The organism is Kribbella sp. VKM Ac-2569, assembly GCF_004216905.1.
Lineage (GTDB): Bacteria > Actinomycetota > Actinomycetes > Propionibacteriales > Kribbellaceae > Kribbella.
Genome location: NZ_SGXJ01000006.1, coordinates 396694 through 453652 on the forward strand (window position 1 = coordinate 396694; position 56959 = coordinate 453652).

At 67.3% G+C, this 56959-nt stretch carries 60 protein-coding genes (2 of these 60 running past the window's edge); 25 read left to right on the plus strand and 35 right to left on the minus strand.

Going from position 1 to position 56959, the window contains the following annotated elements; all coding sequences use genetic code 11:
• The 5 genes from EV649_RS35970 to EV649_RS35995 all read right to left on the minus strand — a co-directional run.
• Positions 1–1451, minus strand: partial view of an AAA family ATPase gene (locus EV649_RS35970; RefSeq protein WP_198682869.1) — the 5' portion only. It extends 313 nt beyond the left edge of the window; the window shows 1451 of its 1764 coding nt (coding positions 1–1451); it begins with the start codon at positions 1449–1451; its stop codon lies off the left edge, out of view.
• Positions 1452–2199: 748 nt separating this feature from the next.
• Positions 2200–3081, minus strand: coding sequence for a helix-turn-helix transcriptional regulator (locus EV649_RS35980; RefSeq protein ID WP_198682870.1), 882 nt, complete (start codon positions 3079–3081; stop codon positions 2200–2202).
• Positions 3059–3568 (minus strand): DUF6879 family protein, encoded by a 510-nt coding sequence (locus tag EV649_RS35985; protein ID WP_130388157.1) that lies wholly within the window; start codon positions 3566–3568, stop codon positions 3059–3061. Before EV649_RS35985 ends, EV649_RS35980 begins: the two co-directional genes overlap by 23 nt.
• Positions 3569–3579: 11 nt before the next feature.
• A complete protein-coding gene (locus EV649_RS35990; RefSeq protein ID WP_130388158.1) occupies positions 3580–3828 on the minus strand; it encodes a hypothetical protein in 249 nt (82 codons plus the stop codon).
• 184 nt (positions 3829–4012) lie between these two features.
• Positions 4013–4999 (minus strand): hypothetical protein, encoded by a 987-nt coding sequence (locus EV649_RS35995; protein ID WP_130388159.1) that lies wholly within the window; start codon positions 4997–4999, stop codon positions 4013–4015.
• A 926-nt stretch (positions 5000–5925) separates the two neighbouring features.
• Between EV649_RS35995 and EV649_RS36005 the strand changes: the two genes are divergently transcribed.
• On the plus strand, positions 5926–6762 hold the full coding sequence (locus EV649_RS36005; protein ID WP_130388161.1) for a carbon-nitrogen hydrolase family protein: 837 nt from the start codon (positions 5926–5928) through the stop codon (positions 6760–6762).
• A gap of 19 nt (positions 6763–6781) precedes the next feature.
• Here EV649_RS36005 and EV649_RS36010 read toward each other — a convergent pair whose 3' ends face one another.
• The 5 genes from EV649_RS36010 to pdhA all read right to left on the minus strand — a co-directional run bounded on the left by EV649_RS36010 (position 6782) and on the right by pdhA (position 11701).
• Positions 6782–7612 (minus strand): EamA family transporter, encoded by an 831-nt coding sequence (locus EV649_RS36010; RefSeq protein WP_198682871.1) that lies wholly within the window; start codon positions 7610–7612, stop codon positions 6782–6784.
• A gap of 124 nt (positions 7613–7736) precedes the next feature.
• Positions 7737–8246, minus strand: a complete 510-nt coding sequence (locus tag EV649_RS36015; RefSeq protein ID WP_130388162.1) for a hypothetical protein — start codon at positions 8244–8246, stop codon at positions 7737–7739.
• Between the two features lie 69 nt (positions 8247–8315).
• On the minus strand, positions 8316–9659 hold the full coding sequence (locus EV649_RS36020) for a dihydrolipoamide acetyltransferase family protein (protein WP_130388163.1): 1344 nt from the start codon (positions 9657–9659) through the stop codon (positions 8316–8318).
• Positions 9659–10636: an alpha-ketoacid dehydrogenase subunit beta gene (locus tag EV649_RS36025; protein WP_130388164.1), complete on the minus strand. Its 978-nt coding sequence runs from the start codon at positions 10634–10636 to the stop codon at positions 9659–9661. The genes EV649_RS36020 and EV649_RS36025 overlap by 1 nt, the downstream gene beginning before the upstream one ends.
• Before the next feature lie 3 nt (positions 10637–10639).
• The gene (gene pdhA / locus EV649_RS36030) at positions 10640–11701 is read right to left on the minus strand and encodes a pyruvate dehydrogenase (acetyl-transferring) E1 component subunit alpha (RefSeq protein WP_347233166.1); all 1062 of its coding nucleotides are present in this window, start codon (positions 11699–11701) and stop codon (positions 10640–10642) included.
• Positions 11702–12259: 558 nt separating this feature from the next.
• On the opposite strand from pdhA, the gene EV649_RS36035 reads away from it, so the two are divergent.
• Positions 12260–13198 carry an EamA family transporter gene (locus EV649_RS36035; RefSeq protein WP_130388166.1) on the plus strand — a complete coding sequence of 313 codons (939 nt, stop codon included), beginning with the start codon at positions 12260–12262 and terminating at the stop codon, positions 13196–13198.
• Between the two features lie 489 nt (positions 13199–13687).
• Positions 13688–14281 (plus strand): hypothetical protein, encoded by a 594-nt coding sequence (locus EV649_RS36040; protein ID WP_130388167.1) that lies wholly within the window; start codon positions 13688–13690, stop codon positions 14279–14281.
• A 139-nt stretch (positions 14282–14420) separates the two neighbouring features.
• Here the strand turns inward: EV649_RS36040 and EV649_RS36045 are convergent, their stop codons facing one another.
• Both EV649_RS36045 and hisC read right to left on the minus strand, forming a co-directional pair.
• Positions 14421–15131: an SDR family NAD(P)-dependent oxidoreductase gene (locus EV649_RS36045; protein ID WP_157996378.1), complete on the minus strand. Its 711-nt coding sequence runs from the start codon at positions 15129–15131 to the stop codon at positions 14421–14423.
• Positions 15128–16207: a histidinol-phosphate transaminase gene (hisC, locus tag EV649_RS36050; RefSeq protein WP_130388169.1), complete on the minus strand. Its 1080-nt coding sequence runs from the start codon at positions 16205–16207 to the stop codon at positions 15128–15130. The genes EV649_RS36045 and hisC overlap by 4 nt, the downstream gene beginning before the upstream one ends.
• 155 nt (positions 16208–16362) lie before the next feature.
• Between hisC and EV649_RS36055 the strand changes: the two genes are divergently transcribed.
• The gene (locus EV649_RS36055) at positions 16363–17235 is read left to right on the plus strand and encodes an arginine deiminase family protein (protein WP_130388170.1); all 873 of its coding nucleotides are present in this window, start codon (positions 16363–16365) and stop codon (positions 17233–17235) included.
• 13 nt (positions 17236–17248) lie between these two features.
• On the opposite strand, the gene EV649_RS36060 is transcribed toward EV649_RS36055, so the two are convergent.
• Together EV649_RS36060 and EV649_RS36065 are read right to left on the minus strand one after the other, a co-directional pair.
• Positions 17249–17866, minus strand: coding sequence for an S-layer protein (locus EV649_RS36060; RefSeq protein ID WP_130388171.1), 618 nt, complete (start codon positions 17864–17866; stop codon positions 17249–17251).
• A gap of 19 nt (positions 17867–17885) precedes the next feature.
• Entirely contained in the window at positions 17886–19499 is a 1614-nt protein-coding gene (locus tag EV649_RS36065; protein ID WP_241999103.1) for a phage tail tip lysozyme, read from the minus strand.
• 171 nt (positions 19500–19670) lie between these two features.
• On the opposite strand from EV649_RS36065, the gene EV649_RS36070 reads away from it, so the two are divergent.
• Positions 19671–20339, plus strand: coding sequence for a GntR family transcriptional regulator (locus EV649_RS36070; RefSeq protein ID WP_130388172.1), 669 nt, complete (start codon positions 19671–19673; stop codon positions 20337–20339).
• A gap of 16 nt (positions 20340–20355) precedes the next feature.
• Here EV649_RS36070 and EV649_RS36075 read toward each other — a convergent pair whose 3' ends face one another.
• The 8 genes from EV649_RS36075 to EV649_RS36110 are packed head-to-tail and all read right to left on the minus strand — an operon-like array spanning position 20356 to position 29158.
• A complete protein-coding gene (locus EV649_RS36075) occupies positions 20356–22389 on the minus strand; it encodes a hypothetical protein (protein WP_130388173.1) in 2034 nt (677 codons plus the stop codon).
• Complete coding sequence (locus EV649_RS36080) at positions 22386–23600, minus strand: enolase C-terminal domain-like protein (RefSeq protein ID WP_130388174.1); 1215 nt, start codon at positions 23598–23600, stop codon at positions 22386–22388. Before EV649_RS36080 ends, EV649_RS36075 begins: the two co-directional genes overlap by 4 nt.
• Entirely contained in the window at positions 23597–24352 is a 756-nt protein-coding gene (locus tag EV649_RS36085; RefSeq protein ID WP_130388175.1) for an SDR family oxidoreductase, read from the minus strand. Before EV649_RS36085 ends, EV649_RS36080 begins: the two co-directional genes overlap by 4 nt.
• 10 nt (positions 24353–24362) lie before the next feature.
• Positions 24363–25172, minus strand: coding sequence for a carbohydrate ABC transporter permease (locus EV649_RS36090; RefSeq protein WP_130388176.1), 810 nt, complete (start codon positions 25170–25172; stop codon positions 24363–24365).
• A complete protein-coding gene (locus EV649_RS36095) occupies positions 25159–26046 on the minus strand; it encodes a sugar ABC transporter permease (protein WP_130388177.1) in 888 nt (295 codons plus the stop codon). Before EV649_RS36095 ends, EV649_RS36090 begins: the two co-directional genes overlap by 14 nt.
• The gene (locus EV649_RS36100; protein ID WP_130388178.1) at positions 26043–27329 is read right to left on the minus strand and encodes an extracellular solute-binding protein; all 1287 of its coding nucleotides are present in this window, start codon (positions 27327–27329) and stop codon (positions 26043–26045) included. Before EV649_RS36100 ends, EV649_RS36095 begins: the two co-directional genes overlap by 4 nt.
• 18 nt (positions 27330–27347) lie before the next feature.
• Positions 27348–28055, minus strand: a complete 708-nt coding sequence (locus tag EV649_RS36105; protein WP_198682872.1) for an FCD domain-containing protein — start codon at positions 28053–28055, stop codon at positions 27348–27350.
• Positions 28052–29158 (minus strand): DUF4185 domain-containing protein, encoded by a 1107-nt coding sequence (locus EV649_RS36110; protein WP_130388179.1) that lies wholly within the window; start codon positions 29156–29158, stop codon positions 28052–28054. Before EV649_RS36110 ends, EV649_RS36105 begins: the two co-directional genes overlap by 4 nt.
• A gap of 103 nt (positions 29159–29261) precedes the next feature.
• Here EV649_RS36110 and EV649_RS36115 point away from each other — a divergent pair, with 103 nt between their 5' ends.
• Both EV649_RS36115 and EV649_RS36120 read left to right on the plus strand, forming a co-directional pair.
• Complete coding sequence (locus EV649_RS36115; RefSeq protein ID WP_130388180.1) at positions 29262–29648, plus strand: phage holin family protein; 387 nt, start codon at positions 29262–29264, stop codon at positions 29646–29648.
• Positions 29648–30064, plus strand: a complete 417-nt coding sequence (locus EV649_RS36120; protein ID WP_130388181.1) for a low molecular weight protein-tyrosine-phosphatase — start codon at positions 29648–29650, stop codon at positions 30062–30064. The genes EV649_RS36115 and EV649_RS36120 overlap by 1 nt, the downstream gene beginning before the upstream one ends.
• Here the strand turns inward: EV649_RS36120 and EV649_RS36125 are convergent.
• Together EV649_RS36125 and EV649_RS36130 are read right to left on the minus strand one after the other, a co-directional pair.
• Positions 30061–31272, minus strand: a complete 1212-nt coding sequence (locus EV649_RS36125; RefSeq protein ID WP_130388182.1) for a pyrophosphate--fructose-6-phosphate 1-phosphotransferase — start codon at positions 31270–31272, stop codon at positions 30061–30063. The two genes, EV649_RS36120 and EV649_RS36125, sit on opposite strands and share 4 nt — an antisense overlap.
• 72 nt (positions 31273–31344) lie before the next feature.
• Positions 31345–31812, minus strand: a complete 468-nt coding sequence (locus EV649_RS36130; protein ID WP_198682873.1) for an Lrp/AsnC family transcriptional regulator — start codon at positions 31810–31812, stop codon at positions 31345–31347.
• A gap of 63 nt (positions 31813–31875) precedes the next feature.
• Here EV649_RS36130 and EV649_RS36135 point away from each other — a divergent pair, with 63 nt between their 5' ends.
• Together EV649_RS36135 and EV649_RS36140 are read left to right on the plus strand one after the other, a co-directional pair.
• On the plus strand, positions 31876–32775 hold the full coding sequence (locus tag EV649_RS36135) for an EamA family transporter (RefSeq protein ID WP_130388183.1): 900 nt from the start codon (positions 31876–31878) through the stop codon (positions 32773–32775).
• Entirely contained in the window at positions 32772–33746 is a 975-nt protein-coding gene (locus tag EV649_RS36140; RefSeq protein ID WP_130388184.1) for a TIGR03560 family F420-dependent LLM class oxidoreductase, read from the plus strand. Before EV649_RS36135 ends, EV649_RS36140 begins: the two co-directional genes overlap by 4 nt.
• Here EV649_RS36140 and EV649_RS36145 read toward each other — a convergent pair.
• The gene (locus EV649_RS36145; RefSeq protein ID WP_130388185.1) at positions 33705–34718 is read right to left on the minus strand and encodes an acetamidase/formamidase family protein; all 1014 of its coding nucleotides are present in this window, start codon (positions 34716–34718) and stop codon (positions 33705–33707) included. The two genes, EV649_RS36140 and EV649_RS36145, sit on opposite strands and share 42 nt — an antisense overlap.
• A 117-nt stretch (positions 34719–34835) precedes the next feature.
• Here EV649_RS36145 and EV649_RS36150 point away from each other — a divergent pair, with 117 nt between their 5' ends.
• From EV649_RS36150 to EV649_RS36170, 5 genes are all read left to right on the plus strand, one after another.
• On the plus strand, positions 34836–35528 hold the full coding sequence (locus tag EV649_RS36150) for a response regulator transcription factor (protein WP_130388186.1): 693 nt from the start codon (positions 34836–34838) through the stop codon (positions 35526–35528).
• Positions 35525–37129 carry a HAMP domain-containing sensor histidine kinase gene (locus EV649_RS36155; protein WP_241999104.1) on the plus strand — a complete coding sequence of 535 codons (1605 nt, stop codon included), beginning with the start codon at positions 35525–35527 and terminating at the stop codon, positions 37127–37129. Before EV649_RS36150 ends, EV649_RS36155 begins: the two co-directional genes overlap by 4 nt.
• A 101-nt stretch (positions 37130–37230) precedes the next feature.
• A complete protein-coding gene (locus tag EV649_RS36160) occupies positions 37231–38631 on the plus strand; it encodes a trypsin-like peptidase domain-containing protein (RefSeq protein ID WP_130388187.1) in 1401 nt (466 codons plus the stop codon).
• A gap of 83 nt (positions 38632–38714) precedes the next feature.
• Positions 38715–39023 (plus strand): DUF664 domain-containing protein, encoded by a 309-nt coding sequence (locus EV649_RS36165; RefSeq protein ID WP_347233167.1) that lies wholly within the window; start codon positions 38715–38717, stop codon positions 39021–39023.
• 5 nt (positions 39024–39028) lie between these two features.
• Positions 39029–39724 (plus strand): pirin-like bicupin family protein, encoded by a 696-nt coding sequence (locus EV649_RS36170; RefSeq protein ID WP_241999106.1) that lies wholly within the window; start codon positions 39029–39031, stop codon positions 39722–39724.
• Here EV649_RS36170 and EV649_RS36175 read toward each other — a convergent pair.
• On the minus strand, positions 39721–40050 hold the full coding sequence (locus EV649_RS36175) for an L-rhamnose mutarotase (RefSeq protein WP_130388190.1): 330 nt from the start codon (positions 40048–40050) through the stop codon (positions 39721–39723). The two genes, EV649_RS36170 and EV649_RS36175, sit on opposite strands and share 4 nt — an antisense overlap.
• A gap of 231 nt (positions 40051–40281) precedes the next feature.
• On the opposite strand from EV649_RS36175, the gene EV649_RS36180 reads away from it, so the two are divergent.
• Together EV649_RS36180 and EV649_RS36185 are read left to right on the plus strand one after the other, a co-directional pair.
• Positions 40282–42186 carry a penicillin-binding transpeptidase domain-containing protein gene (locus tag EV649_RS36180; RefSeq protein ID WP_130388191.1) on the plus strand — a complete coding sequence of 635 codons (1905 nt, stop codon included), beginning with the start codon at positions 40282–40284 and terminating at the stop codon, positions 42184–42186.
• Between the two features lie 63 nt (positions 42187–42249).
• Positions 42250–42579, plus strand: a complete 330-nt coding sequence (locus EV649_RS36185; protein ID WP_130388192.1) for a zf-TFIIB domain-containing protein — start codon at positions 42250–42252, stop codon at positions 42577–42579.
• Here EV649_RS36185 and EV649_RS36190 read toward each other — a convergent pair.
• Complete coding sequence (locus EV649_RS36190; protein WP_241999108.1) at positions 42576–42986, minus strand: PaaI family thioesterase; 411 nt, start codon at positions 42984–42986, stop codon at positions 42576–42578. The genes EV649_RS36185 and EV649_RS36190 overlap by 4 nt on opposite strands.
• Positions 42987–43042: 56 nt before the next feature.
• Here EV649_RS36190 and EV649_RS36195 point away from each other — a divergent pair, with 56 nt between their 5' ends.
• The 5 genes from EV649_RS36195 to EV649_RS36215 all read left to right on the plus strand — a co-directional run bounded on the left by EV649_RS36195 (position 43043) and on the right by EV649_RS36215 (position 47546).
• Positions 43043–43513 (plus strand): GNAT family N-acetyltransferase, encoded by a 471-nt coding sequence (locus EV649_RS36195; RefSeq protein ID WP_130388193.1) that lies wholly within the window; start codon positions 43043–43045, stop codon positions 43511–43513.
• Positions 43514–43786: 273 nt separating this feature from the next.
• Positions 43787–44809: an ATP-binding cassette domain-containing protein gene (locus EV649_RS36200; RefSeq protein WP_130388194.1), complete on the plus strand. Its 1023-nt coding sequence runs from the start codon at positions 43787–43789 to the stop codon at positions 44807–44809.
• Positions 44806–45618, plus strand: a complete 813-nt coding sequence (locus EV649_RS36205) for an ABC-2 family transporter protein (protein ID WP_130388195.1) — start codon at positions 44806–44808, stop codon at positions 45616–45618. Before EV649_RS36200 ends, EV649_RS36205 begins: the two co-directional genes overlap by 4 nt.
• Positions 45615–46436, plus strand: a complete 822-nt coding sequence (locus tag EV649_RS36210) for an ABC-2 family transporter protein (protein ID WP_130388196.1) — start codon at positions 45615–45617, stop codon at positions 46434–46436. The genes EV649_RS36205 and EV649_RS36210 overlap by 4 nt, the downstream gene beginning before the upstream one ends.
• Before the next feature lie 18 nt (positions 46437–46454).
• The gene (locus tag EV649_RS36215; protein ID WP_130388197.1) at positions 46455–47546 is read left to right on the plus strand and encodes a DNA polymerase IV; all 1092 of its coding nucleotides are present in this window, start codon (positions 46455–46457) and stop codon (positions 47544–47546) included.
• Between the two features lie 372 nt (positions 47547–47918).
• Here the strand turns inward: EV649_RS36215 and EV649_RS36220 are convergent, their stop codons facing one another.
• From EV649_RS36220 to EV649_RS36230, 3 genes are read right to left on the minus strand one after another with little or no spacing between them, the layout of a single operon-like run.
• Positions 47919–48905 carry a phosphotransferase gene (locus EV649_RS36220; protein WP_130388198.1) on the minus strand — a complete coding sequence of 329 codons (987 nt, stop codon included), beginning with the start codon at positions 48903–48905 and terminating at the stop codon, positions 47919–47921.
• A gap of 10 nt (positions 48906–48915) precedes the next feature.
• Entirely contained in the window at positions 48916–49758 is an 843-nt protein-coding gene (locus EV649_RS36225) for an amidohydrolase family protein (protein WP_130388199.1), read from the minus strand.
• 19 nt (positions 49759–49777) lie between these two features.
• Positions 49778–50869 carry a mandelate racemase/muconate lactonizing enzyme family protein gene (locus EV649_RS36230; RefSeq protein ID WP_241999109.1) on the minus strand — a complete coding sequence of 364 codons (1092 nt, stop codon included), beginning with the start codon at positions 50867–50869 and terminating at the stop codon, positions 49778–49780.
• Positions 50870–51020: 151 nt separating this feature from the next.
• Between EV649_RS36230 and EV649_RS36235 the strand changes: the two genes are divergently transcribed.
• The 4 genes from EV649_RS36235 to EV649_RS36250 are packed head-to-tail and all read left to right on the plus strand — an operon-like array spanning position 51021 to position 53604.
• On the plus strand, positions 51021–51725 hold the full coding sequence (locus tag EV649_RS36235; RefSeq protein ID WP_130388200.1) for a GntR family transcriptional regulator: 705 nt from the start codon (positions 51021–51023) through the stop codon (positions 51723–51725).
• Positions 51726–51735: 10 nt separating this feature from the next.
• Positions 51736–52587: a fumarylacetoacetate hydrolase family protein gene (locus EV649_RS36240; RefSeq protein WP_130388201.1), complete on the plus strand. Its 852-nt coding sequence runs from the start codon at positions 51736–51738 to the stop codon at positions 52585–52587.
• A gap of 33 nt (positions 52588–52620) precedes the next feature.
• Complete coding sequence (locus tag EV649_RS36245; protein WP_157996379.1) at positions 52621–53223, plus strand: class I SAM-dependent methyltransferase; 603 nt, start codon at positions 52621–52623, stop codon at positions 53221–53223.
• 9 nt (positions 53224–53232) lie between these two features.
• On the plus strand, positions 53233–53604 hold the full coding sequence (locus EV649_RS36250) for a VOC family protein (protein ID WP_130388203.1): 372 nt from the start codon (positions 53233–53235) through the stop codon (positions 53602–53604).
• A 3-nt stretch (positions 53605–53607) separates the two neighbouring features.
• Here the strand turns inward: EV649_RS36250 and EV649_RS36255 are convergent, their stop codons facing one another.
• From EV649_RS36255 to EV649_RS36275, 5 genes are all read right to left on the minus strand, one after another.
• Positions 53608–53988 (minus strand): hypothetical protein, encoded by a 381-nt coding sequence (locus EV649_RS36255; protein WP_241999110.1) that lies wholly within the window; start codon positions 53986–53988, stop codon positions 53608–53610.
• Entirely contained in the window at positions 53985–55223 is a 1239-nt protein-coding gene (locus EV649_RS36260; RefSeq protein ID WP_130388204.1) for an alpha/beta hydrolase, read from the minus strand. The genes EV649_RS36255 and EV649_RS36260 overlap by 4 nt, the downstream gene beginning before the upstream one ends.
• Before the next feature lie 66 nt (positions 55224–55289).
• The gene (locus tag EV649_RS36265; protein WP_241999120.1) at positions 55290–55676 is read right to left on the minus strand and encodes a hypothetical protein; all 387 of its coding nucleotides are present in this window, start codon (positions 55674–55676) and stop codon (positions 55290–55292) included.
• A 55-nt stretch (positions 55677–55731) separates the two neighbouring features.
• The gene (locus EV649_RS36270) at positions 55732–56103 is read right to left on the minus strand and encodes a hypothetical protein (RefSeq protein WP_130388205.1); all 372 of its coding nucleotides are present in this window, start codon (positions 56101–56103) and stop codon (positions 55732–55734) included.
• Positions 56100–56959: the 3' portion of an alpha/beta hydrolase gene (locus tag EV649_RS36275; protein ID WP_130388206.1), read on the minus strand. 247 nt of this gene lie beyond the right edge of the window; 860 of the gene's 1107 nt are visible here — the last part of the coding sequence; the start codon falls outside the window, past its right edge; its stop codon occupies positions 56100–56102. The genes EV649_RS36270 and EV649_RS36275 overlap by 4 nt, the downstream gene beginning before the upstream one ends.

Consider the following 56959-nt stretch of genomic DNA (forward strand, 5'->3'; position numbering starts at 1 on the left):
GTTATATTGTCGATTTCACTATCGATAAAAGATTCCGGCGCTCCAGAAAGGCGAGAGAGTACGGAGGTTTGAATCACATAGCTCTCAAGCTCCTTACGCTCCCAGATATGTGCCGAGATGCAGGCTTGCTGAAACTTGTCCATCACCTCGACACATTGATTGTCAGGTCGATAGTCGCGATCCAAGATTACAAATACCTTGATTGCATCTGGCAGCAACTCGCTGCAGAGCCATTTGAATGGCTCAACCTGACCCCATTTTGAGTATCCACCAAGCGGAACGACGGTCACGCTCGGGTGGCTCTGAAGCGATTCGAGATTCAATATTCGGGCAAACCGCCGAAGGACATTCATGTCTTGGCCCTCGACGAAGACGGCCACGCGTGACCGGAGAGCGCGAGCCAGTCGCAGATTGAACGCGGTCCCGAGGGTTGCGGACAGCATCTCGAGGTCCGCCTCGTTCTTCGGTCGGCGTGAGGTGGTTCGGGTCTTGTCAACCAACGTTGTCAGTCGCGGATCGGCCTCGGCTACCACCTCCGCCGAGTGAGTCGCCACCACTACCTGACGATCCAGCGACTCCAACACGTGAACAAGCCTTCTTTGAAGATCCGGGTGCAGGTACACCTCTGGCTCATCCAGGATGACAGTTGAGCGATCCCGGACTCGGTATATGTGAAAGAGCAACTGGAGCCAGATTTGAATACCATCGCCGGCCCAGGCGATCTCCTTAGGTACCCGACTGCCGTCTTCATAATAGAAGGTGTCAAGAGCCATTCCCTTGGATTCCATATGATGACTTAATTGATCAATCTGAATATCTCCGAGCCAAGGCCTCGCCCACGCAATGAAGTCGTTTAGACTTCCATCATCCTGCAACATCCGCAGTTGGTTTCGGAAGTGTCGACTACTTAATCTTCCGGAAATATTTCGAGTAACCGTGGTGGTCTCAATCAGATATTCCGTGTGTTCAAGGGGGCTGAGGATCGGAATGACACCTAGGGGTGGGAACTCTGAACGCGCCTGACCTATCGATGTTACAGGGAATCCATTGGCACGGGTTAGATAAAAGAATGGGTTGACGGCATCGTCGTCATCCGGCTCTTCGGGCCATACAGCAGTCAACTTGACGCCACTCTTCCAGGTGAGTTCAAGCGCCGCCTCTGCATCTCCAAACTCATATCTAATACTGTCTCGTAATGCCGGGAACTCGCGCAACGTAACAGGGTAGCCAAGAAGCCGCGACCCGTTGTGCTGGATCGCCACATCCGGTTTGCGGGCGTACGCGTAACGGAGCAATACCTCGACGGTTCTGATCGCGGTCAGAATTGTCGACTTTCCAGCGTTATTGGGCCCCACCAAATAGGCGCTCTCACCAAAAGTCAGGGTGAATTTCTTGAAAGCGCGGAAGTTTGTCAACTTCAATTGCTTAAGCATGTCGCCCCCCGTCGTCATTCGCAGGGACAGTAGCACCTGATGTCCAACGGGGGAACAGTTCCGGGGTTTCCGCATCACTAACGGAGTCGAATCGCGACGACACCACCAATGCCAGCTTGGATTCCGTCCTTAGGACGGATCAGATGTCCCTCCGGAGCGGCGCTACGCTGGAACACCACTCCGGACGAATAGTCCAGCAGGTCGAGGGGTCTGGACGTGCTTGAAGCCGTTGTCCACCTAGTACCTGTGCAGGCCGTTGTTATTCGTCCAGATGTCGATGTGGAGCCAGTGGAGGTCCACGCGGTGGACTCGGAGGCACGCCGAGTCCTTGATTTCGGTGCCTAGGCGGCCTGCTTGCGGCAAACGATGAGGCGGCGCGTGTACATCGCCCGGTCGGTCTGGCGGAAGGGTTGGCAAAGGCGCAAAGGCCTAGTCATCGAGCCACTGGGCTCCGCTGGCGTCGCGGTGGTGGCCCTTGTGATCGCCGTTGATGCAGGCTCTGCCGGTCATTGGGTTCTCGCCGTCGCAGCGGGCGGCGGAGGGTAGGTCGGGGCAGCGTGTCTTGTGGTCGCCGTCGCCGGTAGGAGGCGTGGACCATTCGATGTCGGGAGGTGCGGTTTCCGCTGCTGTCGCTTGCGATTCGGTCATCTCGCCCCCGTGGTTGGGTTGCCTGGGTATCGACCACGCTAGGTCGTGCGGGTGGGGGCGTGGGTGGGGATTTCTTCGGATTTCTCGGTGGATTGAAAGTGACTGGGTTGCGGCGAAATCAGCTGCTCGGGGTGTCTGCTTCGGACGCGAGGTCGGACATGACTTGGCCGATTACTTGTCGTGCTGCGTGGTCGTAGCTGGCGACGCCGGCGAGCTGTTCGAATGCATCGCCGTACAGCTCGATCTCCTGGGGCTGGCGAAGGTCGAGTTCGGCGCTGAAGGTTTCGATCACCACGCGACGGTCGTCGTACATCCAGAAGCCGTGCCACGGCGAGACCGTGTACTCGGTCGCCGTTGCGATGATGCCGAGACGGACGTTTGGCAGGTGCGAGGCGGAGGCCAGTCGGTCGAGCTGGCCGAGGAGAGTGTCGACCGGGCACAGCCTCAGCCTGAGCGCGGCTTCGGGCATGACGACATGGAACTGTTTCCCTCGCCGATAGAGGATCTCTTGTCGCCGGAGACGGACAGCTACGGCCTCGTCAGCGTCGTTAGGTCCCTTGAGTCGGCGTACTGACTCATGGAACCTCGCGCGGGCGTACTCCGCTGTTTGCAGCAGTCCAGGGATGACCGTTGATTCAAAGATGCGGAACAGGCGGGTTCGTTGCTCCCACTCGAGGAGCTGCTCCTGCGCAGGCCGGTGCCCTGCGCGCAGCACGTGGCGCCATTCGGCGTACTGCAACTCCAAAGTGTGCAGCGATGCGAGCAGAGCATCGAGCTCGGATTCGTGAGCGCTCGCTCGCGCCCACGAACGAAGATCGTCGTCGGTGGGGGTTTGCCGGCCATTCTCGATCTTGGACACCTTCGACGGCGCCCATGCGAGAGACGCCGCGAACTGCCGACCGGTCATTCCTGATGACTGTCGGAGCTGGCGCAGTCTCTTGCCGAGGGCTGTGCGCGCCTCGTGGACGCTAACTGCGTCAGAGGTGTTGTTGGCTGGCAAAGTCGTCCCGTCGTACTGCTCGATGCCAGGCGGCGTCTCGCCAGTAATTGTGCTGCACGATCTCTGCTGGGTCGCTGATCAACTCGGTACCAAGGAACGCGTCGTTGTCGTCGAACTCCATGCGCACCAGAATTCTCGAATCGAACAACCAGTAGTCGTGCCTAGGTACGTCGGCGTCTGCCTGGTCGCGCGGTAGGTAGCGGATGTCCTCTCCGGCTTCGGTGGTGAACTCCGAGCACCACAGACCGAAGCGGCTGTAGTCGGTCAGCGGAATGGTCACGACACGGACCCTGGCAAAGCGGCGTCCGGCAGCTGTCGCGTCATGGACCAGGTCGAGCCACTCCCCCATCCAGGCCGGCGCATCGCGATCACCGGCTAGGTACCTCGCGAGGGGCTCGGCCTCGTCGGGCTCGTCGTACCGGTCACGCACTTCAAGCCGGAATGCAGTGTGCTCGAAGCTGTTGAGCAGCTCCCAGAGCGATGGCATGGGCTCGCTGGTCAGTGGCCTTGCTCCTGGTCCTCGAGGTAGCGGAGGGCGTACATCTTCAGCACGTCCTCGGGGATCTCGATCAGGGTCTCGTGGTCCGGTACCGGCGCGACGGCGTTGACGTCCGCGAGCACGTCCGGGTCGGTGACCTTCCAGCCCTGGGCAATGTAGGTCACCCGGTCGGTCCGGTCGGTTGCGAACAGCGTCGGTGAGTTGCTGGTCTGAGAGTTGGGGTCCTTGCCGAGGAAACGAGCACGCATGAGTTGTGCCTCCTTGCTCGAAATCGCTAGAAATCTACCTCTCTTGAGGATCCCGCCGCGTAGTCAATCGCGCAACATCGGACGCGAGTCGCCCGACAGGACCGCATCGCGTCACTCGCCTCGTCGCGGAGCGCGATGCTCTCAGTCTGGATCTCCGGGCTCGCGGCTGGGCAGACCCGGTGTGCTACTGGATGTGAGGGTAGAGGGTAAGCCTGCCGCCTGTGGCGGCGCTGATGACGGCTCGGACTCCGAGAGGCTCGGTAAGGGTGACGGTCGCCGGTGTGCTGGCGCCGACGCCCTCACAGAAGCCCCGCAACGGACTGTGGCTCCCGCCGATGACCACCATGTCGTTCAACTCGAGGACATGGGCCCGAAGGTCGCGGTCACACGTCCCGTGATCGAGGATGAAGGTGAGCGTGCGGTCATCGACCCCGGTGAGCCACCCGGCCTGCACGAGACTCGGTTCCAGCTTTTGGTCGAGCCCGGGCGGCGGAGTGGGCTCCACCAGAGGTTGCAGTATCTCTGTGGAGACAGCCAACACGACGATCGGTCGCGACAACCCCTTCGCAGTAAAGGACCACGCAGGCACTGTCGCGCCACCGTTGCTGGTTTCGACGTCAGCTGTCGTCAACGAAGCGCCAGTGATAGTGAGCTTGCACTTCGACGCCGGAATCGCCAGGTGGCCACAGTTGTCGTACGGCGTTGCGATCGCCTGAGTCAATGCGGGCCGCGGATCGAGGACGCGCACCTCGAGGCTCGATCCGTCGCCGAAATCGATGCGGGTGGTGCCACTGGATCCACCGTGCACTCCCGCCGCGATGGTGACATATCCGGCACCCCACGCAGCCTTCTGCTCGATGGTGTCGACGGCCAGCCCCGGTGCCAGGGACGAGTACAGGAAGATCCCTTCCCGAGGCTTCGGGATCCCCGCAGCCCGGACGGCCTGCTCGACGGCACGCGCCCGATCGAGAAACGCCGCAGTCGCAGGACCTACCGGAATCTGCGTCTCATCCGCCTCCCGAGGCGCCGTCGAACGAATGCTGGGCGTCGCACTGCTCGGCGCGGAGGTTGGCACTACCTCGTTCCCACAAGCCGCCACAGCAAGGACGACAAGAACAACGGCAGGAACCAAGCACCCACGACACCTCACACCACGACCAATGGTCCTCATGCTCAGTGGACGCGCATCGCGTGGCGAATCGCTGCAGTGGCTGTCATAGCCCGAGTATCCGCCCACCCCACCAAGCCATCAACCAGCCGCAACGGCCAGGAGCCGGAGTGCCTAGAGCCAGGGTGGGTTGTATCGGCTCACGTAGGCGCGTGCGCGTTCTGTCGGGTCTGCCCAGTATTGGTGCGGTTGTCGATGCACGTGTTCTTCACAGAACTCGCGAAGGTCGCTTGTGATCGTCTCCACCTGACGGACGGGGAGACCCTCGAAGTCGCTGTTGACCTGTAGGAGTTCGGACTCAAGGTTCCAACCCGACGCATCGAACACCCACGTGCCCCACCTCGCGTACACATGAAGGGGATGCTCGAAATCCCCCATGTACAAGGCCGCCAAGGCGATCCCCTGATCGGGATAGAAATCCCTGCAGATCCAGGCCAGCACGTGGCATGCCCCACTCGAGAAGAAGGCCTGATCCGTTCGTTCCCAGGAGACACGTTGATCTGCCCGCTCGATCGCGGTTCGTCGAAACACCCCAGACGCTGTCACTGCCACGAGCCGATGCTAGCGAAGCGGTCCCCCCGTCTACGCCGCTCTGGGTAGGCAGGGATCCGCAAACGGGCGATCGCGCAACTGTGGATAACCGCCGGGGACTGGGAACAGGCCATTGCGTGTTCCCAGTCTCCGGGGGTTATCGCAAGTCAGCCGAGGAGCTTGGCTAGGTGGTCGATCGCAGCAAGAGTTGGTTGACGGGGAGCTGGGAGAGGCGGCACGATGTGTCGCGGCGTGGCCTGCGCCTAACCTTCGTTGATCGTCCCCAGCGCGGTCCGGTGTGAAGGCAAAGGGACCTTGGTCTCAGGTCGCTGTCGCTGGTCCGACTGTCTCGGGACGTGGTTGCTGGGGAAGCCGTGTGCCGGGGCACGGAGGACGAAGTGACGAACAGCAAGCGATCCCTTCGCATCGCGGTCGCTCAGACGACCGCCACCGCTGACACCCGCCACAACGGCAGCACGGTACGGCGTCTGATGCGCGAGGCCGCTACCGAGCGAGCCCGGCTGGTGCAGTTCCCCGAAGGTTTCCTGTCCGGATACGCCAAAGAGCAGATCCAGGACTGGGACGACGTCGACTGGCCGGCGGTCCGCGACGAGCTCGAGCAGATCGCCGTACTGGCCGCGGAGCTGGGCATCTGGGTCGTGCTGGGGTCCGCGCACCCGCTGACCCCACCCCATCGGCCGCACAACAGCCTGTACGTGATCTCGGACGAAGGAAAGGTCGTCGATCGCTACGACAAGCGGTTCTGCTCGCACACCGAGATCACGCGCTTCTACAGCCCCGGGTTCGACCCGGTCGTCTTCGAGGTCGACGGGTTCCGGTTCGGGTGCGCGATCTGTATCGAGATCAATTTCCCCGACCTGTTCTCGCAGTACCGCGAACTCGGTGTCGACTGCCTGTTGCTGTCCGCCTATCCCGTCGACGAGGTCTTCGAGGCCAAGGCCCGCACCCACGCCTCGATCAACACGTACTGGGTCGCGATGGCGTTGCCCTCGCAGACCGCGCACCTGATGAACTCCGGCGTGATCGGCCCGGACGGTCGCTACCTCGCGCAACTCGACGGCGGTGAGGGCGTGGTGTACGCCGACCTGAACCGTCCCGACTTCGCGATGTGGTTCGAGAAGGCTCGACCGTGGCGCGAAGAGGCCGTGGCCGGCGAGATCTACCGCAGCCGCGCAGTCGACGATCCGCGGAGCGCCGACCGTACCTGCATCTGAGCAACGCAGCCGTCGTGGTCTAGCCGGTGGTGATCAGGACTACGCCGGCTACTACGACGGCTGCGGCGGCGGCTCGTTTGGGGCCGAAGCGTTCGTGGAAGAAGATCGCGCCGATGATGGCGCCGAAGATGATGCTGGTTTCGCGGAGGGCGGCGATCGCGGCCAGGGTGCCGCGGGTCTGGGCCCAGAGGACGAGTCCGTACGCGGCCATCGAGACGACGCCGCCGGCCAGCCCGGAGAGGATCGCGGGGCGGGGCAGGTTGAACGCCTGCCGACCGCGCCAGAACAAGACCGCCAACGGGACCGCGAACCCTTGCAGCATGAACACCCAGCCCATGTACGTGGCCACCGGCATCTTGTGTACAGCGACCCCGTCGACGACCGTGTACGACGCGATCATCAGCCCCGTCCCGATCGCGGCGAACAGCGCCGGGACCTGACCGCGCCCCGGGCGGCCGATGAATACGAGCGCGATCAGTCCCGCGGACACGAGCAGTACGCCGGCCAACTCGAGTACGGCCAGGGTCTGGTGCAGTACGACGATGGACACCACGGCCACGACCCACGGCGACGTACCGCGGGCCAACGGGTACATCTGGCTGAACTGACCCAGCTGGTACGACGCCAGCAGCCCACCGAGGTACGCGAGATGCAGCAACGCGGACGCGATGATGTACCACCACGTCCCGGCCGGCGGCAGCCCCATCACCAGCACCGCGACGAGCCCGATCACGCCCGCCGCAAGCTCGAACAACGCCAACCCAGCAACCCGATCCGGCGCCCCATGAGCCATCGCATTCCACGTCGCGTGCAGCACCGCCGCCCCAAGCACCACCAAGATCACGACCACCCCCACACCCTCTCACCGCACAGTGAGCCGGTCAGGCGGAGGGGCGGCCGTCCATGGCGGGATGGCGCTGGCGTTCGGAGGATCCCTGGGGATAGCTGGATGGTGAAGCGCTTGAGGTCGAGCCTCAGGCAGGCGGGCTTAGGTCCCGGTCGTCCGGCAGGACCAGTCGGTGCAGGGGGTGGCCCGATGACGAGAGGCCGGGCCCGATGAAGCCGAAGTAGTCGATGGCAAGCCCGATTGCCGTCAGTCCGAGGAACACGGCACCCACACCACTGCCGATCCAGGCCCCGGCGTTGTCGACAGGGGCGAATATCCCCAAGAGGATCGCGCCCAGGCCGAGCAGCGCGATCACGCCGGCGGCGGTGTTCCAGACCTTGAGGACACGGTTGGTCGCGGCGACGCTGTAGACGCGGTACGTGGGCGGGTTGCTGCACACGGCACAGTCGCCGACCCAGCGGTACACCGAGTCGCCGTCCTGGGGCCGCCGTACGTGCTGCACGTAGCCGACGTAGTCCCAGGCGATCTTGTTCCAGCCGGCGTACCGGCCGAGGAAGTTCTTGCGGTGCATGAGCTGGACCGTCTGAACGGGAGCGATCTTCGAGCTCGGCATCACACCGACGGTACGGATGCTCACCGGGCGTGTTCCACGCGTGGCCGGTACCTGCCAGCGGGCCCGGGTGGATTCACCCGGGCCCGCTGGCGATCAGAACATCAGTGCGCGGGCCGGGTCTTCGAGGATGCCGGCGACGTCGGCGAGGAAGGTGGAGCCCTTTTCGCCGTCGATCAGGCGGTGGTCGAAGGACAGCGCGAGCGTGGTGATCCAGCGCGGGACGATCTCGTCGTCCACCACCCACGGCTGCTTGCGGACCGCGCCGAACGCGAGGATCGCGGCCTCGCCCGGATTGATGATCGGCGTACCGGCGTCGACACCGAACACGCCGACGTTGGTGATCGTGAACGAACCACCGGCCTGGTCCGCCGGCTGGGTCTTGCCCTCGCGGGCGGTGGCGACCAGGTCGTTCAGCGCCTTGCACAGGTCCGGCAGGGTGCGCGAGTCGGCGCCCTTGATGTTCGGGACGATCAGCCCGCGCGGGGTGGCCGCGGCGATGCCGAGGTTGACCGCGCCCTTGTAGACGATCTCCTGTGCCTGCTCGTCCCAGGCCGCGTTGACGATCGGCGTACGGCGGGCCGCCAGCGTGACCGCCTTCGCGACGATCAGCAACGGGGAGACGCGCAGATCCTTGAACGCCTTGTCGGACTTCAGGCGCTCGACCAGCTCCATCGTGGCGCTGACGTCGACGGTGATCCACTCGGTCACATGCGGCGCGGTGAACGCACTGGCAACCATCGCCTGCGCCATCACCTTCTGCACACCCTTGACCGGCACGCGGGTGTCTTCGCGCCCGCTGACAACCGGAGCAGGCTCGTACGCCGGAACGTCCGCAACTGCAGGCTCCGCCGCGTAACCCTCGACGTCGGCCCGCGTGATCACCCCACCCGGCCCGGTCGCCGTCACCGCAGCCAGATCGATCCCCAGATCCTTGGCGAGCTTCCGCACCGGCGGCTTAGCCAGCACGTGAACGGATCCGTTGCCCCCAGCAACCGGCGCAGCAACCGGCGCAGGAACAGGTGCGGGCGCCGGAGCTTGCGGGGGGAGAACGTCAGCCGCCGGAGTGGACGGCTTCCGTTGGCGGCGTTTGGCTTCGGTGGTCTTCGGCCCGTAGCCGACCAGGACCGCGGTGCGGCCGCCGGTCTCCTCGGGCTCGGGGATCGTCGGAACGAGGTCTTCCGGAGAGGCTTCCGACGACTCTGTCTGCACCGAGATGATCGGCGTACCGACCGGGACCGTCTCGCCCTCCGGCACGAGCAACTCGGTGACCACGCCGGCGAACGGGACCGGAAGCTCGACCAGCGACTTCGCGGTCTCGATCTCGACGACGGTGTCGTTGAGCTTGACCGTGTCGCCGGGCTTGACCTTCCAGCTGACGATCTCGGCCTCGACGAGTCCTTCACCGACGTCGGGGAGGCGGAACTGCTGGATGCCCATCAGTACCCCATCACCCGGTCGACGCCGTCCAGCACCCGGTCGAGGTCCGGAAGGTAGTCGTCCTCCATCCGCGACGGCGGATAGGGAGTGTCGTACCCGGTGACACGCAGCACCGGCGCCTCGAGGTGGTAGAAGCACTCCTCGGTCAGCCGCGCCGCGATCTCCGACCCCGGACCGAACGAGTACGGCGCCTCGTGCACCACGACCGCACGCCGTGTCTTGCGAACGGAGGCGAAAATCGTCGCCAGGTCGAACGGCGCGATCGTCCGCAGGTCCACGACCTCCAGGTTGCGGCCGTCCTCGACCGCGGCCTCGGCCGCCTGCAGACAGGTCTTCACCATCGGGCCGTAGCAGAGCAGCGTCGCGTCGGTGCCCTCGCGGAGCACCTTCGCCTTGTGCAGCGGCAGCGAGGGCGGCGTGGACTCGTCCAGCTCGGCCTTCTCGTGGTACCGGCGCTTCGGCTCGAAGAACACGATCGGGTCGTCGGACTCGATCGCCTGCTGGATCATCCAGTACGCGTCGACCGGGTCGCCGCAGGAGATCACCTTGAGGCCCGGCACGTGTGCGAACAGCGTCTCCGGCGACTCCGAGTGGTGCTCGACCGCGCCGATACCGCCGCCGTACGGGATCCGGATGACGATCGGCATCCTGATCTTGCCCATCGACCGGTAGTGCATCTTCGCGACCTGGTTGATGATCTGGTCGTACGCCGGGAACACGAAGCCGTCGAACTGGATCTCGCAGACCGGCCGGTACCCGCGCAGCGCGAGGCCGACCGCGGTGCCGATGATCCCGGACTCGGCGAGCGGGGTGTCGATCACCCGGTCCTCGCCGAAGTCCTTCTGCAGGCCTTCGGTGACCCGGAACACGCCGCCCAGCTTGCCGATGTCCTCGCCCATCACGAGGACCTTCGGGTCCTTCTCCATCGCGGCCCGGAGGCCGGCGTTGATGGCCTTGCCGAGAGTGATCTTGGTCATCGCTCAGCCCTCGCCTTCGAACGAAGCGGCGTACGCGACGAACTGGTCCCGCTGCTCGGCCAGTTGCGGAGTCTCCTCGACGTACACGTTCTGGAAGAAGTCGGTGAGCACCGGATCCGGCAGGGCGAGGCAGCCGGCCCGCAGCTCGGCGGCGATCTTGTCCCCCTCGGCCTCGATCTCGTCGAAGAAGTCGTGGTCGACGGCGGCGTGCCGGCTCAGGTACGCGTGCACGCGCTCGATCGGGTCCTTGAGCTTCCAGTGCTCGAGGTCCTCGTTCAGCCGGTACTTCGTCGGGTCGTCGGACGTGGTGTGCGCGCCCATCCGGTACGTGTACGCCTCGATCAGCGTCGGGCCGCTGCCCTCGCGGGCCCGCTTCAGAGCCTGCTGCGTGACGGCGTACGTCGCGAGTACGTCGTTGCCGTCGACGCGGACGCCGGGGAAGCCGAAGCCGGCGGCGCGCTGGTACAGCGGGATCCGGGTCTGCCGGTCGATCGGCTCCGAGATCGCCCACTGGTTGTTCTGGCAGAAGAACACGACCGGGGCGTTGAACACCGAGGCCCAGATGAACGCCTCATTGACGTCACCCTGGCTGCTGGCGCCGTCACCGAAGTAGGCGATCGTGGCCTCGCCGTTGTCGGCGTCGCCGACCGCGTGGTCGCGCTGCTGACCCATCGCGTACCCGGTCGCGTGCAGCGTCTGGGCGCCGATGACGATCGTGTAGAGATGGAAGTTGTTCTCCTTCGGGTCCCACGCACCCTGGTCGACGCCGCGGAACAGTCCGAGCAGGTTCAGCGGGTTGACCCCCTGACAGAACGCGACGCCGTGCTCGCGGTACGTCGGGAAGACCATGTCTTTGTCGTTCAGAGCCCGGCCGGAGCCGATCTGCGCGGCCTCCTGGCCGAGCAGCGACGCCCACAGCCCGAGCTCACCCTGACGTTGCAGGGCGGTCGCCTCGGTGTCGATCCGGCGAACCAGGACCATGTCCCGGTAGAAGCCCTTGATCGTCTCGTCGTCCAGGTCGAACTTGTAGTCCGGATGCTCGACGCGCTCGCCTTCGGGCGTCAGGAGCTGGACGAACTCGACCTCCTCGGAGGCCTGGGGCGGACTGACCGGCGCCTCGTGGGGCGCGAACACTTCCGGGGCAGGGCCCGGCACAGACTCACTCACATGCACTCCTCGGGTTCGAGCGCGGGATCGCCGCGACCGCAACGTTGCACGGGGCCGGCCCGGTGCGCCGGATGAGGCTTTCGCAGGCTGGTCCGCGTGATTCCAGGGGTTGATGCACTGCTGGCAGTGGACCTCCTCACTGGTCTCACTCCCATCTTGCCGGACACCGTACCGACGAGGTGCCTGATTCGCTAACTGTCTGGACTCCGGCGGGTACGGCGGTACCGAAATCGGTCCTGCGGTGAGACACCAGTCCAACCACTGGTCCTATCGGCACGCTCATATTACAGAGATCGGGCGTCTCGACGGCAAGTGTCACAAATGGGTCTCGACGTACGCCGCCGTGGCGGGAATCCGTGGATCGGTGGCCGGAAACCGCCTTGCGCGGGAGTCGTCGCGAGCCATAGCGGAAGCATCGTTCTTGCAAAACACCCCTGACAGCCCGAGGAGGTTCCGATGGCCGCGTCTGCTCCCGCCGGAGTGGTCGAGACCGGTTCCCGGACGGCCTCGGGCGCGATGATCTGGACCGCCCTCGCGGTCGTGTACGTCGTCTGGGGTTCGACGTACCTGGCCATCCGGGTCGTGGTGGAGGCGGAGATCCCGCCGCTGCTCGGGATGGCCACCCGCTTCCTCACGGCCGCGTTGCTGATGGCCGCCGGCCTGGCCCTGAAGTCGGGCTGGCAGCGGCTGCGGATCACCCGCCGCGAGGCGGTCGGCGCGGCCACGGTCGGCATCCTGCTCCTTGCCTTCGGCAACGGGGCGGTGGCGATCGCGGAGCAGACGGTGCCGTCCGGGCTGGCGGCGTTGCTGGTCGCCGCGATCCCGTTGTGGCTGATGCTGCTGCGGGTCGGTGGCGGTGAGCGGCCGCGGTCGATGACCTGGATCGGCGTACTGATCGGGTTCGGCGGAGCAGCGCTGCTCGCGTTGTCAGGTGGCAACACGAGCGCGAAGCCGCTGTCGGTGGCGATCCTCGTGGTCGGCACGATCTGCTGGGCGATCGGCTCGCGGTACGCTCCGCGACTCGGGCTGCCGCGGGATCCCCTGGTGACAGCGCTCTACGAAATGGTCTTCGGCGGTACGGCGATGGTGTTGCTCGGCGTACTGCGGGGAGAGCCGGGTCGACTGCACCTGGACCGGATCCATGGGAGTGGATGGATCGCGCTGGGCTACCTGGTGGTGTTCGGGTCGCTGCTCGCGTACACGGCGTACTCGTATCTATTGGCGAACGCGCCGATCTCGCTGGTGGGCACGTACGCGTACGTGAACCCGGCCGTCGCGGTGTTCCTCGGCTGGCTGATCCTGAGCGAGAGCCTGACCTGGCAGATCCTGCTCGGCGGCGCGGTGATCATCGTCGGCGTCGCGCTCGTCGTCACCTCGGAGCGCCGGCGCTCGTAGCGCTCGCAGCGCTCGTGACAAAGGAAAGACCCGGGCCCCAAGGGACCCGGGTCTCCCACCGCTGCCGATGCGCGCGGCAGCGGGTCTGGCTGCCGGTCGCGCCGCGCCCCGAAAAACGCGGCACGAAACTCCGGCAATGGTTCCAACATATTCCGACGAATCGTGCTATTGCCAATTCGGCAGCCACCGAGCCCACCGAAACAATCTTCCGATTCAGCGGGCTTCCGTCACCCGCGCTGACTCAACGACGTACCCGGAGCTCGGTTACGGGACCTTCTGTCTCAACTTCCACTCACTCTCCCGACCGCACGATTACTGGTAAGTTGCCTGGTCAGCACGATATTCGCTGCTCCGTCAGGGAACTCATCACCGGACTACTATGCATGCCCGTACGCGGAAAAAAGTTGACGAAAAAGTTTGTAACCGCCTGTGCCAGGTGTCGTTAGCACTAAGACGAATCCGTCAAAACCCGAAAGGAAACCTGGCATAATGCAGGTAACTCGTAAGATCGTCGCCGCTGCAGCGGTGGCGACTGTCGCCACCCTCGGTCTGGCCACCGTCGTGAGCGCCAACGTTCTCGACGACGCCCAGCAGAAGGCTCAGGTCACCGGCCTGGCCGACGCGGTGTCCTCGGCCAGCAAGGGCTACGACGGCGACCACGCTCGCTGGTGGGGCATGAAGAAGGACGGCTCGCTGGTCGCCATCGACCGCAACGACCTCGGCGCGTTCCAGGCCTGCCACAACTTCGGCTCCGCCACCGGCATCGGCGGCAACGTGCCGGCGCAGGACATCACCGGCATCGTGGGCTGGGGCAACGACGGCAACAGCGTGACGGCCGTCAAGACCTGCGAGCAGGAGAACGAGCAGAACCGCAAGTGGTACAAGGCCGACGGCAACGGCGTCGTCTCCGTGAGCGACAACAAGGTCGGTCCGTGGCAGGTCTGCCACAACGACATCTCGGGCTCCGGCATCGGTGGCAACGTGCCGCTGACGAACCCGGTCGGCATCCTCGGCCTGGACAACGACGGCAACTCCGTCGACTCGCTCAAGACCTGCGAGCAGAGCAACGAGCAGAACAACTGACCCTCCCTGGTCAGTGATGCAGGACCCGAACCAGTCACCTCGGTGGATTGACTGACTCGGAGCACCAAAAGCGGCGCCGGGAGCAAGCCTCACTCCTCCCGGCGCCGCTTCTTTATGTCTGCACCTGATCCAGCAAGTGTCAGAGGGTGCGGAGGTCTGTGCAGGTGCCGTTGGGGAGGTCTCGGGTCAGGAGGGACCAGATGCCGGTGGCTGCTGTCTCGGGGGTGGTCAGGGTGCCGGTGGTTTTGAGGTTGTGGAAGCGGGTTACGGCGGGGAAGTCGGTCTCGGGGGTGGATCGGATTTCGGATTGCATGGCGGTGTCGACCACGCCGGGGGCTACGGCAACGATGCGGCAGCCGTCGGTGGGTTGTTCCTGGCCTACGGTGCGGACCCAGTGCTCTACAGCGGCTTTGCCGGCGTTGTACGACGACCAGCCGGAGTACGCCGTGGTTGCGGCGCCGGAGGACAGCATGATCAGGTGGCGCTCGCAGGTGAGGTGCGCGGACGCTCGGAGGAACGCGGCCCCGAGGACCTGGGGTGCGGCGGAGTTCAGCAGGACCGCTCGCGTGTAGGCGTCCGGGTCAGCTCCAGCCGCCGGGCCGATCGGTGTGATCGTGCCGGCGTTGTGGATGAAGACCACGCGGTCACCGTCGTACGTCGACAGCTCGTCGGTGAAATGCTCCGCGACGCGGGACCAGTCGGCCGGATCCGCCAGGTCCGCCTTGAAGTGTTCCGCCGTACCGCCGCGGCGTGAGATGTCGACGACCCGGGCGTCCGGGAACGGCACCGTCGCGGCCAACGCGGCGCCGATCCCGGCCGAAGCGCCCGAGATCCAGACAAGAGCGCTCACTGGCGCCAGGTGCGGGCGACGCTCAGGAACAGGTCGTTGGCCTCGCGTTCGCCGATGGTGACGCGGACGCCTTCGCCGGGGAACGGGCGGACCGAGACGCCTTCGGCCTGGACAGCCTCGGCGAACCGGACGGTGTCCTCGCCGAGGTCGAGCCAGACGAAGTTCGTCTGCGACTCCGGGACGTCCCAGCCGGCCGCCTGCAGCGCGGAGACGACCCGCTGACGCTCCTCGACCAGGGCGTCGACCCGCTCCAGCAGCTCCTCCTCGACCGCAAGGGACGCGATCGCGGCCGCCTGGGCCACGTAGCTGACGCCGAACGGGAGCGCGCACTTCCGGATCGCCGCGACGACGGTCGGGTGACCGATCGCGTACCCGACCCGGAACCCGGCCAGCCCGTACGCCTTCGAGAACGTCCGCAGCACCAGCACGTTCGGCCGGTCGCGGTACAGCTCGACCCCGTCCACGACGTCGGTCTCCCGGACGAATTCGCGGTACGCCTCGTCGATCACGACCAGCACGTTCGACGGTACGGCGTCCAGGAACGCGAGCAGCTCGTCGCGTCGTACCACCGGGCCGGTCGGGTTGTTCGGCGTACAGACCAGCACGACCTTGGTGCGGTCGGTGATCGCGGCCTCCATCGCCTTGAAGTCGTGGCGGGCCTCGGCGGTCAGCGGCACCTTGACCGACGTCGCGCCGGTCAGCTGAACCGCGATCGGGTACGCCTCGAACGAGCGCCACGCGTAGACGACCTCGTCGCCCTCCGCGACCGTCGCCTGCAGCAGGTGGTAGAGCAGCGCGACCGACCCGGTCCCGACCGCGAGGTCACTCACCGGCACGCCGAACCGGTCCGACAGCGCCTCGAGCAGGTCGACGGCACCCATGTCCGGGTACCGGTTCATCTGCCCGGCGGCCTCGGTCGCGGCGGCGAGCACACCCGGAAGCGGCGGGTACGGGTTCTCGTTGCTGGACAGCTTGTACGTCGGGCGACCGTCGGAGCGCTCCGGCGGACGGCCCGGCTTGTAAGCCGCGACATCGTCCAGGCAGGCGCGAAAGCGAACCTCGTTGTCAGGGGTCATGCCCGCAGGTTAGTCCTTACCCGCACCCCGGAACCACCCTCGGAGAAGCGACGTACAGCACGCCGTTTGACTCCGGATTCGTCGAGCCTCAAACTGACTGATTGTCGGACAATCAGGGGATCGGGCAATAGACCCGAGCGTCGTCAGGAGGGTTCATGGGACAGCCGCTGGAGTGGGGTCGTCGCTATCTGATGGTCCGGCCGGACCACTTCCGGATCGACTACGTGATCAACCCGTACATGTCGACGCACGACCAGCCGGACCCGGCGCTGACGCTCAAGCAGTGGGAGTCGCTGCGGCAGGCGATCGTGGACGCCGGCGGCGAGGTCGAGGTCCTCGCGCAGCGGGCCGACTCACCGGACATGGTGTACGCGATGAACCTCGGACTGGCGTCCGCGGACGGCCGCGCGATGCTCTCGCACATGCGGTTCGAGCCGCGCCGGAAGGAGTCGCTGAGCGCGGCCGACTGGTTCACCCAGGCCGGGTTCCGGCTCGACCGGACCGGCGGTGAGGGTGTCGGGCCGCATTTCGAGTCCGGGGACGCGTTCGTGTTCGGCGACAGCCTGGTCGTCGGGTACGGGCCGCGGACCGAGGAAGCGGCGCTCAAGCACCTCGCGACGGAGTGGAACATCCGGGTCCGCGGGCTCCGGATCGCCCACGAGGGGATGTACCACCTCGACCTGTCGTTCTGCCCGGTGGACAGCACGCACGCGATGATCTACCCGCCGGCGTTCGACGCCGCGAGCCAGGCCGAGCTGTCCGGGATCGTCCCGGACCCGATCGTGCTCACCGACGAGGAGGCGTTCGCGTTCAGCGCGAACTCGATCGTGGTCGGCGAGACGATCATCATGCCGGCCTGCTCACCGAGGCTGCGCGACGTCTTCACGAGCCTCGGGCTGCGCGTCGCCGTACTGGACCTGTCGGAGTTCCACAAGGGCGGCGGCTCGATCCGGTGCCTGACGAACCCGCTGGACTTCCCGCTGCCCCAGATCAGCACTCCCGGCGGAGAGCTCGTCCTCCCCGCCTGACCGGTGGAGCGGCCTACTTGCCGGTGGTCCAGACGACGTCGAGGGTGTTGATGTCCCAGCCGTAGCCCTTGATCCATTGGAGGGCCTTCTTCTTGCCCTGGGAGCCGAAGACCTCGATGACGATCGAGATCGCCTCCGGATTCGTCGGGTCACTCTTGGACTTCGTGTACGTCGCCTGAAAGCCGTCACCGACGTACGGGAGCTGCATGAGGATCGGGTACTTCTGCTTGAGCCGGCTCTGGATCTGGTCGAACCTCCGGCCGGCCTCGGCCTCGGCCTCGAGCTCCTGCTCGGGGTTGTTCTTGCCCCACTCCCGGCCCTCGGCGCTGTTGGCGTACAGGAACATCTTGTAGCTCAGCTTGTCGTTGCCCGAGGTGAACGTCTCGGTGTAGCTCTGGAAGCCACGCCGCGAACCCTCCAGGGTGTGGGTGCCGGCCTTGATCTTGACCTCGCCGTTCGCCGGGATCTCGTGGCCGTCGAGCTTCAGGGTCAGGTCGTTCGGGATCGACTGCACGGTCAGCGTCGTCTCCGTTCCGCCGCCGCGGAACAGCACGACGCCGCCGATCAGGATCAGGACGACCGCCAGTACGACGACGCCGATCATGAACGGTCTCCGGTTCTCATCCAGCATCCGCTGCTCCTGTCCTTGCTCAGCTCGCCGGTTGCGGCGCGTTCTTCAGCCGGTAGACCGTGAAGTTGCCGGAACCTCCGCCGACGTCGTACAGGTGGCCCGCCTCCGGCACGTGACCGTGGAGTGAGGCAGACGCCGCGTTGTAGCCTCCGCCCTCCGCACCCCACGGACCGACGTAGAGGTAGGTGTGACCGGGCCCGTTCAGGATGTCACCCGGCTTCATGCCACCCGGAGGCTCTCCGTGCCACCAGTCGTACTTCCCGGAACTCTCCAGGTACGTCTTCTGAACGCCGGTTCCCACATTCGGGTAGTCCTTGTCGGCGCCGCTCATGTGCATCACCGTCGCGACGAACCGCCCGCAGTCGCTGTACGGATCGAGGCCGCTGGAGCCGTCGTTGAACTTCTCCATCGCATCGACGTACTCCTTCTTCGCGATGCTCGCGTCGACACCGTCGTGACCGTCCTCGGGCCAGGCCAGGTTCTTCGCGACCTCGGCGATGTTGCCGCTGCCTTCGCCGCATCCGCCGCCGGCGCTCGCGTTCTGCGCGTTCCCGGCCGGCGCCGAACCCGCGAACTGGTCGAACACGTGCCGCGCGTTCGCCTTGCGATCGGCGTACGTCGGGTGGTTCGGGTCCTCGTGCCCGCCGAACCGCTCGAACTTGTCGCCGAACTCGTACGCGGCCTGCTCCACCGTTTTCGCCGCCTTGACCGCCGGCCCGGCCTGTCCGTCCAGCCCGCCGCCGAAGAGCTGCTTCTGCAGATACTCCAGCTGGTAGCCCAAGGAGGCGATCTTCTCGTCGGGGACACCGGCGTCGCGGGACGGGTTGATCATCTTGCCGGCCGGCGTCCACTGCACGATGCCCCAGCCGAGCGGGGAGTTCACCACTTTGTCCGGCGGGCTGACGACACCCGGATCCGTGTTCTGCAGGCGAGCCGGCTCGACGCCGGATTCGGCGATCATGTTTCCGACGATGCCCGCGGCCTGCTCCTTGGAGAAGCCGTTCTGGACGAAGAAGTTGAAGGCCTTCTGCTGGTTGTTGGCCCCGGAGAGGTTGCCGTCGACGCAACTGCACCCGCTACCGGACTTCGGGTCGAGCTCGAAGATGTTCTCTTCCGGCTTCGGAACGATGGACCACTCGTTGTTGCTCTCCTGGTCGGCCCACATCTCCCAGTGCAGATGCGCGCCGGTGATTCCGATCGGGGCGCCCTCGGTGTCGCTGCCCTCGCTGCCGGTGCCGGCGGTGCCGATCTGGTCGCCGCGCTTGACCTCGGCGCCGTTGCTGACGCTGATGGTCTTCATGAACTTGTACCGCGTCTCGACGCTCTCGAGGCGGATCCGGACCTCGTTGTCCTTGGCCATGACGACCTTGCCGTCCTGGGACGCGTAGACCTTGGCGTTCTCGTCCACCTTGAAGTCGTAGCCCTGGTGGACGAAGGTCCAGTCGCCGTCGATCTCGTGCCGGTCGGTCGGCCAGCCCATCAGGGGCTTGTCCTCGGCGTGCTGCGCGCACTGCGCTTCGGCCGAGTCCAACCCGCCGAGCACGCCGAGCAGCATCAGCAGGACAATGACCAACGGCAGTATCAGCACCAGCCCAGCGGCGCCGAGGAGCTGAAGCGGACTGATCTTTGGCACCCTCTGCTCCTAGCTCCTCCGTGTGACTCCCCGCGCCGGTCCGCGGGAAGGGGCGGCCACCAGGGAAATGTTGCCCGAAAACCGGGTCATCTGCCGGAAGTTATCCACAGGGCGACCGGCCGGGGCCGGGTCGGGCGCGACAACGGACCGGGTCTGGACGAGAATCACACCATGTATGAACGGCTGCGGGTGGACCGCTCGACCACGGTGGACCGGGTGGTCGACGCGCTGCGCGCCGCCCTGTTCGCCGGTGATCTGGAGCCGGGTACGCCGCTGCGTGAGCAGCCGCTCGCCGAGGCGCTCGGGGTCGCCCGGAGCACCATCCGCGAGGCGATGACGATGCTGGTCACCGAGGGCCTCGCGGTCCGCGAGCCGAACAAGGGCGTCAGCGTCGCGATCCTGCACCCCGACGCGGTGGCCGACATCTGCCGCGCCCGGTTCGTACTCGAATCCGCCGGGATCCGGGCCTGGTACGACGCCGACGAGGCGGCCCGGGAGCGGGTCCGGGAGGCGATGCGGGTCTTCGCCGCGACCGCCAAGGACGGGGCCGACCCGGAGGCCCTGACCGAGACCCACCTGGCCATCCACCGCAGCCTGGTCGCGCTCACCGGCAGTGAGCGGCTGATCGCGACCGCCGACTCGGTCACCGGCGAGGCGCGGCTCGCGCTGGCCCGGGTGGACGCGCTGCGGCAGGACGCGCGCCAGCAGGTCGCGTCCCACCGCAAACTCGTCCGGTTGCTCGAGCGGGGTGAGCTCGACGAGTGCGTCGAGGAGCTCCGTCGTCATCTCGCCGGCGCCGAGGAGTCGCTCCTCGAGGCCATCGCGATGCCCCCCGCCTGAGCCGTCCCGCGACGTCTCAGACCAGTCCGTCCGCCGTCACGTCGTACGTCTTCGAGCCGACCCTGAGGCCGGTCAGGCGGGCGCCCGGGTCGAGCGCCGCGACCTGTGGGCTCGCGGTCACGGTGCCGTCCAAGGCGACCTCGATGCCGAAGACGCCCTCCAGGACCAGGCTGACCCAGGCGCCGGACGACGAGCAGGACCAGTCGATCAGGTACGGGAACTGCGGCGGCGACTTCCGCGCACCACCGGCCATCGGCGGCTGCGCCTCCTCGACGAAGTGCGCCTGACCGCAGGGACCCTGGTTCGCGGACTTGGCCAGACCCGGCAGCCAGTCCAGCAGTACGTCGCCCCGCCCGAGCGCGAACAGTGCGCGCCCCGCGTCCGCCGGCCACGCCGGGTACGCACCGTTCCACTGGTGGTCCGGCCGGACACTGAACGCAGCGTCGGCGTCGTACGGCGACAGCGCGCGCATCCACGTGGGTGTCTGCAGCTCCCGCTGGAAGAACGACACCATCTCGGCGCACTGCGACTCGGACAGGTCGTCCGGGATCGTCGTACCGATGATGTTGAAGTCGTAGCAGTGCCGGACCGGGACGAGTGAGCCGTCCGGCTGCCGCGCGTGCCAGAACCCCTTGCCCTCGACGTACAGCTCGTTGACGTGGCCTGCCTGCGCAGACGCCTCCTTGCGGAGCAGAGCGGCCCGGTCCGCGTCACCGGAGCGGTCCGCGAGCTCAGCCGCCACCCGCAGGCACCAGACGTTGGCCGCGTTGAAACTGGCCACCTCGTGCACGTAGCTGCTCACGCACTCCAGCAGGTTGTCGATGCCGCCGTAGTCGGCCAGCGCGTGCTCACCGCGCAATCCGCGCCAGGCGGTCGCCCAGTCGTGCACATGCTCTCCGACTGGCTTCGGACCAACCTCTGCATCGAGGAATGCCGCGTCCCCGGTGAAGCGCACGTAGTCGCGCACCAGCCGAGTCATGGCGAAATCGTTCACGGAGTACCAGTAGCCGACCGGTCCGCCGGTCAGCCACTCGGTGCCGAAGTGCTCGTGGATGTCCAGGTCGATCCAGTGCTCGATGTGCTTCCGCATCGGCTCCGGGTCCAGCAGCGCATGCGTGAGCGAGGACAGGCTGTAGTCCCAGATGAACGTCGTGGTCTGCCAGTACCGCGGCATCAACGTGTCGTACGTCCGCCCGAGCACACTGGCCGGGTTGTCCCGCCGGAACCAGATGACCCCGAGCACACCCCACCAGTACAGCTTCTGCAACGCCTCGTTGGACGTCTCCAGCACCGGCAGCGACCCGCTGAAGCCTTCGCTGGAAGGGTCGAACGCGTCGGCGAGCGCCATGTCCCACACGCCCTCGGCCACGGTGATGACCGCAGGTACGTCGGCCACGCACACGTCGAAGTGCTCCGTCGCCTCCTCCAGCGACCCGGCCAGCACATGCACATACCCGAGCTGTGCGCGCCCGGACGCATCAAGCTCGACGGTGGCCTCCAGCATCGACCGGTCGACCGTCGACGGCACGTCCAACCCCTGCAGGCTGACTGCCGAGCCGGAGGCACCTGTGCCTACGACACGGCTGTCCACCGCCGACAACGTGTTGGGCTCGGACGGCGGCTCCGGCCGCAGCCAGCCGGCACCTGACCGCGTAGCAGTGCTCTCCAGCGCAAACCCGAGCCGGACAGACCGGCCTGGTGTCCCCGACACCTCCAGCTGTACGACGACCGCAGGACGACCCGGTGCGCAGGCAGTGGTCGTCCGCAGCTCCAGCCCGTCGACCGTGGTGGACCGCACGACGCAGTCCGGCCGCCACACCACCTCCACCGTCCCGCCGTACGAGCGCGCCAGACGTCCGTCGACGTACAGCTGTCCGGTGATGGTGTCGCCGTGCGAGTACGGCGGGAAGTTGACGCTCCTGATCGCCACGACGTCGTGGTCGACCTGCGCCGTACCCAGGAAGTTCGTCAGCCCGGGCGGGTTGAACATGTCGTCGTACGTGTGGACAAGAACGTCGCTCGCCAGATCGGCGGAACGCGGAATCGTCATGAGGGGTCGGCCCAATCGGTGTTCGGGAGCAGGGGGTACCAGTCCGGGCGGGCCGGATCGCGGTCGTAGGGATACGAGCCGAGTTCGCGGAAGAGTTCGGCGTACTCGGCCAGCTTGTCGCGGTCCAGCTCGACGCCCAGGCCGGGCGCGTCGGGGACCGCGATCGCGCCGTCGGCGTACGGAAGCTTGCCACCGGCAATGATGTCGTCACGCAGGTGGTGGTAGTGCGCGTCCGCGGCGAACGACAGGTTCGGTACGACGGCGCCGAGGTGCAGCATCGTCGCGAGCTGGATACCGAGCTCGCCGGACGAGTGCACCGCGACCCCGAGCTGGAACGTCTCGCAGACGCCGGCCGCCTTGATACACGGCCGGATACCGCCCCAGAACGTGGTGTCCAGCAGGATCACGTCGACCGCGGGGTCGCGGACGTTGGCGGCGAGCTGCTCGAAGTTCACCACGACCGTGTTCGTCGCGAGCGGGATCGGAGTGTTCTCGCGGACCCGGCGCATCCCGTTCATGCCCCAGGTCGGGTCCTCGAGGTAGTCGTTGTCGAGGTCCTCGATCCCGCGGGCGAACCGGATCGCCTCCTCGACGCTGAACGCGCCGTTCGGGTCGAACCGCACGCGGTGCCCCGGGAACGCCTCGGCCAGCGCGCGGAAGCACTCGCGTTCGTAGTCCGGCGGGAACACGCCGCCCTTCAGCTTGTGCACGCTGAACCCGTGCTGGTCGACCAGCTCGCGGGCGTGCGCGACCAGCTGTTCCGCCGTACGGATCTCGCCCGTGCCGTCCTCGGCGGGATGCCGGAAGAACAGGTAGCTCGCGAAGGGCACGTGCGAGCGCACCTTGCCGCCCAGCAGCGCATGCACGGGTACGCCGAGTTCCCGGCCCTGCAGGTCCAGGCAGGCGAACTCGATGGCCGCCAGCAACTGGGTGCGGTTGTTGTAGAGGCTCGCGGTCGGGTTGGCGAGCATCCAGCGCAGGGCCTCGGTGCGGGCCGGGTCGTGGCCGACCAGGTACTCCTTCAGCCCCGCGACCGCGGCCTCGGCGCTCTGCCCGCCGCCGCCCATCTCGCCGAGGCCGATCAGCCCGTTGTCGGCCTCGACCTCCACGACAGTCCGCACGAAACGTCCCCAGTGCGCTCCGTTGCTATGCCGCAGCGGCGCCTCCAGCGGCATCGTCACCGTGGTCGCGCGTACGTCGACGATCTTCACTTCGCGTCCTCCGGGAGTACGACGGCCAGCCCGGCGGTCAACCCGCCGTCGACCTTCACGTCGGCCCCGGTCACGAACGACGCGGCCGGGGAGGACAGGAAGTAGATGACCTCGGCAACCTCTCCCGGTGTCGCGACCCGCCCGAGTGGGTGCGAGCGGCCCCATTCGGCGACCACCTCGTCCGTCGTCCGGTCGCCGGCGAACTGCGCGGCCGACGTACGCAACATGGGCGTGTCCACCGATCCCGGGCAGACCGCGTTCACGCGGATCCCGTCCGGAGCGTGATCCACCGCCATGGCCCGTACGAGGCTGAGCAATGCGCCCTTGCCCATCGAGTACGCCGCTACGCCCGTCTGCGCCGCATACGCCTGCACGGACGACACCACAACGACGCTCCCGCCCCGCGACATCCGAGGGACGAACGCCTGGCACGCAAAGAACACGCCCCCGACATTCACCGCCATCACCTCGTCGTAGACCGAGGACGGCGTGTCGACAACCGTCCCGTACCGCTGAACTCCCGCGGCACAGACGAGCGCGTCCACCGCGCCGAGCTCGTCAGCAGCCGCCGCGAGAGCCTCGCGATCCGAGACATCCACAACTACGCCTGTCACCTGATCACCCAGCGCCGACAGCGCTTCCGCGTCCCGGTCCAGGGCAATCACCCGGTCTCCGGCGGCGACGAAGCGTTCGACTGCACCTCGTCCGATACCGGCGGCACCACCGGTCACGACGACTGTGCGGCTACTCATATGTGTCCTCTCAGAACTGGCCCAGGGCGAGGCCCCGGGAGAAGAAGCGTTGGGCGGCAAGGAAGAGGATGACCGTGGGCAGCGAGACGAGCAGGCCACCTGCCAGCACGGTCGGGAGCGACGCCCCGCCGTACGTGCTCTGCAGGCCGGTGAGGGCCGGCATGATCGGGCGGACCGAGTCGGACTGGCTCAGGGTCAGGCCGAGCAGCAGGTCGTTCCAGACGAACGTCGACTGCAGGATGAAGATCGCGGCCAGCGCCGACCCCGCCATCGGCAGGTAGATGCTGCGGAAGATCCGGAACAACCCGCCGCCGTCGACCACCGCGGCCTCGAACACGCTGCGCGCGATCCCGGTGAAGAAGTTCCGCATCACGAACGCCGAGAACGGCACGCTGATCGCGGTGTAGACGATGATCATCCCGATCCGGGTGTCGTACAGCCCGGAGTTCGCGTACCCGGAGAACAACGGCATCAGGATCATCTGCAGCGGGAAGATCGTCCCGCCGAAGATGAACACGAACCACAGGAAGCCACGCTTCAGCCGCAGTACGACGATCGCGTACCCGGCGGCCGAGCCGATCAGCACCGCGACCACCGGCGCGATCACGCTGTACATCGTGGTCGCGACCAACGTGTCTCCGAGCGCTGCCTTGCTCCACGCGTCGCCGAAGTTCGCGAACAACGAGAACCCGGCCGGCTTCCACACGGTCTTCGCGTCGTACCCGTCGACGGACTTGGACGCGTTCACGACCAGGAGATAGACCGGCGCGAGCCAGATCAGCCCGAGTACGACGAGGATTGCCGTCTTAACCCTGCTCACGGGCGTCCCCCAACTGGTAACGGAGGTAGAGGATCGAGGCGGCGAAGGTGACCAGGCTCAGGAACAGCGCGATCGCCGCGCCCTGTCCGTAGTCGTTCAGCACGAACGTCTCCTTGTACATGGACAGTGCCAGCGTCTCGGACGACGTACCCGGGCCGCCTTGCGTCATCACCCACACCACATCGAACGTCTTCAGGCTGCCGACGATCGAGAGCCCGATGACCACCGTGGTGATCGGGCGGAGCTGCGGCCAGAGGTGGTGGCGGAACAGGCTGAACCCCTCCGCGCCGTCCAGCCTCGCAGCCTCCAGCGGCTCGGCAGGGATCGACTGCAGGCCGACCACGAACAGCAGCGCGTTCACGCCCGCCGCCTGCCAGGTGACCGCGACGATCATCATCAGCGTGTTCCCGGGACCTGCCTGCAGCCAGCCGGTGTGGGCACCCGGGAGCCCGAAGAACCCGAGTGCCTGACCCAGTGCGCCGTCCGGCTGCAGTACGAAGCCCCAGATGACACCAACGGCCACACCGGAGATGGCGTACGGCAGCAGGAACGGCAGCCGCAGCCACGTGCCCCACTTGTGCCCGTAGGTCAGTACGGCGATCAGTAGGCCGAGCGCCACGGGCAGTGTCACCATGCCGACCACCCACAGCAGCGTGTTGACCAGTGCCCCGATCAGATCGGGGTCGCTGAACATCGCCTTGTAGTTGGCCAGCCCGGACCACACCGGCGAGGCGAGTCCGTCGTAGTCGGTAAAGCTGACGTACGTCGTCCACAGGAACGGCAGGTACAGCAGGAGGGCGACGACCGCTACAGCTGGTAGGCCGAACAGGGGCGCCTTACGCGCCCCCGTCCGGTCAAGGACCTGATTGCTCACTTCTGCTTGGCCCAGTACGCGTCCGCCTCGGCCTGGATCTTCTGCAGGCCCGGCATCGGGTCACCCGGCTTGGTCACGAACGCCCCGAACACCTCGAGGGCCTTGTTCGCTACCGGTACTGGCGTCGCCTCGAACCACCGGTTGATCAGCCGGTACCCGTCACCGCCGACGTCCTTGTTCAGCTTCGCCAGCCCCGGGTCCTTGACCTCGGCCTTCGGATTGAACGAGAGGTCACCGCGGGAGTTCGCCCACGCGGTCTGCGCCTGCGGCGTGACCCACCAGTCGGTCCACTTCTTCACCGTCGACGCGTGGTCGCTGCCCGCGGCCGAGCAGACCGGTCCGGTCTCGAAGATCATCGACGTCTTCGGCAGCTCCGGGTTCACGTTCGGGATCACGAAGAAGTCGTAGTCGGTGCCGGCCTTCATCTTCAGCGTGTTCAGGTTGCCGCTGAACCAGGTGCCGAAGTTGATCATCGCGACGTCGCCGTTCTTCAGCTGCGCCTGCGGCTCGGTCTTCGCGCCCGGATCGCTGAAGTACCCGGCGTCGATCATCTTCTTCCACTCGTTCATCACCTCGACCACGCCCGGGTCGGTGTACTTCGCCTTACCGGTGGCGAGCGCGTCGTACAGGTCCGGGTCCTTACCGGCCAGCAGCGTCTCGAACCAGACGAACGAGAACAGGATGTTGGTCTGGTAGAAGGGCTTGACGCCGGCGGCCTTGACCTTGTCCGCCACCTGGGTCAGCTCGGCCCAGGTCTTCGGGGTCTGCGTGACACCGGCCTTCTTGAAGACGGCCTTGTTGTAGTACATCACCCAGTAGCCGGCGTTCAGCGGGACGCAGTACTGCTTGTCGCCGTACGTGAAGTATTGCTTGAGCTGCTCGGGGATGTTGCCATCAGCAACTGCCTTGGTCCACTGGTCGGTGGTCTCGGCAACGAGCTTCTGGTCCACCAGGTCCTGAAGTTCCTTGCCGGTGTGCCACGTGAACAGGTCGGCCTTCTCCTTGGTCCGGAACGAGGACCGGATGAACGCGGTGTACGTGTTCGAGTCGGAGTACCCGACCGGCTCCATGCCGACGCCGACGTCCTTCTTGCTGGCCGCGCCGACCTGGGTGAACGCGTCCTTCCAGCCGCCCTTGTCGTTGTAGAACTTCAGCGAGTCGACCGGCTTGTCCTCACCCTTGGCCGGGCCTGCCGTGCCGCCACCGCCTCCACAGGCGGAGAGTGCGAGCGCGCCGGCGATCACCAGGGCAGCCAGCGCCTTGCGGTTGGTGTTGCGTTGCATGTGATGCGTCCTTCCAGCTCAGGGATGCTGAAGTCGTTCGTTGATGACGGCCAGTACGCCGTCCAGGTGCTCGCGGGTGAGCAGTTCGGCCAGGTCCGCGTCGCCGGACCGGACCGCGTCGTAGATCGCTCGGTGCTCGTCCAGGTCGGCCTGCCGGTCACCGTGGATGTGGAGGATCTCCAGCTGCTCCCGGGCGTTCACGACCGTGACCGACTCGACCACCTCGGCAAGCGTCGCGTTCCCGGACGCCTGTGCCAGTGAGCGGTGGAAGTCCATGTTCACTTCGGCCAGCTGCGCATGGTCGCCGGAAGCGATCAGCTCGGCCGCGGTGTCCAGGTCCTTGGCCATCTGCTCCAGCGCGACCTCCGCCCGCGTCTGCGCCGCCAGTGCGGCAACAGGCGGCTCAATGAGGGCACGTGCCTGCAGGAGCTCCACCAACCGGTCCGGACTCGGTGCCAGCGCCAGGGGGTTGGCCAGGACCAGCCGGCCGACGTTCGGACCGACGTACACACCAGAGCCGTGCCGGAGCTCGACAGCTCCGGTTGCCTCCAGTCGGCGCAGCGCCTCCCGGACAGTGGGTACGGCGACCTTGAACCGTTCCGCCAGCGATCGGACGGCCTCGAACTGATCACCCGGCGCCAGCTTCCGCTCCGCGATGAGAGCAAGCATGGACGTCGCCAGATCGTCCAGCAGGCTCCGCCGTACGACGCCTCCCGTGGCGCTCACTTGGCCGCCGCCAGCGTGACCGAGACGAATCGCGGTCGGTAGATGCTCACGTCGCCGTACAGCTCGTCGCTGACCAGGCTGTTGACGTTGTAGCTCACCTGCAGCGAGGTGCCGCGTCGCAGGTCCGGGTGGTCGTGGGAGTTGTAGGTGATGATGTTCCCGCCCGTCTCGGGGGTCTGGTACAGCTCGACCGGCTTCACCCACGGACCGGTCGGCGAGCAGGAGAAGTACCCGAGGACGCGCTTGCTGAAGAGCTCGTTGGTGTCGTGCGTGACCAGCAGGTAGCCGTCGCTCCAGCGGGTCACACTGTGCTCGTTGGCGACCCCCTGGAGCACACGGGCAGAGGCAGTCTCGTCACTGGACCAGCCCGAGCCGGTCCAGTACTCCCACGGCTTCGCGGTCAGGTCGTCGCCACGAACCCTGGCGACGTGCTGGTACTTCGCTGCGCCCAGGTCCTCGACGCCGTAGACGTACGTGTACCCGCCGTCCCGCAGCAGCCAGCCGGACCACTGCACGTTCGCGGCCGACGGAATCGGGGTGAGGCTCTTCAGCTTGAACGTGGTGCTGTCGAACCGAGCCAGGTAGTTGCTGGCCCAGCGCCAGTCCCACTGACCCGTCCCGGTCTTCTCGAAGCGCAGCGCGACCACGTCGAGGTCACGGCCGGCGTGGCTCGTCTGCGCTGCCCCGAACCAGTACCAGCCGTTGGACGGCGGCGGAACGAGTGCCGTCGGGTTGGTCGCCGTACCGCCGGTGACCGTCTTCAGCTTCGTGCCCTGCTGGATCACGAACGAGTTGTTGAGGAACGGCGTGGTGGTCGGACGGGTGCCGTCCGGGTTCACCGGGCCGAGGAACGTGTCGGAGAAGACCCACGCCGTGCGTCCACCGGGGAGCGGCACGGAGTAGGTGCTGTCCGCACCCGTCCAGCCCTTCCCGGTGTCGCTGTAGGCGTTGAGCAACCCCTCGGGCGCGGCATGTGGAGTCGCCTGGGCGGTCCAGTTCGTCTGGACAGCACCACAGGTGGAGGCAGCCGCAGGGACCGCGGGCACACTCAGGCCCGCAGCCGTCAGGGACAACGCGAGAAGCAGCCCTATGCGTCGTGACATGAAAATGATCAGATCACTTGGTCATTTTCTGTGTCAAGAGTCAGGGTCGGATCAGGGTGTGTGCCAAGCGTGGTGTTACCCGTCGGGTGGGAGGATCGACGGCATGAAGAACTTGATCATCAGGCTGCTGGTCAACGCGGTCGCGTTGGCGGCGGCGAGCTGGATCGTCTCCGGAATCACCCTGCAGGGCGCGACCACCGGCAAGCGCGTGCTGACGCTGCTGATCGTGGCCGCGATCTTCGGTGTCGTGAACGCGATCGTGAAGCCCGTGGTGAAGGTGCTGTCCTTCCCGCTGCTGATCCTGACCCTGGGTCTGCTGACCTTCGTGATCAACGCGGCGATGCTGCTGCTGACGTCCTGGATCACTGGCAAGCTCGACGTCCAGTTCCACGTCGACGGCTTCTGGTCCGCGCTCTTCGGCGCCCTGATCATCAGCGTCGTCGGCATGATCCTCAACGCGGTCCTGCCGGAGAAGGCCGAAGTCCACTAGTGCACGTCGAGATCGTCTGCTCAGGGAACATCTGCCGGTCGCCGATGGGCGAGGTGGTGCTGCGCGCCAAGCTCGCCGAGGCCGGCCTCGGCGACGTCGAGGTGACCAGCTCGGGCACCGGCGGCTGGCACGTCGGCGACCGGATGGACCCGCGCGCGGCGGCCGCCCTCCGGCGCCGCGGGTACGACGGGAGCACGCATCGAGCCCGCCAGTTCGAGCGCGCCTGGGACCGGGATCTGATCCTCGCGATGGACTCGGGGCATCTCTCGGAACTGAGCGGTACCGAGGCGCAGTTGTTCGCGCGCGACGACGTACCCGATCCGTACTACGGCGAGGACGCCGGCTTCGACGACGTCCTCGCCCAGATCGAGAAGGCGGCCGACCAATGGGTCGACCGCCTCCGCGACAATCCCTAGGCCTGACCGATCTCCGACTTCAGGGTCACGAACCAGTCGGCGGTCGGGTCGAACTCCTTGCCGCCGGCGATCCGCGGGAACTCGATCGCGCGCAGCTCGTCGCCGCGCTCCTCGTCGTGGCCGACGACGCCGGACTCACCGCGCAGCGCCGCGTCGACCGCGTAGTCGGTGCACTCCTTGATCAGCGCGAGGTCGCGGTCGTTGGCCGCGGCCGAGCGGCTGAAGTACCCGCTCTTCTGCACCATCGTCTTCTCCGCACCGATCCGCTCGGCGAACTGCTTCGCGAACCAGGCGCCCGGGTTGATGGTGTCCAGCTTGACGTGCCCGAACGGGTCCCGGCCGACCTCCTCGCCGCGAGCCTCCATCTCCGCCACGATCGACGGTACGCCGGCACCCTCGGACAGGAAGATGTTGACGCAGTCCTCCTCGTCCATCACCTTCCGCAGCCGGTCCGCCTCCGCATCGAGGTCGATCGTTGCCTCCGGCACGTAGACCGCGTGCACCGACCAGCCGGCCTTGTCCAGGCCGATGCCCGGGTTCCACTCCTGCTCGTCGACCCACTGCTGGTACGCCTGAGCCGTTGCCGCGGTCAACCAGCCGCAGTTCCGCCCCATCACTTCGTGGACGATCAGCATCCGCGGGTTCGAGGTGTGCTCGGCGATGATGTTGCGGGCGAACAGCGCACCCTGCTCGGCGGCGGTCCACGCACCCAGGCTCTGCCGGATCGGGATCACGTCGTTGTCGATGGTCTTCGGCAGTCCGACCACGGTCAGGTCGTAGTCGTGCTCGTGCAGGTACGCCGCGAGGTCGGCGGCCGTGGTGTTGGTGTCGTCACCGCCGATGGTGTGCAGTACGTCGACACCGTCCGCGACGAGCCGCTCGGCCGCGACCTGGAGGGCGTTCTGCCCGTCCTGGATCAGGCCCCGCTTGACCAGGTCGGCGGTGTTGGTCAGCTTCACCCGGCTGTTGCCGATCGGGCTGCCACCGAACTTGTGCAGCACGGACGCCTGCTCCCGCACCTCCGGCGTCACAGTCAGGAACCGGCCGCTGAGCAGGCCGTGGTACCCGTTCAGGTAGGCGATGATCTCCACGTCGGGCGCCACTTCGGTGTAGCGCTCGATCAGCCCGCCGACGGCGGACGACAGGCAGGGCGCGAGCCCGCCGGCGGTGAGCAGGGCAACTCTGCGGACAGACTTGTCGGCAGCCATGGTCCAGGTCCTTCCGGAGACGAAATCGCCACCAGACTAGTGATGCAGACCACTCTCAGCGGTGGTTGGGGTTCACCCTGCGGACAGCGGCACGCTGCGTGGCGGCACCGGGGTGGAGACGACGAACGAACTCGTGGTCTGGCCGTGCACCAGGAACTTGTCCAGCACGTCCTCCAGCGCGGCGATCTCGGCGACCTGGACGCGCATCAGGAAGCAGTCCTCGCCGGAGATCCGGTGACACTCGACGACCTCCGGCGTACGGTCCGCCAATTCGATGATCTTCGGGATCTGGCTGGGTCCCGGGCGCAGCCGCACCCAGGCGGCGACCGGCCGGCCGAGCGCGGCCGGGTCGATGTCGATGCGGTAGCCACGGATCACGCCGGACTCCTCCAGCCGCGCGACCCGCTCGCGCACCGTCGGCGTCGAAACGCCCAGCCGGCGGGCGAGCTCGGTGGTCCGTAACCGGGGATCGGCTGTCAGCTCGTTCAGGATCCGGGTATTGAGCTCATCCAGGATCTGACTTCTCGTTTCGGTAAGCAAAACCGCCTCCTAGGCTCCGAACTGCCATGGATCCCCGCAAACCTCGTTCCTACTCTAGTGAGAGTGACAACCCTTACCGAAGCCCCGCCGCGGGCCGGTCGTCTCGCGGCCGGCGCCGCCGCCGTCACGGTCGTCCTGTGGGCGTCGTCGTTCGTCGCCATCCGCCACCTCGGCACCGAGATCTCCGCCGGCGCCCTGTCGCTGGCCCGGCTGGGGCTGGGCAGCATCTTCCTCGGCGCCCTCCTGGTGAAGCGGTCGCGGCCTGCCGTACGTCGTTGGCCGACGCAGCGCGACTGGCTGCCGCTGATCGCGTGTGGCGTGCTGTGGTTCGGCGTCTACAACCTGGCGCTCAACGAGGCCGAGCGGCGGCTCGACGCCGGGACGGCGGCCATGCTCGTGCACATCGCCCCGCTGCTGATCGCCGTACTCGCCGGAGTCGGTCTCGGTGAGGGCTTCCCGCGGCAGCTGGTGATCGGCGGCCTGGTCGCGTTCGCCGGCATCGTCGTGATCGGTACGTCGACCTCCAGCGGCCGCACCGAGACGTGGGGTGTCGTGCTCTGCGTCGTCGCCGCGATCTCGTACGCCGTCGGCGTGGTCACGCAGAAGCCGCTCCTGAGCCGTCTGCCTGCCGCTGAGGTCACCTGGCTTGCCTGCACGATCGGAGCGGTCGTGTGCCTGCCGTTCGCGCCCACTCTGGTCGACGAGGTCAGCTCCGCCGACGCGGGGACCATCTGGTGGATCGTCTACCTGGCGGCGTTCCCGACAGCGCTCGGCTTCACCACGTGGGCCTTTGCGCTCCGGCGTACGAGTGCTGGACGGATGGGGGTCACCGTGTACGCGGTGCCGGTTGTCGCGATCGTGCTGGGTTGGTTGCTGCTCGGTGAGACTCCGACCGTGCTGGCGTTGGCCGGTGGCGCGCTGTGCCTGGCCGGGGTCGCTATCTCGAGGAGGAGGACTGCATGAAGTTCGGTGTGTTCGTTCCACAGGGCTGGCGGATGGATCTGGTCGAGCTGGACGACCCGGTCGAGCAGTGGGAGGCCATGACCGCTGTAGCCAAGGCAGCCGACGCAGGTCCGTGGGACTCCATTTGGCTCTTCGACCACTTCCACACCGTCCCTGAGCCCGCCCGCGAGTCTGTCTTCGAGATGTGGACGACCACGGCCGCGCTGGCGCGTGACACGTCGCGGGTGAACCTGGGCCAACTGGTCGGCTGCAACGGGTACCGCAACCCGGCCCTGTTCGCCAAGATGGCCGCCACCGTCGACGTCGCCAGCCACGGCCGCATGTACGCCGGAATCGGTGCCGGCTGGTCCGAACACGAGTGGAGGGCGTACGGCTACCCGTGGACGAGCCAGAAGGAGCGGATGGGCTCGTTCGTCGAGTCGGTCGAGCTGCTGCACCGGCTGTGGACCGAGGACGACGTGGTGTTCCAGGGGCAGTACCACTCGGTCGACAAGCCGTACGTCGTCCCGCGACGCAAACCCAAGCTCTGGATCGGTGGCGGCGGCGAACGCGTCACATTGCGACTAGTTGCAAAGTACGGCGACGCCTGCAACTTCGGCACCGGACGGGTCGACGTCATCGAGCAGAAGCTGGCGATCCTCCGGAAGCACTGCGAGGAGGTCGGCCGCGACTACGACGAGATCATCAAGTCGACCAGTCTGAACGTCTTCCCGATCGAGACCGGCGCAGACCCGGTCGCCGCGACAGCCAAGGCACGTGGACGGTACAGCCTGGAGGAGTTCCTGGAGATCGGCTCCGGCGGGACGTCCCACGTGCTGGCAGAGGTGGTCACGACGAAGCAGCTCAGCGAACATGTGGAGCAGTTGGCCGAAGCGGGCATCGACTACGTGATCTCGTACATCCCTGGCGTCGCCTACGACCACGAGCCACTAGAGCGATTCGCGGAGGAGGTCGTGCCGCAGTTCAGTTAGTTGCTGGTGGATCCCGTCGTACGCCGTGACTTGTGGGAGTAGGCGCTTCGGGATCTTGGTGACGACGCTGTAGTTGGCGTCGACCACGTTCGCCAGCGGGACCTCGCTGATCTGGCTGAGCAGCTGGTACGCGTCCAGCTTGTCCAGTCCGTACAGGTCACCGAGCCAGCGCACCATGTCGACCTGACCGGCCCGCCAGGCGTCCTCGAGTGGCCTGCTCGACCCGACCACGGCCAGGTACTCATCGTTCTCCAGCCGCGGCCAGACCGGTCCGGGTGTCTTGAGCAGGTCGACGATCAGTACGACGTTCATCGCGCCCTCGACCGCGGTGCCGCAGGACTCGCCCTCGCCCTGCCGGTAGTGACCGTCGCCGACCGAGAACAGTGCGCCCTCGACGTTGACGTTCAGGTAGCAGGTGGTTCCGGCCCGCATCTCCGGCGTGTCCATGTTGCCGCCGAACGTGTCCGGTACCAGCGCCGAGCGGACCTCACCACCGGCCGGCGCCACCCCGACCGTGCCGAGCATCGGCTCCAGCGGCAGCGCGACCTCCAGGTCACTCCCCTGCGCCTGGAACCCGACCGTCTGGCGAGCGCTGTCCACCTCGTAGATCCAGGTCCGCTCCGGCAGCGGATCCTGCAGCGTCGCGGTCCGGTCGGTGCTGGTCAGGCCGCCGAAGAACGGGATGGTCGCCGACGCGCCCCAACTCCGGGCCGGGCTCAGCTCGACGAAGTGCAGGACCAGCGTGTCGCCAGGCTCGGCGCCCTCGACGTAGAACGGTCCCGTCTGCGGGTTGACGAACGGCATCGTCAGCGAGGCGCTCGCAAGGTCCGCCGTACTGCGGAGGCTCCCGGCGAACGCGTCCTCCGTCCACAGGCGGAGGGCGGTGCCGGGCTTGACCCGGCGTACCGGAGGCACCCCGCCGAAGGTCCAGGCGAAGTCGGCGGGCTCGGGCGTGAATTCGAGGACGTCCACGTCAGGCAACTTAAGGTGTGCACGAGGTGTTGTGCGAGCGATCAGCGGGTTCTCAGGCGATTCTCACAGAAGCGACCTAGTCTCGATGACGGAACTTCGAGCGAAGCGGGGCTGACGATGCGGGTACTGGTGGTGGACGACGACCGGGCGGTCCGGGACTCGTTGCGCCGTTCGCTGGAGTTCAACGACTTCGAGGTGGTGACCGCGTCCGACGGCGCCGAGGCGCTCGCGGTGATCGGCAACGTCGAGCCGGACGTCGTGGTGATGGACGTGATGATGCCGCGGCTGGACGGGCTGGAGACCACCAAGGCCTTGCGGGCCGCGGGCAACAATGTGCCGATCCTGGTGCTGACCGCACGGGACGCGGTCGCGGACCGGGTCGACGGCCTGGACGCCGGCGGCGACGACTACCTCACCAAGCCCTTCGCGCTGGAGGAGTTGCTGGCCCGGCTGCGCGCGCTGCTGCGCCGCAGCAGCACCCCCGGCGAGGGCGGCCAGCGCGGCGAGGTGCTGCAGTACGCCGACCTCGTGGTCGACGTCGACGCGCACGAGGTGCACCGCGGCGACGTCGCGATCCAGCTCACCCGGACCGAGTTCTCGCTGCTCGAGCTGCTGATCCGCAACCCGCGCCGGGTGCTGGAGCGCGCAGTGATCCTGGACGCGGTCTGGGGCTACGACTTCCCCACCACCGCGAACTCGCTCGAGGTCTACGTCGGCTATCTGCGCCGTAAGACCGAGGTCAACGGTCTGCCTCGCCTGATCCACACCGTCCGCGGCATCGGGTACGTGCTGAGGGACACCCCGCCGTGAGTGAGCAACACCCCGAGCAGTTCCCCTCGTACGCCGACCGTCCGCAGCAATCGCAGCAGCAGCCGACGCAATCCGAGCGGCCCGTTGCCAGTAGCAACGGCAATCGCGTCGCGACGACCGCTGCCCGGACCCAGACCTGGTGGAACGAGACGCTCCACAAGCTCACGCTGCATGCCCGCGTGACGCTGCTCGCGGCGGTCGCGGTCGGCCTCGCGGTGGCGATCGTCAGCGTCGCGGCGTACATCACCGTGCGCCAGCAGATGTACCAGAACCTGGACAACAGCTTGATCCTCCGGGCAAGCCAGGCGGCGCAGAAGGGCGTCCTGACCAACCTCACCAACCTGCGGACCGCTTCTTCCGACGCACTCGGCCTGAGCGACATCCGGGTGGGTGTGCTCGGCGCGGACGGCTCCCAGTTCGCTCCGGCGAAGAGTCCGCTGCCGCCGATGGGCAACGACGAACTCCAGATCGCGCGGGACCAGGGCGACCAGGCCAGCCTGCGAACTGTCGGCGTACGCAACGGCGGCTCACATTTTCGTGTTGTCGCCGTACCTGCTCGCTTCTGTCCGGTCGGGCTGAGCGATGAGTGCCAGGCTGATTCTGACTTCCTCCAGCCCGGAGCGCTGGTGGTCGCGCAGTCGCTGGGGCCGATCGACCAGACCCTGCACAACCTCGGCATCGTGCTGTGGGCGTTCGGGCTGATCGGCGTGATCGGCGCGGCGCTCGCGGGCAACGCCGTCGCGCGGTCCGGTCTGCGGCCGCTGGCGCGGCTCACGGGAGCCGCGGAGCACGTCGCGCGGACCGAGGACCTGAAGCCGATCCCGATGACCGGGACCGACGAGATCTCGCGGCTGGCGATGGCGTTCAACGCGATGCTCGGCGCACTCGCCCAGTCCCGCGACCGGCAGCGCCGGCTCGTCGGTGACGCGGGCCACGAGCTGCGTACGCCGCTCACCAGCGTCCGCACCAACCTGGATCTGCTCGCCCAGGCGGACAAGCGCGGCGGCCTCCGGCCCGAGGACAGGCAGCAACTGCTGGACGACGTACGCGCCCAGATGGACGAGCTGACGCAACTGATCGGCGACCTGACCGAACTGGCCCGCGACACCCCACAGGTGCGCAACGCGGAGCTGATCGAGCTGTCCAACGTGGTCGAGGACGCCGTCATCAAGGTACGTCGACGCGCGCCCGGGCTGGAGTGGGACGTGCAGATCGCGCCGTTCCCGGTCTGGGGTGACGAGCGGCTGCTCGGGCGAGCGGTCACGAACCTGCTCGACAACGCGGCGAAGTACAGCGTTCCTGAAGGCACGGAGCAGCGCAGCGACGGACAGCCCGTCGGACACGTGACGGTCCGGCTGCTGGACGGCGTACTCACTGTGACCGACTCCGGGCCGGGGATCGCAGAGGCGGACCTGCCGCACGTGTTCGACCGCTTCTACCGCTCCAGTGAGGCCCGCAGCCGTCCTGGATCGGGCCTGGGCCTGGCGATCGTGAAGCACGCAGCAGAGCAGCACGGCGGCATGATCTACGCCCGCAACGTGCCCGGAGCAGGCGCGCAGTTCACCCTCTGGCTGCCACACGCGGCCACCCAGACCCGCTGATTGTTTGCTGACAGGTCCTTCAGAGGATCTTCATCGAGTTCTTCGGTCACTCCGAGGGGATCTTCAGGGCCCTCTCAGGTCCGGCCGACAAAGTACTTGCCATGACCGAGAACCAGCCGCAGCAGCCGCAGAACCAGCCCGGCCAGAACGCACAGGGACCGCAGGGGCCGGAGCGGACGCAGCAGCTGCCGATGTACGGGCAGCATCAGCAGCAGCACGCACCGCAAGGTGGGCTGCCGCGGCTGGACTCGGGGCCGCAAGGGCAGCGGCCGGGACAGTACCCCTCAGGTGGGAGTACTTATCCGCAGTTCGGGGCGCCGGGGACGCACCAGGGGGCGTCTCCGGGCCCGAACTGGCCCGTCGGACCGCAGCCGACCACGGCCACCGCGGTGAAGCCGAAGCGCCGGGGCGGGCTGGCCGCCGTGGCGCTGACCGCGCTGCTGGTCGGCGCCGCGAGCGGCGTCGGCGGCGCGGCGGTCTACTCGGCGACCAACGACCACACCGCGAACACCCCGTCGGTGACCTCCCCGCTGAACGGCAACCAGGCGGCGCCCGTGTCGGCGCCGGACGGCTCGGTGCAGAGCGCCGCCTCGAAGGTGCTGCCGAGCGTGGTGAAGATCGCGGTCGCGACCTCGCAGGGCGAAGCGACCGGGTCCGGCATCGTGATCAGCAAGGACGGCCTGATCGTCACCAACAACCACGTGGTCTCCGGGGCCGGTCAGGGCGCGAAGCTCAGCGTGATGCTGAACGACGGCCGCACTGTGAGCGCCACGGTCAAGGGCACCGACCCGCTCACGGACCTCGCGGTGATCCACGCCGACGCGACCGACCTGACCCCGGCGACCCTCGGCCAGAGCGGAAAGCTCGCGGTCGGGCAGGGCGTGGTGGCGATCGGCTCGCCGTTCGGGCTGGAGGCGACCGTGACCAGCGGCATCGTCTCGGCGCTGAACCGCCCGGTGACGTCGGGCGACGAGGAGCAGGACAGTACGACAGTCTTCCCAGCAGTTCAGACGGACGCCGCGATCAATCCGGGGAACTCCGGCGGCGCCCTCATCGACCTCGCCGGCCAGGTGGTCGGTATCAACAGCGCGATCAAAACCGCCGGCGGATCGGGACAATCCGAAGGCGGAAACATCGGCCTGGGGTTCGCGATCCCGATCGACCAGGCCAAGCCGATCATCGACGAGCTGGTGGCCAAGGGCAAGGCCACTCATGCGCGGCTCGGTGTGACGGTCGGCGACGCGCAGTCCTCCGACGGGCTCACGAACGGAGCACGCCTCGGCGAGGTTACGTCCGGCGGTGCGGCGGACAAGGCCGGTCTGCAGTCAGGTGACGTTGTCACCGCTGTGGACGGTAAGGCGATCGCGTCAGGGGACGCGTTGGTCGCCGCGGTCCGTTCGCACCGCCCGGGCGATCAGGTGACGCTCACCGTCACCCGCAACGGCAAGCCGCAGTCCATCAAGGCCACTCTCGGCTCCGACAACGGGAACCCGACCGGCTGACCGGACGTCTCACCAAGTAGACCGGACTGCGCCGCCCACCGAGCGGCGCAGTCCGTTTTTAATGCGCTGCGGCGATCGGGTGGATTGGCTACCTTCCCGCCATGACACTTTCGCGGGAGAGGCCGCCCCTGGTTGCGGACGAGCGGACGCAGTTGGTGGGCTGGCTGAACCAGCAGCGGGCGCTGGCGCAGCTGCTGGACGAGTTCGAGGCGCAGTGCGCGCAGTCGAACGAGATCGTCGCCACGCACTCGCTCGACGACGTCGGGAAGCACCCGGACTTCAAGGCGGCGCAGGCGACGCTGCGATGGATGCTGATCCACATGGTCGAGGAGACCGCGCGCCACGTCGGGCATCTCGATGCGATGCGTCGCTCGGATGCATTGGTTTACTAGAAGCTGTGGAGATCCATCGGGCGGACGATCGGTTCCGGACCGCGAACGAGTGGCTGGACTCGCGGCACTCGTTCTCGTTCGGGCCGCACTACGACCCGGCGAATGTCGGGTTCGGGTTCTTGGTGGCGCACAATGACGAGACGGTTGCTCCTGGCACCGGGTTTGAGAGGCATCCGCATCAGGACCTGGAGATTGTCACCTGGGTGCTGCGGGGTGCCCTGGCGCACCGTGACTCGCAGGGGAACAGCGGCGAGGTGTACCCGGGGCTCGCGCAGCGGATGAGTGCGGGCACCGGGATCCAGCACTCGGAGTGGAACGACGGGACGGATCCGGTCCACTACGTCCAGATGTGGGTCCGGCCGGACCGCCTCGACCTTCCGCCGTCTTACGAACAGACCGAGCTCGACCTCACCACAGGCGAGCTCGTCCCGGTCGCGTCCGGCCTCGCCAAGCACGCGTCGTCGACCGCCATCCACCTCAACCAGCCGTCCGCCGGTATGTCGGTCGCTCGACTGGCCCCGGGCGGCACGATCACGCTGCCCACGGCGGCGTACCTGCATCTCTTCGTGGCTGCGGGTACGGCGAACCTCGAAGGTGCTGAGCTCGGTACGGCGGACGCCGTACGGCTGAACGGGTCCGATGGCGAACGGGTCACCGCCGGCCCGGACGGCGCCGAACTGCTGGTCTGGGAGATGTACTAGTCGGTCTGCTCGCTCATTGTCCAGACGTGGCGGAGGGACTGGCCGGCGACGCCCTCCGGGTTCTCGGCGAAGCCCTCGACGAACTGGCTCATGTGTTGCTGCCAGCGCTGGTCGATCGGGTCGTTGCGCAGGTACGCGACCGCGGCCTCGAAGTCGTCGGTCACCACCAGGTGGAAGAGGTCGCGGCCACTGCGCCAGATCGACCAGTCGCTGATCCCGGCGGTGTGCATCACGGTGATCAGCTCCGGCCAGACGCGAGCGTGCTCGATCTCATAGGCCTCTTCGGTACCGGGAATCAGGCGGCTGTGCAGAGCAAGGCGGGTCACAAAGGAGCAGGATACGCCTGGCGCCGCGACTCTGGAACGCGGTTCCAGAATCCGGGTCCACCGATTCGCGCAGCATCTCGCTCCCGATTCACCCACCCTCTGACGCCAACTCCCGAGCGGGTCCGCGCGTCGTACTTGGGCGGGTTGAGTAGTTTCGCCCTCGTGGTCAGGTAACCACACGCCGAAGACTGTGCCCCGGTGTCCATCCGTCATCGTGCGAGAGTTGGGATTGTGAAGCGAACCACTGCGATCGTCTGCCTGAGTAGTCTGCTGATCACCGCTGGTTGTTCGGACAGCAAGTCCGGCGGCGGCGGAGGGAAGTCCGGGAGCGACGAGCAGCAGGCGTCCGGTGCGGTCATCAAGCAGTTCGCCGACGCCTGGGTGAAGGCGTGGTCGCCGAACGGGAAGCCGGACGCGGCCGGGGCGCTGACCGACAACCCGACGGTGTTCGCCAAGCGCCTCGACGACGTCGACAGCGCGCTGGTCGCGAGCACCGTGACGGTCACCCCGCAGGGCGACCCGAAGTGCACCGACGGCAACTGCACGCAGGAACTGGCTGTCGAGGCGCAGTTGCGCGGTATCGGCGCGATGAAGTGGACCAGTACGGCGACCGCGGCGAAGACCGGCGACGCCTGGAAGGTCAAAGCCGCGGGCGACACGATCTACCCCGGCCTCGGCGACGCCAACTACCTCAAGCGGGTCCGCGCGCTGCCGGCCCGGGCCTCGATCCTGGACCGCAACGGCGTCGCCCTGACCGCGAACCGGCCGGTCGTGATCGTCGGCGTCGCCGCGGGCACCAAGGCCACCGCAGCGACGTACGCCGCGTTCACGAAGTACCTCGACGTCGACGGCGCGAAGCTCGCCGTACGGGCGAAAGCCGCGCCGGCCGGGCAGTTCGTGGACGCGATCACGATCCGGGCCGAGGAGTGGGAGGCGCTCCGGCCGACGATGAGCAAGCTGCCCGGGGTGCTGACCATGGGCGGCACGCAGTCGCTGCCGCCGACCTCGACGTTCGCCCGGTCGCTCATCGGCACCATGAAGACCGCGACCGACGAGACCCTGAAGAACGCGGGCCCGACCGCGTCGGCGCAGGACCAGGTCGGCACGACCGGCCTGCAGTACGCGTTCCAGCAGCAGCTCGCCGGTACGCCGGGCGGCACGGTCGCGCTGCGGGACGGCAAGACCAAGCTGACGCTCAAGACCGTCTTCACCCAGAAGGGGACCGCCGGCAAGCCGGTGAAGACCACCCTGGACACGAATATGCAGAAGGCCGCCGAGGCCGCGCTGGCGACCAGCAAGCTGCCGGCGTCACTGGTCGCCGTCCAGGCGTCGACCGGTCAGATCCTCGCCGCGGCGAACGGGCCGCAGGTGGCCAGCTACAACCGCGCCTTCCAGGGCCGGTACGCACCGGGTTCGACGTTCAAGATCGTCACCTCGGCGGCGCTCCTGGGCAGCGGACTGACCGCCGCGACGCCGCTGCCGTGCACGAACACGATCAACGTGTTCGGCAAGACGTTCAAGAACTACGACGCGCTGGCGGCGTACGGCAACGGCACGATGCAGCAGGCGTTCAACCAGTCCTGCAACACCGCGTTCATCTCGCAGCACGCGCGGCTGCCCAAGGACGGGATGACGAAGGCCGCGGCGATGTTCGGGATCGGGCGGGACCTGAACCTGTCGATTTCGGCGTACGGCGGCCAGGTGCCGGCGCCCAAGGACGACGTCGAAGAGGCCGCGTCGATGATCGGCCAGGGCACGGTCACCGCGAGCCCGCTGGCGATCGCGCTGGTCGCCGCGACGGTCGACCACGGTACGGCGATGAAGCCGGTGCTCGTACCGGGTAAGGACGCCGCCGGCGCTGCCGCCTCGCCGTTGCCCGCGGCAACTGTCGCGGCGCTGCGGACGTTCATGCGCACGACGGTCACCGGCGGTACGGGGAAGGTGCTCGCCGGCAACGGAGCGGTCGCTGCCAAGACAGGTACCGCCGAGGTCGTCGCGAACGGCAAGGTGACCACCAACGCGTGGATGGCCGGCTACCGCGGTGACGTGGCGTTCGCGGTCATCGTGGAAGGCGGCGAGTCGGGCTCGCACACCGCCGGCCCGATCCTGAAGACCTTCCTCGGCAGTTTCAAATGAGGACTTCCTGAGAGTTCGCTGAAAGCGCGCCGTGACGGGGAAATCGTCACTTAGGGTTGCCGGATGGAGAGCTTGGTTTGCCCTAAGTGCCGCGGCGCGATGCGGACGTACGAGCGCAGCGGGATCACCGTCGACCAGTGCGGTGACTGCCGCGGCATCTTCCTCGACCGGGGCGAGCTGGAGCGGCTTGTCGACGCCGAGGCGCGGTTCAACGCCCCGCAGCAGGCGCAGCAATCGCAGCAGCCTCGGTACGAGGAGAAGAAGCGGTACGACGACGACCGGCGTTATGACAACGACCGGCGCGACGACGACCGGCGGTACGACCCGCGGTACGGGAACCAGCACCCGCACAAGAAGAAAAAGAAGTCGTTCCTGGAAGACCTCTTCGACTAGCGGGCGATGATCGTGCCCTGGGCGATCGCGCACAGGGTCGACGTACCGGCGTCGTCGAGCGTCGTGAGCTCGCAGGTGCACGTCGCCTGCCGCCTGCTCGAATACGCGACCTTCGCCTCGGCCCGGAGCAGGATGCCCTGGGCCGGGCGGAGGTAACTGATCGTGAAGCCACCGGTCAGCACCTCCGGGCCGAGCGCCGTACCGCCCGCGAACGTGAGGGCGTTGTCGGCCGCGTAGCCGAGTACGCCGCCGTGCAGGAAACCGTTCTGCTGCAGGAGATCCGGCCGGATGTCCAGCTCGAGCGTCGCGCCGCCGTCCCCGAACGCGGTCACCCGGGCCCCGACCAGCACGCTGAACGGCTGGGTCGCCAACAGCTTCTGCGCCATCTCCAACGTCAAGTCCGCCACCCGCGGCACGATATGCCAGTTGGTGCCAGACCTGGTGTCCGGGCGGGTTTATGGTCATGGTCGTGACGACGCCACCGGTGATCCTCCGCCCGATAACCGACAGCGAGTACCCGAGCTGGATGGAGCGCGCCGCCGCCTCGTTCGCGGGCGGAGTCGGGCCGGCCCGCGGGCTGACCCCGGACGAAGCGCTCGCGCTCGCCTACGAGGAGACCGAGCGGCTGCTGCCGGAGGGCCCGGCCACCGACCAGCAACTGATCTGGATCGCGGTCGCGGACGACGAGCCGATCGGCAGCCTCTGGATCAGCACCAAGGCGAAAGTGCCGTTCATCTACGGCATCGAGGTGGACCACGCGCACCGCGGCAAAGGGTACGGCCGGGCGATCATGCTGGCCGGCGAGGAGGAGTGCCGTCGGCTCGGCCACACCCAGCTGGACCTGAACGTGTTCGGCGACAACGGTACGGCGATCCGCCTGTACGACTCGCTCGGCTACACGGTGATCTCACAGCAGATGCGCAAGGCGCTCTGAAAGCCGAAAGTCGGTGGACGGCGCTTTCCGTCGCGTCTTACGGTGGTCGGTGGCAGCCGCACGTCGGAAGGACCCACAGGGAGCGATGTCGACACGTCGTCGAGATAAGGGTTGATATCCGTTCAACCCCCGCGGTCGGACCGGACCGCGTAGCCGGGACGGACCACAGCGTCCGCCTGGCCGATCTCACGTGGCGTGAGCGGCCTGCGCTCTGCGCGTTTACGCGTTGACGCTGCCCGGTCCCGACACTCTCTCGAAAGCGGTGCATTGCACGTGACGCCTGTTCACGACTTGCCGCCTGTCATCGCGGCACACGATCTGACCAAGACCTACACCTTCCACCAGCAGCGCGCCGGACTCGGTGGCGCACTGAAGAGCCTGGTGAAGCGCAAGTACGAGACCCGGCTCGCCGTCGACCGGGTCACCTTCTCCATCGGCCGTGGCGAGGTCGTCGGCCTGCTCGGCCCGAACGGCGCCGGCAAGACGACCACGCTGAAAATGCTGTCCGGCCTCCTCTACACCACGTCCGGCGACCTGCAGGTGCTCGACCACACGCCGTCGGACCGCAAGCACGACTACCTGCGCCGGATCGCGCTCGTCATGGGCCAGAAGACGATGCTGTGGTGGGATGTTCCGGCGATGGAGAGTCTCCTGCTGCACAAGGACATGTACGGCCTGTCCACCGCGGAGTTCGACCGGAACGTCGCCGAACTTGCCGAGCTGCTCGAGGTCGAGCACCTGCTGAACGTGCAGGTCCGCAAGACCTCGCTCGGTGAACGCATGAAGCTCGAACTGATGGCCGCGCTCGTCCACGGTCCGGAGATACTGTTCCTGGACGAGCCGACGATCGGCCTCGACGTGGTCGCGAAGGCACGGGTCCGCTCGTTCCTCGCCGACGTCAACAAGCTTCGCGGTACGACGATCCTGATCACCAGCCACGACATGGACGACATCGAGGCGCTCTGCTCGCGGGTGATGATCATCGACCACGGCCGCCTGCAGTTCGACGGCGGTCTGGACGACCTCGTCCGTACGGCGCAACCACGCAAGCTCGTGCGCGCGACGTACGCAAGTCCAGTCGAGGCCGACCAACTGAACGGGCTGGACGGTGTGAGCGCGGTCGAGGTGTCCGGGCCGACGGTGAAGCTCGAGGCGGATCGGGAGCGCGCCGGATTCGTGATGGAGCAGCTGACCCGGCTCGGCCCGCTGGTCGACCTCGACGTCGCGGACGCCGACATCGAGGACATCATGCGCGACCTGTTCCTGCGCCGCAGCACACTCGGGGACGCGCCGTGAACGCGCTTGTCCGCAATCTCCGCGTCGTACGGCGGATGACGGCGGCCGATATCGCGCAGCAGTCCGTGTACCGCGGCGCGTGGATCATCTTCATGCTGGCGAACATCTGCATGCCGATCATCTCGTTGCTGATCTGGCGGACGGCGCTCGCGAGCGGGGCCCAGTTGCCGGTCGACGAGCGGTACATCACGACGTACTTCGTGCTGCTCGGAGTCGTCACGATGGCGACGTCGTCCTGGATGGCCGGGTTCCTCGCGCAGGACATCCGGCTCGGCAAGCTGTCCAGCTGGATGATCCGGCCGGCGTCGTTGCTGGCCGGGTTCGTCGCGAACAACCTGTCGGAGAAGTTCCTCAAGCTGTTCGCGCTGGTGCCGATGATCGGCATCGTGTGGTGGATCTTCCGCGACTCGATGAACATCCCGGCCGGCCCGGGCCGCTGGGCGCTCTTCGCGATCAGCATCCTGCTCGGGGCGATGCTGGTGTTCACGATCGACATCCTGATCGCGTCGCTGGCGTTCTGGATGGACGACGTGAGCGCACTCGTGCAGGCCCGCGTGATCATCGCGAGCGTGCTGTCCGGTTCCGTCGTACCGCTGGCGCTGATGCCGGAGTGGTCGCGGGGATTCGTCGACCACCAGCCGTTCCGCTACACGGTGTCGTTCCCGGTCGAGATCGTCGCCGGTCAGCTGACGGGGCCCGAACTCCTTGCAGGGCTGGGATTCCAGCTCGGGTACGTCGTGGTGTTCGCGGCGATCACCCGACTCGTCTGGTCCGCGGGGATCCGTGCGTACTCGGCGGTGGGCGCATGAGCACGCTCGATCGGACGTGGTGGCACAAGCAGTGGCGGCATCTGCGGTTGTGGCGGCGGTTCTTCGCGCAGGCGGTGGTTCGGGAAACTCATTTCCGTGCGCATTTCCTGACCACGCTGCTCGTCGGGCTCGTGCAGCTCGGGCTGGGGATCGTGCCGACATTGTTGCTGTTCGGGTTCACGGCCGAGTTGCACGGGTGGTCGCGGGCCGAGGTGATCGCGCTGGTCGGTGTGTTCCAGATCGTCACCGGGCTGATGGCGACGTTCGTCGCGCCGAACCTGAACCGGATGACGACGTACCTGACCGAGGGTGAGCTGGACGGCGTCCTGCTGCGGCCGGTGTCGAGCCAGTTCTACCTGACGCTGCGGTGGATCAACGTCGCGGAGCTCACGAACGTCGCCAGCGGCGTCGCCGTCCTGGTGATCGGGCTGGTGCAGGCCGATCTCAGCCCCGGAGCGGGGCAGATTGTGCAGGCCGTCGTACTCGTCGGCACTGGGTTGGTGCTGCTCACCGCGGTGTGGTCGGCGATGTCGTTCCTGGCGTTCTGGCTGCAGTCGGTGAACCCGATCGGGTTCGTGTTCCTCAACCTGATGGAGGCCGGGCGGTACCCGCTGGTGTTCTTCCCGGTCGCGGTGCGGACGTTCCTGACGTTCGCGTTTCCGGTGGCGTTCGCGACGACGTTCCCGGTGCGGGCGCTGGCGGGCGATCTCGGCTGGGGAACCGTCGGAGTCGGGGTCGGCCTCGCGGTGGTGGCGATGCTGCTGGTGCGGTTGCTGTGGCGGCGCGGCCTGCTGACGTACTCCAGTGCGTCGAGCTGATGTGGTTACCTGTCAGCTATGAGCTGGTGGCTCCTGCACGTGGACATGGATCAGTTCATCGCGGCCGTCGAGATCCGGCGGCGGCCTGAGCTCCGTGGGCTGCCTGTCGTGGTGGGCGGGTCCGGCGACCCGACCCAACCACGGCAGGTGGTCGCCACCGCGTCGTACGAGGCACGTTCGTTCGGCGTGCATTCCGGGATGCCGGTGCGGGCGGCGTACAAGAAATGCCCGGACGCCGTTTTCCTTCCGACGGATCCGGCGGCGTACGACGCGGCGTCGGCCGAGGTGATGGACACGCTGCGGTCCTTCCCGGTCGTCGTCGAGGTCTGGGGCTGGGACGAGTGTTTCGTCGGCGCGGAGACCGACGACCCGGAATCGCTGGCTGCCGAACTGCGGGCGGCTGTCGGGTCTCGCACCGGGCTCACATGCTGCGTCGGTATCGGCGACAACAAGACCCGCGCCAAACTCGCGACCGGGTTCGCCAAGGAGGAACGCTCGCACGCCGAACCCTTCGAGGGCGCCGGCCCCGCCACTGGGATCTACCGCCTCACCGCGGCCAACTGGCGCGAGGTGATGGACCACCGCCCGGTCCGCGACCTCTGGGGCATCGGCCCGCGGATGGAACGCAACCTCAACGAGCTCGCCGTCACCACGGTCGCCGAACTCGCCGCCGCCGACCTGGACGTGCTGAAGAAACGCTTCGGCCCCAAAATGGGCACCTGGTACGCCGCCCTGGGCCGCGGCCTCGGCGACACCGAGGTCACCGACGTACCCCGCGAACCCGTCTCCCGCAGCCACGAGGAAACCTTCCCCGAAGACCTTGCCGATCGCGCGGGCGTAGAACGCGAACTCCGCCGTATCGCCCTCGAGGTCACCCGCGAAGTCGTAGCCGAGGGCCGCACCATCCAACGCGTCTCGGTCAAGGTCCGCTTCATCAACTTCTACACCCCGATCAAGAGCCGCAAACTCAAATCCCCCACCCAAGACCCCGACGTCATCGCCACCACAGCCCTGTCAATCCTCGAAAAGTTCGACCTCAACCGCCCCATCCGCCTCCTCGGCGTCCGCGTCGAATTCGTCCAACCGGTGCCTGAACGAGCCGCCGAATAACTTTGTTCAAGGCGCGCCCCTTCGACCGAAATACCGCGGTCATCCACGTTTCCTCGAGTTCCAGCGGCCAACCAAACGCCACGACTCGAAGCGATCCCCCCGCAAGGCAGGCATGCCGCGACAGCCGGGGTCATCCCCTCGTGTGCAGGGTTCTCCCCTCGCCTACCAGTAGAGAACCCCCAACTGGAGGGGATAACCCGCCGGCTGGGTCGCTCATCAGCCGGGGTGACGGGGGCGAGTCGGGGGCGTGTGGGGACAGGCGGTGGTGACTGGGGACAGGAAATACCAGGTGCCGACTCACCATTGCCTGTTGCACAACCCCGGATCTGGCTGGTCGCCACCCGCTCCGGCAGCTGCGGCTGATCGCGTCGCTCAGCGGAGTTGGGCCAGAACCTTTGCCAGGGCGTCGTAGCTTTCGTGGACGGCTTTGGGGTTGTTCAGGCGGTGGCGTTCGAGGCGGATTGCGGCTAGGTGGCGGGCCTCGTAGATGCGGGCTCGGTGGGCTGCGGCAGGCGTGAGGTCGAGGGCGCCGTACGACTGCCAGAAGGCTTCGCGTTCGTCGTTCTTCGCCTGGGCCATGCGGATGGTCCAGTCCGCGGCGGGGTCGCCGAACTCGGTTCGGTCGAAGTCGAGTACGCCGGAGATCAACGGTTCGGGAGCGTTCGCGTCGAGGAGGCAGTTCACCGTCCACAGGTCGCCCGTCAGCAGCCGCGGCTCGCGTACTTCGTCCAGCGTCGCGCGCCCCTGCGCAGCGAGCTCGGCGGCCTTTCGTACGTCGGCGCCGTCGAGACCCGCTTGCTCCAGGTCGTCGGCGATCTGCGTGAACGATGCGATCACCGCCTCGCTCCAGGACGCGTACGACGGCCCGGCCACGCGACCGAAGTACGGCCCGCGTACGTCGTGCACGGTCCGGGTGATCGCGCCGAGTTGGCGGAAGAACGTCGTACGGCCGGATCGTGGATAGCGGCCGAGGTGCTCCGGCGCCGGAACGCCTGCCAGGCAGGTCTGGATCATCCAGTCCCGGTCGACGATGTCGTGCGACCAGTCCACGGCCAGCACCTGCGGCATCAAAGGCGCAATCGCCGCCAGCCAAGGAACGCTCGCATACTCGTTCCGCATCAGGTGCAGCTCGGACCCGAACTGCACCGCCTCCCGCGGCGCCGCCCGCAGAATCACCGCGTCGATGCTCCCAGCCAGCTCCACCCGGTAGACGCTGTTGTACCCCCCGAGCCCCAACTCAACGGCCCGCACCGCCACGACGCCAGAACCGAACGCCCGCCGGCAAACCGCCTCGATCTGCGCGGCGGTCAGGCCCCGCTGAAACGCGTCCGCCGCGCGCTCGATCGCCCGAAGGTCCACGTCCGCCGCCTCAGGTGAGGTTGTAGGTGCGGGTGGCTGTGGTGTTGAAGACGGCCTGTTGGTCGGATGCGGAAAGTGTGGACGTGAGGGTTTCCGCGGTGGCAACGACGTCGGCGTACGACGCGGCGAGGAGGCAGACCGGCCAGTCCGAGCCGAACATCACCCGGTTCGGGCCGAAGGCTTCCAGGACGGTGTCGGCGTACGGCTGGAGGTCTTTAGGGCTCCAGCTGGCCCAGTCGGCCTCGGTGACCATGCCGGAGAGTTTGCAGGTGACATTGGGGAGGGCCGCCAGCTCGCGGAGTTGGGTGGCCCACGGGTCCAGCGGCTCGCCGATAACGGGTTTGGAGATGTGGTCGACGACGAACGTGAGCTGCGGGAGGTTGCGGACAGTCTGGATCGCGGCGGGAAGGTGCGGCGTCTTCGTGAGGAGGTCGTACGCGAGGCCGGCGTCTGCAACGGCAGCCAGACCACGTTGTACGTCGGGACGCAGCAGCCAGTCGACGTCAGGCTCGTCATGGACCTGGTGGCGGATCGCCTTCAGGTACGAGCCGTCCGGACGGGCCTGGAGCGACGCCAGCGTGTCAGCGACGTCGGCAGCGGTCAGGTCGACCCAACCAACCACGCCCACCACGAGATCGTTGCCAGCGGCAAGCTCCAGGAATTCGACTGTTTCCGCAACCAGGCCGACGGTTTGCACGAGCACGGTTGCACTCACGTCGGCGGCCGCGGCGAGCGGCGCCAGGTCGGCGAGCGAGAAGTTGCGCCGGATCGGATCCAGCTCCGGTCCGACCATCCACGACTGCTCGCGGACGGTCAGGTCCCAGACATGGTGGTGTGCGTCGACCCTGCTCATGCTGGTGTGGTCCCTTCACTCAGGCAACGCGCCGATCGTCGATGGCATCAGCATTCCAGTCGATCCCCAGACCGGGTACATCGGGCGCGACCGCGTGCCCGTCGACGACGGTCATCTCGGACCGGGTGATCGCCCGCAGTTGTGGGATGTGCTCGACGTACCGCCCATTGGGTACGGCGGCCGTGAGGCTGACATGCAGCTCCATCAGGAAATGCGGGCACACCTCGAGGTTGAACGTCTCGGCCAGATGCGCCACCTTCAGCCACGGCGTGATCCCGCCGACGCGCGCCACGTCCACCTGGACGATCCCGGCCCCGCCTGCAGCGACGTACTCCCGGAACTGCGAGACGGAGTACAGCGACTCCCCCACGGCGATCGGGATCGACGTGGACGCCGCCAGGTGCACGTGCCCCGTCAGATCGTCGGCCGGCAAGGGCTCCTCGAACCAGGACAGGTCTACCGCCTCGAACGCGGCGGCACGCCGGCGAGCCTCGGGGTACGTCATCGACTGGTTGGCGTCGACCATGATGTCCAGCCCGGGCCCGACCGCGTCCCGAACCGCCCGCAGCCGCTCCACGTCCTCGTGCAGCCGCGGCTTCCCGACCTTGAGCTTCACACCTGGCCAGCCGGCCTTCTGTGACGCCAGTGCGCCGGCGACCAGCTCATCCGTTGACAGGTGCAACCAGCCGCCCTCCGTGTCGTACAACGGCACCCGCTGCCGGTAGCCACCGGCCAGCCGCCACAGCGGCTCACCGGCCCGCTGGCACCGCAGATCCCATAGAGCGGTGTCAACGGACGCCAGAGCGAGTGAACTGATCGCACCAACAGTCGTGGCATGCGTGGACCAGAACAGGTCGGACCAGATTGCCTCCACGTTGCGGGCGTCCGCACCGACGAGTCGCGGCAACAGGTGGTCCCGCAGCAAGGCGAGCACGGCTGTGCCACCGGTGCCGATCGTGTACGAGTACCCGAGCCCGGTCAGCCCGTCGGATGTCGACAAGGAGACGAAGATCGTCTCCTGCTTCAGGAAGGCCTGGACGGCGTCGGTGCGGACCGTCTCGACCTCCAGGTCGACCAGGTACGCCTCGGCCCGGACGATCGCAGAGCTCACCGATTTCCTCCAAGATCCTATAGGATATTGCGTACCTGATGCTCCCGCTTCACACTGGACCCGTCAAGACGGACTGCGAGTCGGGCAGAATGAGGCCCGGCGTTGGAGTAACACAGCGTGGCAGAGCACAGTGCGGGAGGAGCGGGCGAGAGTGACGGATGCGCACGTGGGCCTGGCGGGGCAGCTCGCCCGCCTGCCGCAGCGACAGGTGCTGAGTGACGACGTCTACGAGACGGTCAAGGGCCTGATCATGGACAGCGTGGTGGAGCCGGGCACCCGGTTGAACATCGATGCGCTGACCCGTGAGCTGGGCATTTCACAGACCCCGATCCGGGAGTCGCTGGCCCGGCTGGAGTCCGACGGCCTGGTGATCAAGGAGCCGCTGCGCGGGTACCGGGTGTCGTCCCGGCTGACCCGCGACGAGTTCGACGACCTGTTCGAGTACCGCCTGCACATCGAGCCGTGGGCGGCCGGGCGTGCCGCCGAGCGGTCGGGCGCCGACGACCTGGCGCGGCTCAAGGCGGAGATGCTCAGCTACACCGACGTACCGGATCGTCCGTCGTACGAGAGCTATCGGGCGATGGCCGCGCACGACCAGCGGTTCCACGACCTGGTTCTGGAGCTGTCCGGCAACGAGACTGCGCGGCTGTCCTTCCAGCGGACACACTGCCACCTGCACCTGTTCCGGCTGTACTACGGTGGCGGCATCGCGACGAAGGCGTTGCGAGAGCACAAGGCAGTGGTGACCGCCGTCCGTAAGGGCAACCCGGAGGAAGCGGCCGCGGCGATGCGGTCACACATCGAGGCCTCCCGCGCCCGGCTGCGGCCCATCTTCGACAAGATCGATCCGTCCTAGGGAGACATTTGTGGAACTGCTGCGCCTCGGCGCGGTCGGCGAGGAGCGCCCGTACGTGCGCGCCGCCGACGGCACCGTTCACGACCTGAGCCCGCTCACCGCCGACATCGACGGGGCATTCCTCGCCGCCGACGGCATCGCCCGGACCCGCGCCGCGCTCGAGGCCGGAGAGCTGCCGGTGGCCGTCACCGAGGGACTGCGGGTCGGCGCGCCGATCGCACGGCCGGGCGCCGTGGTCTGCATCGGGCAGAACTACGCGGCACACGCCGCCGAGTCCGGCGCCGAGCCGCCGAAGCAGCCGATCGTCTTCTTCAAGCACCCGAACACGGTCGTCGGCGCGTACGACGACGTACTGGTGCCGCGCGGCTCCGCGAAGACCGACTGGGAGGTCGAGCTCGCGGTCGTCATCGGCAAGGAGGCACGGTACGTCGAGACCGACGAGGACACGCTCGCGTGCATCGCCGGGTACGCCGTCTCGAACGACGTGTCCGAGCGCGCGTTCCAGATCGAGGTCTCCGGCGGCCAGTGGTCGAAGGGGAAGTGCTGCGAGACGTTCAACCCGCTCGGGCCTTCTTTGGTTCCGGCTGACGAGGTCTCGGACGTGCAGAACCTGCAGCTGAAGTCGTTCGTGAACGGCGAGCCGCGGCAGGACTCGAACACGCAGGACATGATCTTCTCGGTGGCGGCGCTCATCCGCGACCTCTCGCAGTACATGGTGCTGAGCCCTGGCGACATCGTGAACACCGGCACACCGGAGGGCGTCGCGCTGTCCGGCCGGTTCCCGTACCTGTCGCCCGGCGACACGATGGAGCTCGAGATCGAGGGCCTCGGCCGCCAGAAGCAGTCCCTCGGCAAGGCCTGAAAACTGTCCCCGGCCGGCCTTAGGGTCGGCCGGGTGACCGACTACCTCACCGACATCAGCACCTCGTACGACAACGTCGCACCGTCGTACGCCGAACTCGTCGTGACCGGCGCCGACTGGGAAGACACGGCCTTCGACCTCCTCGCCGAGCTCTTGCCCGGCGACTCGAGGGCCGTGCTGGATGTCGGGTGTGGACCGGGGCGGACGACCGGACTGCTGGCTGCGCGGGAGCTGCAGGTCGTCGGGATCGATCTCTCGCCCGGGATGATCGAGGTCGCCCGCCGCGACCACCCGGAGCTCGACTTCCGCGTCGGCTCGATGACCGCGCTCGACGTACCGGCCGACTCGGTCGCCGGCGTTGTGTCGTGGTGGTCGATCATCCACCTCCCCCGCGACGTCGTACCGCAGGCGTTCGCCGAGTTCCATCGCGTGCTCAGCCCCGGCGGCGTCCTCCTGATGGGTTTCCACGTCGGCGAGGAATCGAACCACAAGACGTCCGGGTACGGCGGCCATCCGATGAACATCTACGTCCACCGCTGGACCGGGCACGCCCTCACCGAGATCGCAGTCGCCGCGGGCTTCACGCCGTACCTGGATCCGGAAATTCCCGAGGACCGGCTGTTCTTCCGGAAGTAGCCTCTGCGCATGACTTCTCGCGTGCGTACGGTGACGTTCGATGCCCACGACCCCTACGAGATCGCCGGCTTCTGGCTGCAGGTCCTGAAGGCCGAGCGTCCCGACGACGACCTTCCCGGCGAGCCGTACGCCTCGGTCCCGACCGACGGCCTCACCGTGCTCTTCGAACAGAACAACGACGAGAAGGTCGTGAAGAACCGCGGCCACCTGGACCTCGAACCCGACGGCCCCCGCGACGAGGAAGTCGCCTGGCTCCTCACTCTCGGCGCGACCATCGCCCACGACCACCGCAACCCGGACGGCACCGGCTGGGTCACCATGCAGGACCCCGAAGGCAACGAATTCTGCGTCCTCCGCAGCGCCGCGGAACGGCGGGCCTGAGGCTTATGCCGGGATCGACGGGGTTTCACCGGAGAGGGTGAGACGCCATTCGTTGTCCCAGGCGTGGATGGTGACCTGGAAGCCGTCGCGTTCGGCGGTGGCTCGGTGGTGGCCGTTCTCGACCGGCGCGACGACGGCGTGCCAGCCGCGGGCAGTCAGGGCTGCGACAGCGGCGGCGAGTTCGCCGGCCGGGTCGGTGACGGACGGGTCGCCGTTCTCGACGGTGATCGAGCAGATCGTGTCCGGACCGCTGCCGTCGGACAGTACTCCGGGGTTCACCGGGCCGACGTCGTGGGTAACGACGCCTTCGTAGCCCGGAACGGCGCCTGCCGCCGCCGCGAGGAGCTCCGCGCGGAGGAAATCGCGCGCCTCGGTCAACGTCATCGTTCGGGTCCTTCCTGCGTGCGGGAGCGTCGGGTGCTTTCCAGGACGGTCTTCCTCGACGGCGTCGAGGCGACCGTGCGCAGCGTCGCGAGCCCGTCGAACACCTTCGAGATCGGTACGGCCGCCTTGGACTGCCCGAGCGTACGTAACGGGCCCGCCCAGGACGTGCCCAGCACTCGGCTCTCCTCTGCGGGCGTCGTGCGGGCCGCCAGCGTGATCGCGTCCAGGTCGCCGCGCACGATCCGGCCGACGTTGGTCATCGACTCGCTGTTCTTGTTGAAGTAGCCCATGTGCCCGGTGATCTGGACCCGCTCGTTGTCGGTCTCGATCCGCACGACGTCCGGAAACGACGCCGGATCCGGCCCGTGCTGTTCGGCGTACGACACGTAGTCCCCGCGCGACCGTGCCACCGCGAAGAGCTCAGTGCCGGGCGGTGTCATCTGCGCGGCAGAGGTGACGCGCGGGTCGGCTCCGGGGCTGCCGGTCAACAGGTACCGGTGCGCGCGAGCCCGTTCGAGCATCGCCCGGGAGACGACCTGGGCGCCGTAGCTGTTCCCGATCAGCGTGATCTTGGCGTCCGGCGCGACGACCGCGAGTCCTTCCTGGAAACGGCACAGCAACGGCGCGGCCGCACGAGAACTCTCGGTGGATCTGCCCTCGGTCAGCCCCAGCGGCGCGTGATACCCGAGCCACACCACCGTCGCCGTACCCGGGCCGGCTTCCTCACCGATCTCCTTCGCCCGCACCGACTGCGAACGCACGCGCTCCAGGTCGTTGTTCATCCCCGGCACCAGTACGGCGATGTTGCGGGCGGTCCGAAGGTCGCCCTGCACCTCGATCATCCGGCCTTGCCCCTCGGGCTCGACGAGCAGGAACTGCCGAGGTACGTCGACCTCGACCCGTTTCCCGTCGGCGTCGACATCGAGGCGTTTGCCGGCCGGCTGGAGCATCTCGTTGATCGTCACCAGCCGCCGGCGCTGCGCAAGGGTCGCTTCCCGGCTCTCGACCAACGCGTGTAGTCGCTGCTGTGCGGCCACCAGGATCAGGTGGTTGGCCCGGTACCGCAGCTCGGGCGGCGCCCCCTCCAAGGGTCCGACCTGCTCAGGACGACTCTCCGCCAGGGCCTTCGCCGTCTCGCTGGGGAGCGACCGGAAGAAGGTGTCGACCTCGCCGACCGCCCGGTCGTGCGGCAGGTCCCGCACCCGCAGGATCAGCGCATCGAGGTCCTCGGACATCGCTCACCTCACGAGACACTGGGACAAACGCTTGCCAGTGCATCGTAGGCGACAGTACGGATCCCCCTACAGATCGTCGACGTACGGCGTCTGGCCGGTGAGGGTCAGGCGCCAATCGGTGGTTTGCGCGCTGACGGTGAGGTCGTAGCCCTGGCGGCGGGCGGTCAGTTCGTGGCGGCCTTCGGCGGGCTCGGAGACGGTGACCTTCCAGCCGCGGGACTCGAGGGTTTCGGCGGCGAAGCCGATCTGAGCCTCGGGGTCGGGCGTGGTGGTGGGGTCGCCGGTCTCGACGGTGATCGTGCAGACCGACTCCGGGCCGCTTTCGTCGGACAGTGCGCCCTGGCCGACAGGGCCGACGTCCTGGGTCACCGTCGGTGTCTGGTCGGGTACGACAATCGCCGCCACCGCGAGGAGTTCCGAGCGGAGGTAATTGCGAGCTTCGGTCAAGGTCACGCTTCCGTGATACACCGTGCAGCCAAGCGCCGCGAGGACACGCCGCGTTTCGGTCTCAAGAAACGACAGGAGTCTCCCCGGTGAACGTTATCCGCCAGTCCGCAGACCACGCGTGGACGGCGACCTCGAAGCCGTCGCGGCTGGCGGCGACCCGATAATGACCGTTCTCCGGAGGTACGACGTCCGCGGTCCAGCCGCGGGCGCGCAACGCCGCGGCCGCAGCGTCGACGGCGGCCGCCGGGTCCGGCGACTGCGGGTTGCCGGTCTCGACGGTGACCCTGGAGACGGTGGCCGTCCCGCGGCCGTCGAACAGTACGCCGGGATTCACCGGCCCCGGGTCGTGCGTCACGACCGGCCGCTGATCGGGTACGACGGCCTCAGCCACCGCCAGCAACTCGCTCCGCAGGAACTCCCGCTCGCCCGTCATCGCTGCCTCCCTTCCGAGCCTCGTCCTGCGCCGTTCGACCGCCCTGAAGCGGTTTGTCCGGCGGCCGCTCCGGCCGACTCCTTCGACGGTTTTGTGAGGGCCACAACACCGTCGTACACCTTGGACGCCGCCCCGGCGACAGCGTTCAACGGGCCGCCCCACGACGTGCCGAGGAGGAGCTTGGTCTCGGCGGATCGGCTTGTGTTCGTGGTCGTGATCGACATCAGATCGCCCCGGACCACGCGCCCGATGTTGCGGAGCGACTCGCTGTTCGGCCGGTAGTACTCGTTGTGCCAGTGCACCGACACCGGGTCGTCGCCGACCCGTGGATCGCTGGTCGCCATCCGGATCGCGTCCGAGAAGTTCGCCGGATCGGGTCCGTGCCACTCGGTGTACGAGACGTAGTCCCCTGGGGCGCGCTCGGTGTACAGCCGGGTCGGCGGCTGCACGAAGTCGGCGGCCTCGTCGACGTACTTCGCGATGCCCGGCGAGCCCGTCATCACCAGCCGCTTCGGCCGGGCGCCCGCCATCACCGCCTGCGCGGCCACCTCGGTGCCGTACGAATGCGCGACCAGCGAGACGTCCGCGTCCTCGGCCTTCAGCTCGTCGACCTCGTTCAGGAACTCCGCGAGCCGCGGCCCGGCCTCGATCGCGGCATCCTTGCTCGCGGCCTGCACCAGACCCTGTGGCGAGTCGTAGTCGAGCCACACCACGACCGCCGTACCCGGGCCGGCCTCCTGCTTGATCAGGTCACCGCGGTCCGACTGCCCGCGGAACGTGTCCAGGCTGTTCCCCATCCCGGGCACCAGCACCGCGATGTTCTTCGCCGCCTGGAGATCGCCGAGGACCTCGACCG

Coding starts and splice junctions, on each gene's coding strand:
- hisC (WP_130388169.1), bottom strand. CDS start 16,207: ATGACCCCTGACAACGAGGTTCGCTTTCGCGCCTGCCTGGACGATGTC.
- EV649_RS36060 (WP_130388171.1), bottom strand. CDS start 17,866: ATGCTGGATGAGAACCGGAGACCGTTCATGATCGGCGTCGTCGTACTG.
- EV649_RS36215 (WP_130388197.1), top strand. CDS start 46,455: ATGAGCTGGTGGCTCCTGCACGTGGACATGGATCAGTTCATCGCGGCC.
- EV649_RS36210 (WP_130388196.1), top strand. CDS start 45,615: ATGAGCACGCTCGATCGGACGTGGTGGCACAAGCAGTGGCGGCATCTG.
- EV649_RS36110 (WP_130388179.1), bottom strand. CDS start 29,158: ATGTCACGACGCATAGGGCTGCTTCTCGCGTTGTCCCTGACGGCTGCG.
- EV649_RS36075 (WP_130388173.1), bottom strand. CDS start 22,389: ATGACGATTCCGCGTTCCGCCGATCTGGCGAGCGACGTTCTTGTCCAC.
- EV649_RS36100 (WP_130388178.1), bottom strand. CDS start 27,329: ATGCAACGCAACACCAACCGCAAGGCGCTGGCTGCCCTGGTGATCGCC.
- EV649_RS36125 (WP_130388182.1), bottom strand. CDS start 31,272: ATGGCTGCCGACAAGTCTGTCCGCAGAGTTGCCCTGCTCACCGCCGGC.
- EV649_RS35995 (WP_130388159.1), bottom strand. CDS start 4,999: ATGAGGACCATTGGTCGTGGTGTGAGGTGTCGTGGGTGCTTGGTTCCT.
- EV649_RS36160 (WP_130388187.1), top strand. CDS start 37,231: ATGACCGAGAACCAGCCGCAGCAGCCGCAGAACCAGCCCGGCCAGAAC.
- EV649_RS36255 (WP_241999110.1), bottom strand. CDS start 53,988: ATGACGTTGACCGAGGCGCGCGATTTCCTCCGCGCGGAGCTCCTCGCG.
- EV649_RS36140 (WP_130388184.1), top strand. CDS start 32,772: ATGAAGTTCGGTGTGTTCGTTCCACAGGGCTGGCGGATGGATCTGGTC.
- EV649_RS35985 (WP_130388157.1), bottom strand. CDS start 3,568: ATGCCATCGCTCTGGGAGCTGCTCAACAGCTTCGAGCACACTGCATTC.
- EV649_RS36260 (WP_130388204.1), bottom strand. CDS start 55,223: ATGTCCGAGGACCTCGATGCGCTGATCCTGCGGGTGCGGGACCTGCCG.
- EV649_RS36040 (WP_130388167.1), top strand. CDS start 13,688: ATGCAGGTAACTCGTAAGATCGTCGCCGCTGCAGCGGTGGCGACTGTC.
- EV649_RS36195 (WP_130388193.1), top strand. CDS start 43,043: ATGGTCGTGACGACGCCACCGGTGATCCTCCGCCCGATAACCGACAGC.
- EV649_RS36020 (WP_130388163.1), bottom strand. CDS start 9,659: ATGGGCATCCAGCAGTTCCGCCTCCCCGACGTCGGTGAAGGACTCGTC.
- EV649_RS36035 (WP_130388166.1), top strand. CDS start 12,260: ATGGCCGCGTCTGCTCCCGCCGGAGTGGTCGAGACCGGTTCCCGGACG.
- EV649_RS36055 (WP_130388170.1), top strand. CDS start 16,363: ATGGGACAGCCGCTGGAGTGGGGTCGTCGCTATCTGATGGTCCGGCCG.
- EV649_RS35990 (WP_130388158.1), bottom strand. CDS start 3,828: ATGCGTGCTCGTTTCCTCGGCAAGGACCCCAACTCTCAGACCAGCAAC.
- EV649_RS36270 (WP_130388205.1), bottom strand. CDS start 56,103: ATGACGGGCGAGCGGGAGTTCCTGCGGAGCGAGTTGCTGGCGGTGGCT.
- EV649_RS36085 (WP_130388175.1), bottom strand. CDS start 24,352: ATGAGTAGCCGCACAGTCGTCGTGACCGGTGGTGCCGCCGGTATCGGA.
- EV649_RS36025 (WP_130388164.1), bottom strand. CDS start 10,636: ATGACCAAGATCACTCTCGGCAAGGCCATCAACGCCGGCCTCCGGGCC.
- EV649_RS36185 (WP_130388192.1), top strand. CDS start 42,250: ATGGAGAGCTTGGTTTGCCCTAAGTGCCGCGGCGCGATGCGGACGTAC.
- EV649_RS36115 (WP_130388180.1), top strand. CDS start 29,262: ATGAAGAACTTGATCATCAGGCTGCTGGTCAACGCGGTCGCGTTGGCG.
- EV649_RS36225 (WP_130388199.1), bottom strand. CDS start 49,758: ATGAGCAGGGTCGACGCACACCACCATGTCTGGGACCTGACCGTCCGC.
- EV649_RS36070 (WP_130388172.1), top strand. CDS start 19,671: ATGTATGAACGGCTGCGGGTGGACCGCTCGACCACGGTGGACCGGGTG.
- EV649_RS36250 (WP_130388203.1), top strand. CDS start 53,233: ATGACTTCTCGCGTGCGTACGGTGACGTTCGATGCCCACGACCCCTAC.
- EV649_RS36150 (WP_130388186.1), top strand. CDS start 34,836: ATGCGGGTACTGGTGGTGGACGACGACCGGGCGGTCCGGGACTCGTTG.